This window comes from Nostoc sp. LEGE 12447, from assembly GCF_015206985.1.
In the GTDB taxonomy this organism is placed as follows: Bacteria; Cyanobacteriota; Cyanobacteriia; order Cyanobacteriales; family Nostocaceae; genus Nostoc.
The window spans coordinates 1-57,671 of sequence record NZ_JADEXT010000015.1 but is presented as its reverse complement, the minus strand read 5'-3'; the positions used below and the strand labels follow the sequence as shown (position 1 = coordinate 57,671).

Sequence of the window (57,671 nt, the reverse complement as noted above, 5' to 3'; positions counted from 1 at the left end):
ACCAAACGCATCACCTAGCTTTTCTTGTAACTGTGAAAACACGGAAGTTGCTCGATTTAGTAGTTCTCCGTCATTCACAGTGCTGCCTATTAGCTCAGTATTTAATGCTATGCTAAGACACTCATAAGCTTGTAATAAAAGTGTTTGTAGTTCAGCATCAATTACTACATTTGGGTTATATAAAGCCTTAAATACATCTTCCAAAAAATGGGCTATCATCTTAATAACTTCTAGCCCAACATTAGCAGCACCACCTTTAAGTGTATGAGTAGCCCGCATTAAATTATGGACTTTAGCAGTGCTATAACCTTCCGATAAGCTAAATAGTTCTTGTTCAATAATCTGTACTAATTCTGGAGCTTCAGCTAGAAAGTAGATGTATCCTTGTTCGCGAATTTCGTTATCTGTAATCATATTTTTGATTTTAAATTTTAGATTTGTTACGTAAAATTTTGATTGATGCAATTTGATGTCATAATTTCAGTGTTTCCTGACATCAAATTGCTCACTTTTTCTAGCGGTAATAAACCAACCTCAACAATAAGTTCCATCCAATAAAGACTTTCATCGGTTTCTTCCTCTACCAAGCTGAGTTTAGCAATGACATCCGCGGTTGACTTCCCACGACAAGCTGACCGATCGTTAGCTCCCATAGATGTTGCTGAACGGATTATCTGCTCTGCCGTTCAGCTCTTTCGAAGGGCTTCTACTAAGCGGATTACTCGCAATGCTAGCTGCTTTATTCCCCGCTTAAAATCTTCCTCATTCATAATCCAAAATCTAAAATCTAAAATCTAAAATCTATTTGACTTTAAACTTGCTAGCAGTTGTTAATAGCTCTTGCGCCATCCCTGATAAATCTTGAAACACAGTCGCAATTTCTTGAGATTCACCAAAAGTTTTATTAGCAATTTCTGCTACATCTTGCATTGATTTTGTGACTGTTACAGATTGGATCATTTGTTTTTGAGTCGCTGCGGTAATCCGCTCGATTAGCTGACTAATTTCGGCAGTTGCAGAAACGATCGCATTCAAGTTTTGGCGAGTGTCACTGACAAGATTTGTGCCTTCTACTACCTGCTGAATACCAATTTCCATTGCTACTGCAACTTCCCCGGTTTCTGCTTGAATATCCTGGACTAATTTTTCTATTTCGATGGTTGCTGCTGCTGACTGGCGAGATAAAGAACGGACTTCATCGGCTACAACTGCGAAGCCTTTGCCATATTCACCGGCACGGGTAGCTTCAATAGCCGCATTCAGAGCCAGCACGTTTGTCTGTGTGGCAAAATTGCCAATCAAATTCACCACTTTGGAGATTTTTTGCGAAGATTCACTGAGGCGTTTAATCTTTTTGCTGGTTTGAGCAACGGTTTCACGAATTCCCTGGATTGCTTTTACAGTTAAGTTCATCGCAGTATCGCCAGACTCAACAGTTTCATTGGCTTGTTGTACCGCTACTTGCACTAACTCAGCATTCGTCACTACAGCTTGAGTAGAGTCCACCATCTGTTGAATTTCGCCTAATGCTGCGGTAATTTCCTCAGATTGTTGTTGCGCCAGATTAGTCAGTCCTGCTAGGGAAGCCTCGCTATTGCTAGAAGTTTGAGCAACTTGTTGAGCAGCCCCTTGTACCTGAAGAACTATTTGCCGCAGCGCTTGCAGGGTATTATTGTAAGCATCAGCGATCGTGCCTAGTTCGTCTTCTGTAATGGGTGCGCGTACTGTTAAGTCGCCGTTAAGGGCGGGTCTAAGGGCTATTAGCAGTTGAATAGATCGTTGTTGTAGTAACTCCTTGGCTGCCTTTTCTCGTGCTGCGGCTTCTGCTAATTTGGCTGACTGCCCTTGTACTTGTTGCAAATATTCAGTCTGTTGTAATGCTAGCCCTAACTGGTTGCCAATGCGTGCTAACAAGGTGACTTCCGATTCATCCCAATCACGAGTTCCAGAATTCTGATAAGCTGCCAGCAATCCCCACAATTGTTCCCCAGCAAATACAGGAACAATTACATAAGCTTTAGCTTCAAATTGCTCTAAAACTTCAATGTGGCAAGGAGAATGACCTACCTGATAGATGTCATTAACAACAAAGTTTTCCCCTTGGGCATATCGACCCCCTTGAGTTTCTTGTAAGTGGGTATCTTCCCAGACAGTTTTGATATCGGGGCCTACTAGTTTTACCCAAGTATGAGCTACTGATTCTGCTACAAACTCACCAGTCCAATTAGGGTTGAAGCCATAGACTGCGACGCGATCGCATCGCAGTAATTGCCGTACTTCTTGAGTTGTTGTTTTGAAGATTTCTTCTACATCTGAAGATTGCCGGATGCGGTTACTGATCTTGGTGACAGCTTTCTCTTGTTCCGCTATCTGAGCTAGTTTTTCAGATTTCAACCGAACTAATTCCAAATAATCTATCTGTGATTTAGCTAGGCTAAATTGCAAGCTAGTCTGAACCAAAAAAGTCACTTCCCAAGTTTCCCATTCACGGGGGCGAGAATTTTGATAAGCTGCCAGCAAACCCCACAATTTATCTCCGAAGAATATAGGAACAATTATGTAAGCTTTGGCTTCAAACTGCTCTAAAATCTCAATATGGCAAGGAGCAAGCCCTACTTCATAGATGTCATTAACAACAAAGTTTTCGCCTCTAACATATCTACCTCCCTTAGTTTCTTGTAAGTAGGTATCGTCCAAAACGGTTTTAATATCAGGGCCTACCAGTTTTGTCCAACCAGTACCCACAGACTCAGCCACAAATTCGCCACCCCAGTCAGGGTTAAAACGATAGACTGCGACGCGATCGCATCGTAGTGATTGACGCAATTCTTGAGTGGTTGTTTTGAAGACGCTATCTACATCTAAAGATTGTCGGATGCGGCCTACTATCTTAGTAAAAGCTTTTTCTTGTTCAACTATTTGGGCTAGTTGCTCAGATTTTTTATACATCTGTTCTAGATATTCGCCTTGTGAGATAGCCACACCAAATTGCAGTCCAATTTGGGTCACAAAGCTTTCTTCCCAAGGTTGCCAATCACGAGGTCCAGAATTTTGATAAGCTGCCAGCAAGCCCCATAATTTCTCTCCAGCAAATATGGGCGCAATGATGTAAGCCTTCATTTCATACTGCTCTAAAATGTCAATGTGGCATTGAGCATGACCCATTTTATAAATGTCTTTGGCCACAAAGCTTTCACCTTTGGCATAACGTCCTCCTTGGGTGTCTTGCAAGTGGCTATCTTCCCACACCATATAAAAATCAGGGCTGACCATTTTTACCCAGCCATTACCCACTGACTCAGCGACAAACTCACCACTCCAGTCAGGTTTGAAACGATAAACGGCGACGCGATCGCATTTTAGTAATTGACGTACTTCTTGAGTGGTTGTTTGAAAAATCTTATCGACATTTGATGCCCGCAGAATTTTGTCGATGACTTTAGCTACAGATTTTTTTGCTAGTATTCGCTGTTGTTCTTCTCTTTTGAATTCAAAACTCTGTAATTTGTAGAGCAGTTCTGTTGTAACTTGAGATAGCAGACTAATTTCTATTTCTTGCCACTGCCGCGTTGAATAGCAATTATTTACTGCCAGCAATCCCCATACTTTACCTTCTACTACTATCGGTAAACTCAAACTAGCTTTGATTTGAAATTTATCTAGTAGTTGCTTTTGATAAGGGGTAAGTTGAATCTGATTGATATCATCAATAACTACAGGTTCGATATAGTCTTGGTTGGTATATAAACCAAAAATAATTCCAGGAATATTTTCGCCTAGAGTCGGTGTCCAACCTAATGTTCGAGATTCTGCTAAAACATTACCTGAATCAAGGGAAGTAAACTGATAAATTAAGGCGCGATCGCAGCCAATTTTTTCTCTAATTTGCGCTACAGTAATTTTGAGTAGTGTATCAATATCTGGAGCTTGGCGCAGATGAGTTGCGATGTCTTGCAACTGTCGCCGCCAAGTTTTAAATTCCTGAGCAATGGCATTTAACAAAGATATTTCATTACTAGCAATATTCGCTATATTAGCGTTCCCATTCAAATTTTCTACTTCAGATATTAGATGCTCATTTTCATGGCTGTTGCTATACAAAAATGTCATTTGATTAACCTCAAATTTTGTTATGGATAAATGAGTGGATAGTTGGCAAGTAAGGATGGACTATTATTTGCTTATTAAAAATTAGAAATTGTCCAAAACTGATCCCCGATCATCTATTTCAAATTTTTAATTATGAATCTTCCAGATGGGAGATTGGATGATCGCGATCGCATCCAAATTAAAAATCATATTTTCAGAATCATTAATAAAGTATCCCTGTAAAAAAGGTAATATTTTAGGATAAAATAGTTCGGGGCTTGGGGGTTTCATTTGTTGAATATCCAGCCATTCAATATCTATAAGCTGTTTCACCAATAGTCCTAAATACTTACCATTGTTTTCCAGAACAATCGCCATCATTATTGAAATTAAATTTGCTCCTTGTGAAATTGGAGGATAACCTAACATTGCCTCTAAATCTACTAACCAAAGCATCTCACCACGCCAGTTATAAATACCCAAAATGCTACTGGACATCTGTGGAACACCACATATTTCAGGTAATGATACTTGCAAAACTTCTATGATGTGTTGTAAAGAAATGACAGCTGTATCTTTCACTCCCAAATTAAAACTTAAAAACTTTTCCTTGGTTTCCAAAGTTATTTATCCTTTGTTCTTGATTGTTTATATCTAGCCACTATTTGCCTTTATTATTCGATCTTGCAGAGCTTATATATTAGAAATAGTGACTTTTAATGTTCGTTGATTTATTGTCTTTTTACTAATTAATGAATTAATCGCTTTAAAATTACCACTAGTTCTTCTCTATCAATCGGTTTTGATAGATAACCATCAGCGCCCAACATATTACCCCAAATTTTATCTACATCACTATTTTTAGTAGAGCAAAAAACCACAGGTATTTTGCTAGTATTGGGATTATTTTTCAGTTCTCGGCAAATTTCAAAGCCACTTTTTCCTGGTAAAATTACATCGAGAAATATGAGGTCTGGCTTGTCTTTATCTATTTTGTCTTGAGCTTCTTCGCTGCTGGTGGCGCTAATTACAGAATAACCTGCCTGTTGCAAGTAACGGCTGATTATTTCCATATCTGTTAAGCCATCTTCAACAACTAAAACAGTATTCATGATAATTACCCTTTAAAAAATTTTAAGAATGTAGACAAATTAGATATACAAACCCTAAGCGATTCATGAACAAAGACATGCAGGAATTACGCACAAAAAAAAGATTCCCCAATTCCCTTAAAAAAGGGAGCTAATGGGAGTGCGCCAACAAGGTTTTAGGTTTTAAATGTGTAATTCCTGACATAGAAAGGACTAGAGACTAGCCCTAACTTCTTTGTCATAATCAATATTTCACAACTCAAACAGGACTGCTATAAATACAAAAAATTGTATTTGTCTAATTTTGATTCAATCTTTATCTATTAACCTCAGAAAAAGTACGTAGCGAACAGAATTTAATATATATATGTGAATATTAAAGAATTTTATCAAGAAAGAATAAAAGCATTATTCGTCATAATTAAGGCGTAATTTTATAGGAATATAATCAAACCAATATTTAAATATTTAAAAAATAATTAAGTAGCTTTCATACTACTACCTAATTATTCCTTGTGAATTCTGGCTTATTTTTATGTTTATGGACACGAGAAAGTCTATCGGTTGTAAAAATTTGGTTCTGGCTATTACTGAGTTATAGTCTAATACTGAGAAATGAAATTTTTAAGTCAATCAGACTAACTGATAATTAATTATCAATAAAAATTATTAATTCTCCCTAATTACAAACCTATCTAGAACTTATATTCTATTTTTGAAAAACTTAGTGCAATCCAAAAAGGCTCTTTTCGCATTGATTATTGCCTATTGCCTATTACTAGTTAAAGCAAGTAACTATGGCTACGCCAGGCTGCGCGAACAGAAATCAAAGCGGATTCCTATACATTGGCTTTACTCTTCTCAATGGGAACACTCAATGTAGGTAAATATTTACGTATTATACTCATTACCTTGTCAGGCGCTACGGGTTTAGTAATAAAATCTGTAGAACCGACTACTTTGGCACGAACTCTATCTAAAAGACCATCACTGCCTGTTAATATAATCACTGGTGTATTGGCAAAGGCTGATATTCGCCGCAACTGAGTGCAGATTTCATAACCACTAGCAACTGGCATAATCAAATCCAAGAAAATTAGGTCTGGTTTATCTTGAATCAGGGTTGGAAGTGCTTGTACAGCATCTTGAATTTTAATAAACCTTAGTCCATTGGAAGTAATAATATCCTCTAGCATTTTACAGACTTGAGGGCTATCATCTACGCAGGCCACTAATGGAGCATTCGGTTTCTTTGGTTGTGTAGTGTGAGGCTTATTGTTGGTCTCAGTCACTACTAACGGCATATCAGGTACTTCTACCAATTCGATGATTCCTTTAAGGATATAAGGAAGCAACGAACGGGTGAGTGGTAGTACACTCTGCTTCATTTTCACAGCTAAATCTAAGAGAGTGAATTTGCCATTGATTAAATTCAAAAAGTTTTTGTAGACAGATAGACTTACCATCTGCTGGAGTTGTTCTGGTCGCCGCAAAACCGGTGCCAAATTAGGAGAAAAATTTGCTAAACCAGCGGCTGACCAAGTTTTCCATGAATCTTGCATGTGCTTTACAGACATTTCTGCACTCGTAAAGCTCATTGGTGTTTCGAGGATAACTTCTTGGCTGCGATTGCAAGTTATAGAAGCGAAATTTCCTTGCAATGCTAAGTCAAATAGTAATTCTGCTATGGTGCTTTCGGCAATAGACTGAATCTGTTCTCTTTGAATTTTCTGTTTTTTATAAAAGATTTCTAAAAGGCGGTAATCCCAGTAATCTATTGATACGTCTTGTGAACGCAACAGTAATTTATCAACATCAATCTGAGGACAGTTTTGAGCCATGTGCCTACGCCATCGCCGGAAGGGATGAGTGCCCCCTGTTGCCCAAACAATACGTCCCAGGCGATAATAAAAAGTCCATTGGCCACCCTTTGAACTTTTAATATTTAATTTGCCATTAAATTGCAGTTGAGTACAAGTTTTAAATTCATTAACTAAGTTATTTGAAAGAATAAGTTCCGAGTGGGTCATATTTTATTCCTTGTATTAAAAAGCCAGTTATTGAAAAACCCACATTAGTGTATAGTGGTCAGAAGACACATCAAAATGGATATATAGCAGTCAAAATCAAGTTTATTAAAATCAAGGGATGATGAGGAAATAGCAAAAATACTGTTAATATATAAATCCGATTTTATATAGTTTGTTATCGGTAGACTTTACGAACCAAGTAGCTTGCTATAGTCAACATCATTAGGATGCATTCAGTATTAACTGATTATTTTAATAATTTTCATACAGAATTATAACCGTATAAGTTCTGAATTTTTGCTTAAAATGATTAGTAATATCGAGGATTTTTTAACTTTATTAAAATTGCCTACGAATGTTAAAAATATTTATTTAATTTTACATTTGTTAATACAAGTTAATTGAAGCGAGCTTTTTTAGGGAATATTATCTTTAAAAAAGGTGTGCTGCTCACACAAGTAGCAGCCACCTATAGAGTATTTATTTAGGAAAATGTCTTTAAGATTGGTTGTGATTTTGATAGCTCATAACAGCTGCCCTAAGATTACTTTGGTGTTCTGCTAGAAGCCGATCGCCATCCTCTTTTTCCAAACCAGTCCAGTGCATTAATAATGCTAGTTTAACCCACTTGCCACTACGTTCTAATAAAAAACCAGCAGCTTCCCGACTTAAGCCTGTGAGGTCTTGCAATATTCGTAAAGCGCGATCGCGTAACTTTTGATTTGTTACTGCCACATCCACCATACGATTACCATAAACCTTACCTAGTTTAACCATTACTCCTGTGGAAAGCATATTTAAAGCTAACTTCGTGACTGTACCAGCTTTCAGGCGAGTTGAACCAGCGATGATTTCTGGCCCTGTCAATAGGCGAATGTCAATATCGGCATCAATGCTAACTTGTTCAGCCGGAACACAGGCGATAAAAATAGTACTGGCTCCCCGTTGACGAGCTGCATGAATGGCACCGTGGACATAAGGTGTTGTCCCACCAGCAGTAATACCGACGACTACATCTAACTGGGTAATGTGTCGCCCAGCGATCGCAGCCTCACCATCTTCGATGCTATCTTCTAAATCCTCCGAACTGCGTACCAGCGCACCTGCACCACCAGCAATAATCCCCTGTACCAACTCTGGGGGCGTACAAAAAGTAGGTGGACACTCAGCAGCATCTAGCACCCCTAACCTACCACTTGTGCCCGCGCCAATGTAAAATAAGCGTCCTCCGTGACGCAAACGCTCTGCGGTGCTATCAATCGCTTCAGCCAACTTAACTTTCGCCGCTGCAACCGCTGCAATTGCTTTTTGATCTTCACTATTAAACAGTTCTACCAATTCCAGAGAACTGAGCTGGTCTAAGTTAAGACTGTTAGGATTTACCAGCTCGGTTAAAAGATGCCCACGTTCTTGCAAGTTTGTCATTTATCCTTATGTCCTTTGTCCGTTGTCCGTTGTCATTAGTCAGTTAGCGACCAATGACCAGTGACCAATGACCAATGACTAATGACTAATGACTAATTAAAGCAATCCTTCCAATTTGCGACGCATCTTCTCTAGTTCAGAATCAGATAATTCTGGTTCTTCTAGTGGCTGTTGATTGAGAGGGAAGGTGTCTTCAACAGTATCCTCCTTCTGGGCGTTTGCTTGCCAGTCAGTTTGTTCTACGTTCAGTTCTGGGGGAGTGACAACTAAATTGCTGTTTTCTGGGATGATTTCCCATTCATACCCAGCACTTTCGCAAAATTCCTTGATTTCCTCAGCATCGATTGGCTCTGGTGTCGGTGCGGGGAAATCCTGAGCTTCCAGCATTAGGGCAAAGCGCGTGGCATCGTCTTCTGACTCGAACATCAGAATTTTATTGCGATCGCCCTCCCGAATCGTGTGAATCCCCTCATTCTCCGTTCGAGCATTAAAAATCAACACAAAAACACGCATTGGTGTAATCATCTGTCTTTTTTAAGGTCTATTCATATTAAAGTTCTAGGTTGTACCTCAAGGAAAGTCACAAGAACAATTTTCACTCTATTCAGATTTTCCTGAAAACGCCAAAATTATTAAGCATAAGTATTGGATCAAGCAAATACCGTAACTTAACTAATGAGGTCTTTGCTTTACTTGGCGTATCCTGGAAATGGCATACTGAATCAATGTGTCAGTTAATGCTTGTGTGTGCCAGCGATATCCGGCAATTAATACAGTGAAAGCAAATGACTAAATCTCCCCATCAAGATATTCACTCCCCCTCCCCTATCCGCAAGCGTCTGTGGTTGCTGGTGTTGAGTCGGGGTAGCATTGCCTTGAGTGGACTTTTACTGTTAGGAGTTATCATCGGTATTTGGCGGTTGTGGACTTTTGTCCAAACAGAGTTAACGCCGTTGGCACAACAAAGTCTGACTACTACACTCAACCGTCCGGTAAAACTGGGAAAAGTCACACAATTTTCGTTAACGGGAGTGCAGTTTGGCGCTTCAACTATCCCCGCCACACCCACAGATCCAGATCGGGCGACAGTCGAATTTGTAGAGGTGGGTTTTAACCCGTTACAACTAATCTTTAATCGCCACCTCAAACTTGATGTCACCTTAGTCAACCCAGATATTTACATTCAGCAGGATGAGCAAGGGCGCTGGATTTCCACTAGCATCGCGTCGTCAGGTGGAGGCGGTGCAATTAAAACTGATTTGGACTACTTGCGGTTTCGTAATGCCAAGCTGGCATTGATGCCGCAAGAGAGAGGAGGGGAGGCAGAGGGAGCAGGGGAGGTAAGGGGCGCAAGGGGAGCTGGGGAGGCAGAGGGAGCAGGGGAAGCTGGGGGAGTAGGGGAGGGAATATCTTCTGCGTCTACCACCTCTCTAGTAACATTTTCTCAACTTAACGGTTCTGCCCAACTTTTAGCAAACAACCAGTTAATCCGGTTTGAAGTGGGTGGGCAAGCAGATAGTGGTGGCAATATTTCTATTCAGGGAGAGACACGTTCTAAGGTGCTAGCGGGCAACTTTCAGTTGCACGCACAAGATTTGCTGGCTGCGGATATTACTCGGTTGATTAAGTTACCAGTGAACTTACAGGCGGGTCGAACCAATGGCGACTTGTTAATTCGGTTGACACCAGGGCAACAGACTTTATTGTATGGCAATGCGGCTGTACAAGGGGTAACACTTCAAATACCCAAAGTACCGCAGCTGTTGAGCAATAGCCAAGGAAATCTCCGTTTTCAGGGAACGGAGTTGCAGTTAAACAATGTTACTACCAACTACGGCAAAATTCCTGTAGTGGCTACGGGAATCATCGACACTCAAGCAGGCTTTAAATTGGCAGGGCGTGTAAATGCGGTGAGTTTGGCTAATGCCCAGGATACCCTGAAGGTAAAACTACCTGTGCCAATCGCTGGACAAGTACAAGCAGATTTGCAGATTACCGGATCAACTAAAGAGCCAATTATCTCAGGCACAGTTGCCACAATCCAAACTGCCCGCATTGATAAAGTTGATTTCAATAGCATCAGTAGTAAATTTGAGCTTGTTACTAGTTCTAGTTCCTCTTTAATTACCCTAAAAGATATTCAAGGTAAAGCTAAAGTTGGTGGTGATATCACAGGCGCTGGCACAATTCAACTTGGTAAAACGCCGCGACTGGATTTAAATTTCGCTGCCAAGAATGTTCCAGGGGATGCGATCGCAAAAGTTTATGAAACAACACCTGCGTTCCAAATCGGCAATGTCTCAGCTACAGCCCAATTAACTGGCGCTCCTACCAATGTCCAAACTTTGGTACAGTTTCAAGCCCCTAACGGAACTTATCCTGGAACTGGTGAAGTTGCGATCGCTCCAAATCGCAATGTCTCTTTCCGTAATGTAGCTCTTAATGTCAGTGGTGGTACAGTCCGGGCAACTGGTAGTTATATCGATCAACGTTGGCAAGCTGTGGCTGTTGCCTCTAGGGTAAAATTAGAACCCTTTGTAGACAAAAGTCAACTACAAAATATCTCTTTGGCGGACGCACAATTCAATGGTCGTCTCATCCTCTCAGGCAACACTGCACCATTTAAAATTGCCACAATTCGTACTGATGGTGCAGGAGTCCAAATTGGTGGCGGCACAGTAGCAGTTTCTAATGTCCAATTGCAAGACCAAAGCTTCTCTGCTCAACTTGTAGCTGATGGTGTGCGGTTAGGGCAAATATTGAAACAGTCTCCCCCAGCTTTAAATAATCCTTTGGCGGGTACGTTTCAAATCGCAGGTGACAGAGATAATTTCAGCCTGAAAACGCTCCGTGGCAATGGTGAGGGTAGCCTTGCTATTGGCGGTGGTAAGGTTACAGCTAAAAATATCCAAGTGGCTAATGGTGTGTATCAGGCGCAAGTTCAGGCTAAGAATGTTCCTATACAGAAGTTGGCAAAAGTACCAAAGCAGTTTCAAGGGGCGTTAACTGGTCAGTTCGATGTAGCGGGTTCTGTTGATTCTTTTAAACCACAGACTATTCAAGCCAGTGGTCAGGCGCGGGTAAATGTTGCGGGTGGAACTATTACGGCCTCTAATATCCAACTAGCTAACGGTGTCTATCAGGCGCAAGTTCAGGCAAATAATGTACCTGTGCGCCAGTTAGCAGCAGTACCACCGCAATTTAGAGGGACGTTAACTGGTCAAGTAAACGTAGCGGGTTCTGTTGAATCCTTCCAACCTAAAGCTATCCAAGCTATGGGTCAGGCGCGAGTAAATGTTGCGGGTGGGACTATTACAGCCTCTAATATCCAAGTGGCTAATGGTCTGTATCAGGCACAAGTTCAGGCAAATAATGTACCTTTGCAGCAGTTGGCAGCAGTACCACCACAGTTACGAGGGACGTTAACTGGTCAAGCAAACGTGGCGGGTTCTGTAGAGTCCTTCCAACCGCAAACTATCCAAGCTAGCGGTCAAGGACGGCTGGATGTTGCAGGTGGAACGATCGCAGCTTCTAATATCCAATTGGCTAATGGTCGCTATCAAGCTGTAGTTAATGCTGACGGCGTGGAGTTAAATCGATTCAATCAGCAATTGCGGGGCCAATTTGGCGGTCAGTTACAATTAGCTGGCGCTGTCGGATCATCGAAATTAGCGGATGTGCGTGCTGCTGGACAGGTACAATTATCGCAAGGTATCCCTGGTTTGGAGCAACCCCTGACGGCTGCGATCGCTTGGAGTGGTGAAAGGCTGACCATTGAGCGAGCAACTGCTCCCGGTTTAAGTGTGAGTGGTAACATATTAGCCAATGCTAAAAAAGCAGGTATACCGGAAATTACTGCCTTAAATCTCAACGTCCAAGCGCAGAATTATAACTTAAAACAGTTACCGATCAATTTTCCTAATCAGGTTGCTGTGGCGGGGAGTGTAGATTTTAATGGTCAAATAACTGGTAAGCTGCCTTTGCCAAATGTGGTAGGACAAATTAATTTACGAGACTTAGTTGTTCAAGATATTGCTTTTGAGCCGTTGTTAACTGGAAACATTGATTCAGTACAGGGACGCGGTTTAAATTTGAACTTGGCGGGTAATCGCGATCGCCTATCTTTTAATTTAGATGCCAATAATCGCCCGAAATCCTTCTTAGTAAAATGGCAGGAAGCATCAGCCACAGGTAATATTCAAGGGAATGACTGGGCGCTAAAAGTTGCAAATTTCCCCTTACAAATATTGAATTTGACTCCGCCACCAATTACTCGATTAGGCGCTGGTAAGATAGCTGGGTTGTTAACTGGGGATTTGCTGTTTAATCAGCAGACATTGGCAACAACGGGGAATTTAGCGATCGCTAATCCGCACATTGGCTGGCTTCGCGGCGATCGAATAGCTGCTCAATTCCGCTACAGTGATGGGAAAGGCACACTTACCAACAGCGAATTTGTCAAAGGTAAAAGTAGCTACGCGCTTGTCGGTACGTTTGCCCAAAGCTCTAAAGGGCCTCAACTACAAGGTAAACTCAACGTCAGCCAAGGAGAGATCCAAGATGTTGTAGCTTTAACACAGATATTTGATTTACAAAATTTGCCAGGTGGTTCAGCAGCAATCTACGGCACAGCAGAGGATCTAAACACTACCCCCCAAGGAGTACCAAATCAACCCTTATTAACCCAAATCCAACGGTTTTCTGAAATTGAAACTTTGGTAGCAGAACAGCAAGAACAGCGACTTAACTCCACTCCAATACCAGATTTGGCAGACTTAAAGGGGACTTTCAACGGGGAAGTTGCTTTAAATACAGCTACAGCCAATGGATTATCAGTGGATTTTAATTTGAATGGACAAAACTTTGCTTGGGGTAAAAAGGAAGAACGAAATCGTTATTATACTGCTGACAAAGTGATTGCCGAAGGCAACTTTGAAAATGGTGTTTTGAGTTTGCGACCTTTACGAATCGAATCTCAAAACAGGTTGGTTGCCTTTACGGGTAACGTTGGTGGTGATGAACAATCTGGCCAGTTACGGGTGAATAATTTTCCGGTGCAACTACTGAATAATTTTGTAAAACTGCCAGTTGGAATTACAGGTAATCTTAATGGTACAGCAGCTTTAGCAGGTAGCATTGCTAATCCCCAAGCTAGAGGGGAATTGCAAATCACAGAAGGATTATTGAATCAAAAAGCAATAGAATCAGCAAGGGCAAGTTTCAGCTATGCCAACGGACGCTTAAACTTTGGTAGTACTGTAGCAGTTGCAGGGCCAAAACCTGTTGATATTACTGGCAGTATCCCTTATAAATTGCCTTTTGCTTCGGTAGCACCAGACAGTGAGCAAATCAATTTGGATGTGAAATTAGAAAACGAGGGATTGGGACTGTTAAACGCATTGACGAATCAAGTAGTTTTTGAAAAAGGTGAAGGAGAAGTAGACCTTAAAGTACGCGGAACATTGCAAAAACCCCAAGTAGATGGAATTGCTACTGTTAATAATGCTACTTTTTCAGCCCAGGCATTGCCAGGTAAGCTGAGACGTGTCACAGGTAAAGTGCTGTTTAATTTTGACAGTATCTTAGTAGAAAATCTTCAGGGTAGATTTAGCCGTGGGAAGGTTGAGGCTGCTGGAGAAATTCCCATTTTCAACAATCAGAACGTGAGTATCACCAATCCCCTAACTGTTAATCTCGATCAGCTGGCATTGAATCTCAAGGGACTTTACCAAGGAGGCGCTAGCGGCAATTTGCAGATTACTGGTTCTGCCCTTAACCCAGCGATTGGCGGTAAAGTAAGTTTATTTGACGGTCAGGTATTGCTGGCAGAATCTACCGATGCGACTTCATCTGCAAATAGTAGTCTCGGTGTATCACCCACAAAAGATAACAAGCAGAGTAAAGCGGAAATTGGGAATGGCAAGGGAAATGCGTTGGCTCAAGGCTTGCCGTCAGGTATCGCTAGATTTAATAATCTAGATTTAGAACTCGGTAAAAATGTCCAAATTACTCGTCCCCCTATTCTCAACTTCCGCGCCACTGGTAATCTCATCGTTAACGGCTCGATCAATCAGCCCGTACCCGATGGTACTATCCAGTTAGAACAAGGAGGGGTGAATTTATTTACTACCCAATTTAATCTTGCTCGTGGCTATAAACACACCGCAACTTTTAGTCCCTCTGAACCCCGCGACCCCAACTTAGATATTCGCCTATTTGCCAAAGTTCTGGACGTAACTCAAAGTAATGACTTCGGTAAAGTGAATTCCACAGGTTTATCAGCCTTAGAGAGTGTTCGAGTCGAAGCCACTATCAACGGTCTAGCCAGCAAACTCAATGAAAATTTAGAATTAACAAGTAGTCCGTCACGTAGTCAAACCGAAATTGTTGCTCTTTTAGGAGGTGGATTTGTAGACACCCAAGGACGTGGTGACAGTACTTTGGGACTGATTAACATTGCAGGTTCGGCTGTGTTCAATAATTTTCAGTCTGCTTTTAACCAGATTGGGAGTACCTTTGGTTTAAGTGAACTGCGGATATTCCCTACCGTTATTTCTGAGAATCCCGAAGCTGGAAGAAGTAGTTCAACTTTGGAATTAGCAGCCGAGGCTGGGGTCGATATTTCTACCAAAATCTCTGTTTCCAGTATTAAGATTTTGACAACAAATGATCCCTTCCAATGGGGTGTTAATTACCGGATAAACGATGAATTTCGTGTGCGTGCTTCCACTAATTTAACTGATGATAGTCGTGCAGTAGTGGAGTATCAAACCCGGTTTTAAATTATTTTTTTTATTGTACTAACTTACTTACATTACAATTAAGCCGCATAAAAGCTTAAAATTACGCAACAAGCAATGCCCTCAAGCACTGGTAACTAAGAATGCAAATTTTTGTATCAGTTCTCAATATTTCTGAAATTAAATAAATATTCAGATTGTGATATTATCTCCACCCTCTTGATTGATAACTAATCGCAAAATTGATAACCCTAAAATTATCAAAAATAGCACTAAACCAATTGTGCAAGCGTAGCTGATTTCTAAGTTACTAAAAGCTTGCTCATATAGGTAATAAACAATCGTTTTTGAGCTACTGAGTGGGCCCCCTTGGGTCATAATGTATACTTCTTCAAAAACTTTGGTTGCAGAAATAGCTGAAATCACCGCTACTAATGCTAAATATGGCTTCATCAAAGGTATGGTAATATCCCAATGTTTGCTGATACCATCGGAACCATCGATCGCAGCAGCTTCGTATACATCAGCAGGAATTGATTGCAACCCCGCTAAGTAAATCACCATGTAGTAGCCTAGTCCCTTCCACACGGTGACAGCCATAACGCTGGCAAGAGAAATTGGTATAATACCAAAAATTTTCGCTGGGCTAGTTAGCCAAGGAATACCTTCTGGAAAAAGCCCCAAAGTTTTTAAGAACTGATTCAGTAATCCGTTTTCTGCATACAGCCATTTCCAAGCTATTCCTGCAACCACCATTGAAATTACTACTGGGGTGTAGTAGGCTGCTCTAAACCAATTCATCCCCCGCAGTTTCTGATTTACCAAAATTGCCAGCAATAAGGGAGCAATTACTAAAATTGGGACTACGCCCACAAGATATAAAAAAGTATTTTCTAAGGTTTTCCAAAAAACTGCATCCTTCCAAAGTTTAAGAAAGTTAGCTAAACCTATCCATTGTGGCGGCTGGGCGATATCTTCATAGCTAGTAAAGCTGAGGTAAAACGCTTGCAGCGCAGGCAAAAAGACTGTTAACCCCAAAAGAACCAAGGCGGGTAGTAAAAATAAATAGGGGGTAAGTCGCTGTTTGATGAATATCCAATTTTTAGGTGTCAATTGATTCATATAAGGTCTAATAGTTGTTTTCGCTTTGTCAGCAAGAATTTGGGCATGTGAGTAGATTTAAGCTTCAATATTCTAAAGGCATATATTTGCTTGCGTCGCTAATTAATAACTCAGAGATCAACTACGATGGAAACCCAGCACAACCCGCCAATTGAACATCAAAATGTCCCCATAAACCACCGTGGGCTACATGAATTTTTGTATAGTTCCGATGACGAACACACTGCCATTGAGGTGAGTATAACCCCTGAGCTGGCAAACAATGGTACTGAAATCATTGGTCTTGAGACTTGGAGTGCATCTGCTCAGAATGCTAAAATTGCAGGTGTTTACTCAGTTTTAGATGCAGAACGCCGCGTGCAGTACATTGGCTATTCTCGGAATGTGTTGCTTTCCTTAAATAGTCATGTAACCCAAAATGGTCAGGAAAAGTGTGCTTTTGTGCGCGTGCAAGCATTCAAGTTCCCCAAGCGTCAAGAAATGGAAGATTTGCGAGATGCGTGGATAGCAGAACTCGAAACCACACCACCTGGTAATGCGTCCGAAAGCGAAATGTGGGCTAGTACAGTAGGCGAAGCTGCAAAGGCGGTAATGTCAGAGGTGGAACGTCAAGCCTACGAAGAGAAAAAGCTAAAGCTGCGGAAAGCAATGGCTGACACAACCCTTTCTAAAGAGTCAGAAACAATAGATGCGAGTATAGCCGAACGTCAGCGTCAACTTGAAGCTGCTGTAACAAATGATGACTGGAGTGTAATTATCGACGCACAGACTCAAGAAACCAAATCTTAGAATGAGTGTTCAGTCCTCTCGATATTTCCCCACTTGGATAGCCTATTATTTTTTAAATAGGGTTTGAGATGCGCTTACTCTGGTGTTTTAGGAGATGGAGGTGCGATCGCAGTTTACATATCCTGCCATAGAAAGTAATTTAATTGGAGCGATCGCTTTATTATGTTTACTCCTTTGAGGTGAATGAGTATTCGTGCCAATCGCTTAGGGGGCGATACCCAATCGCTTGATAAATATGATTGGCTGTAGGATTGGCTAAATCTGCTATGAGGAAACAATGGCGGCATCCCTGGTCTAGCAGTTTTTGGCTTAACGCTGCGACACAGGCAGTAGCATATCCTTTGCGACGATACTTTGGTGGTGTATAAGCTAAATTGATCCGACCAATTGTAGGTAACACTTGTTTACTAGACGCAATTGAAACTGGAGTGCTATCAACCCAAAAATAAGTATTCTGCTGTTTCAACCGATTATCTACCTGGTGTTCGACATCTTCGCTCACTGCCTCATCTATCTCAGAGAAAAATGCAGAAAGCCACTCGAGCAAAAGAGAGCGATCGCTTTCAGTTGCCAGTCTGAGATATCCTCTGGTCGTTGAGACTCTTTGCACTGCCGTTAATTGGTAAATTTTCATTACCATCGACCGTTGATAGAATTGTCCTGTCAGCGTTTGCCAAGTTTGCGAGAATATTTCTGCTTCAGTTGCCAGTCCCATGCTTCCTGGCAGTTTTTCTTGACGCAAATCTTGAGCAATCAACCGCAGAGCATCAATATTCTGGGCTTTGGATAGGATCAATTTTCTGGGTGGGGTGCGGATGGCAACAGCCAGAATCTCGCCACTTGTTTGGACAATTGCTAAATAAGGCTTACCCAGATAATGTTCTGGGTTATGCAACAAGGTATGCAAGATATTGAGCAATACATTATTTTCTACCTGATGCTGAAGTAAGTAAGCCTGAGTGCAGTCCCAAAATTCCTGAATGTTGTCAAATTTATGTAGTTGCATGATTTGCCTGACTCACGAACCAAGTAAAGAGTTGTGCTATCTAGAACCTTCTATATTTATTATGTAGTATTTCAACATTCATTGTTACTACATAGGCTGGAATGCGATCGCTGCCTCCACACCTAAATATCTGAAGGTAGTTTTCTGTTTACCATCACTTTTTTCTATCGTTTTGAAAAATAACAATATTTGCTCCTATCGTTTAACCAGCGTAGATTAAAAGTCATCAGGATAAACACAGACAGAAATAACGCCAAGAGGTGCAACATGAATCCATTCAAAAAAGTATCGTCTAAGAATGTTGATGCCAAAGTAGTTCAAAAACCTCAAATTGTGGAGATACAACCAGCAGTCCAAAACACTTCCACTCAAGAACTGACTCGCGGACAACGCCTTGCTGATAAATTTGCAGCGCAAGTGGGTTCTTGGGGATTTCTCATTGGGCAAAGCACCGTTTTAGCCGGATGGGTTGGTATCAACTTAATGCCTGGGGTTCCCCACTGGGATGAATCACCGTTCATGATGCTTAATTTAGTGTTTTCATTTGCCTCAGCCTACACAGCACCCATCGTCTTGATGAGTCAAAATCGCCAGTCTGATACTGATCGGAAAAACTCCGAAATTGATCATCAGGTGAATTTAAGGGCTGGACAAAATATTGAACTTCTCCATGAAAAATTGGATGACTTACATACTCAGCAACTAAACGAACTAACCCAAATTGTCAAAGAACAGCAGCGAGTTCTTCATGAGCTTAAAGTAAGTCTAGTGAATGAATCTAAAGAGGTTAAAGAGATTAAAGAGTTTAAAGTGAGTGTATTGCCAGGAATATATGTCCAAAATGGCGCTCAATTACCCAAGCAAGTTATTGTTAATAAAGCTTTCAATTTTGACCAACCAATTGGTGACAATAACAAAGTTATTGATAAGTTAATCCGTCGATAAATATTTCAGATAAAGAAGGCATTTTTCAAGGGTACATTTGGCTGACTTGCATCAGAAAAGTAATTGAGTCATGACGACACAGCAGAAATTGCACAAACTTGTAAACCCACAGGTGTGTGAATAATTACAGATTCCACACCAAATACTTGAGCGATCGCACTTGGTGTCAGAACTTCTTCAGGTTTGCCAACTTCCCAAAGATGACCTTGTTTTAATAAAGCAATGCGAGAACTATATCGTGCCGCTAGATTCAGTTCGTGTAGAACGGTAACAATAGTTAATTCTTGCTGTTGATTCAGATTTTTTAGTAGTTCTAATAATTGTAATTGATAGTTGATATCTAAAAAAGTTGTAGGTTCATCTAATAGTAAAACTTTTGGTTCTTGCGCTAGTGCTAAAGCTAAAAAAGCGCGTTGCCTTTCACCACCGGAAAGTTCTTCAACTAAGCGATCGCTCAATTCTTCTAGTTGCGTCTTTTTAATTGCAGCTTCTACTTTTATCCAATCTTGGGTGTTTAACTCCCATTGCCACCAAGATTGATGTGGCGTGCGTCCTAAACTTACTAATTGTCGCACTGTTAAGCCTACGGGAACGGTTTGTTGTTGCGGTAATAATGCGAGTTTCTGGGCAACCAAATTTGGGGGTTGAGAGTGAATTGCTTTGCCATCAAGTAGAACTGTTCCTTGCTGTGGGGAAAGAATACGACTCAGCAATTTTAATAAAGTAGATTTACCTGAACCATTAGCACCAACTAAACTCAACCATTCTCCTGTTTGTAGAGTGAGGTTAATGTCTTGAACAATTGGTACTGTGGTGTAACCGCCTGTGAGGTTTTGCAGTTCGAGTGGCATTTCAGCAATTTAACAATAAGAAACTTAATTTTAGAAGGTTTCCCCGATATCTGCATGAGAATTTACAAGATTTGCGATCGCTAAACTTTCTGAATCATACCTGCTGCGATCGCTCTAAATCTTGTATTAAGTATAAGAATGTATCACTAGGAACATCTACTTCAATGCTCCTAGATTACATCTTTTTGCTGAAGTGGAATTCTACTTATTGCCGCACAATAAGCCAAATCGAATTAACCCACGCTCATAACCGCGACGCATTAATCCCAGAGATAATGCCCCTTGGATGGTAGTCCAACCAGCATTTAGTAAACCCCAAAGCGCTTGGGGAGTGAATGCAGAATCAATTACCACATTCCAAAAGGGGGCGACAGCAGTTGACCAATCAGTAGTGCGAATATTATGTAATGGTAGCTGGTGTGCGATCGCTTCATACTCTGGCAAAGAAATCACATAAGGCAAGCAATAAACTCGATAAATATCCTGCAAATGCTTTTCCTCATCAGGCGTTAGTGGGGATTCATCAGTTGGTCGATGACACCAAGTCACCATAATTAACTTACCGCCAGGCTTCAATACTCGATAGCACTCTTGGAGAAACTTGGTTTTATCTGGCATGTGTTCACCGCTTTCTAGCGACCAAACCAAGTCAAAAGAATCGTCAGCAAAGGGCATTGCTTGAGCATTTGCGACTTGGAATTGTGTTCTTAGGCTCAAATTAGCCTCCATTGCGCGTTCCGTTGCTCTCGCGGCTTGTACAGGACTCAGTGTAATCCCTGTAGCCTTAGCATTAAACTTTTGTGCGAGGTATAAAGAACTGCCGCCAATGCCACAACCCACATCTAGGATATTGTCAGCGGCTTGTACCCCTGCCCAATTCAGCAGTTCTTCGATTAAATCAATTTGAGCCTGACGACGGTCTTTTTTCTGGGTACCATCAGCACCGTAATAGCCGTGGTGCATGTGTTCGCCCCAAATCTGTTCCCACAGACCGGAGGAAGCATCGTAAAATTGCTGAATTTGCTGGTAAAGTGTTGCGCTCATGAAAAAAGCTGTGTTAAGACAAAGCCGAATTAAAAAAACATACACATTAGGCTACCATGTGTGTTTTTAATTAAAATAGGGTCTTTTGGTTTGCAGGGATCATAAACTCCGGTTTCTCTTCCCTGGAAAATTTTACTGATTTTACCTTAATAAGCTGCCTTCGCTGTCGTTTGCATACCGGATGCTTCCGGGATGCCTAGCATGATTGAGTTTTTTAATTTGAAATTTTCAATTAATTATGACTGTTGCTCGCACAATTTGTTTGGGTTTTCTAACTGTCATCACTGTAGGTACTATTCTGTTGATGATGCCTTTCTCGACTAGCAATGGTACGTGGAATGACCTGATTGTGGCATTATTCACCTCGACATCCGCAGTTTGTGTCACAGGTTTATCAGTAGTTGATCCTGGTACTTATTTTTCCTTTTGGGGCCAGTTGTTTATTACGCTATTAGTTCAGATTGGCGGTTTGGGCTACATGACAACTACCACGTTTCTGATTTTGCTCATTGGTCGTAGGTTTGATATGCGGCAAAAAATAGCGATTCAACAAGCTTTAGACCGACCGGGGATGAGTGGTAGCGCCCAAGTTATCCGTTCAATTATTGCCACCACTTTAATTTTTGAAATTACAGGTATATTTTTACTTCTACCAGCTTTTGTTCCTGAGTATGGATGGAGTAAGGGACTTTGGTTAGCAATTTTTCATAGTATTAATGCTTGGAATAATGCTGGTTTTAGTTTATTTAAAGATAACTTAATTGGTTATCAGTCATCCTTTTTAGTAGTCTTCACCATTACAATACTAATTATATTTGGGGGAATTGGGTATCAAGTAATTTTGGAAATGTACTTTTGGTTCCGCGATCACATTTTCAAAAAATCTATTAAAACCCAAAGATTTTCTCTCGACTTTAAAGTTGCAACCAGTACAACCTTGATATTATTATTACTAGGGCTAGTTGCTTTTTTCTGTATAGAGATCAGAAACCCTGAAACATTTGGCGATCTAAGTTTACGTGACCAGATATTAGTAGCTTGGTTTCAATCTGTTACTCCCAGAACTGCTGGTTTTAATACCATCGATATTGGCAAAATGACCACAGCTGGTCTATTTATTACGATTGCGCTGATGTTTATTGGTGCAAGTCCAGGTGGTACTGGAGGAGGACTGAAAACAACAACCTTGAGAGTCTTAACCAGTTGCACTAAAGCTATTCTCCAGGGGAAAGAAGAAGTTTTATTGTACGATCGCAAAATAGCAATATCTTTAATTTTGAAAGCTGTGGGTGTGTTGGTGGGTTCAATAGCAACCGTGATTTTAGCTACGATTTTAATCAGCCTCACAGATCCAAAATTAGATTTTATTCAAATTTTGTTTGAAGTGGTATCAGCCTTCGCCACTGTAGGGCTTTCTACAGGCATTACAGCAAGTATTTCTACAGCAGCAAAGCTCATCTTAATTGTGACGATGTACGTTGGACGAGTAGGTATTTTACTTTTGATGTCTGCTGTACTAGGAGATCCACGCCCTACCAGAATTCACTATCCTGAAGAAAATTTACTCGTAGGATAATACAGCAGATTGCAACAGGCATGAGGTAGAGATAATCGTAGGGGCACAACATGTTGTGCCCCTACCCATGTACTTCATTTACCTGAAATATGCTGTAAGTAGGGCAGATGAGGGAGAATAATAATTGCTAACTCCTAACTCCTAACTTATAACTACTGACCAAACTGATAAAATATACATTGAAGGCAAAAAATAAAATTTTTAATTCAAGCTGTATGAGTGTTTTTTGCCCTAAATACAGGGAGCCATAATAAGGATAACAAAGGTGAATCTGTCATCATTAAGTTTTTTTCGCAGTTTACGTAAAGATAATCAGCAATTTGCTGTAATTGGGTTAGGTCGCTTTGGTAGGTCTGTCTGTTTTACACTGCACAATTTTGGCTATCAAGTGCTAGCAACAGATATTGATGAAAAACGAGTTTCAGAAGCATTAACTGAGGGAATAGTTGATCATGCCTTGCAACTAGACTCTACAGAACCAGCCGCACTCAAAGAAGCTGGAATTTTTGAATTTGATACTGTAATTGTAGCGATTGGCAACTACGTTCAGGAAAGCATTATAACCACTCTAAATGTGAAAGAGGCTGGTGTACCCCACGTAGTTGCCAAAGCTTCTAGTGAAGTTCATAGTAAACTGTTGCGGCGAGTCGGAGCAGATCATGTTGTTTTTCCTGAATATGAAGCGGGCTGTGCCTTAGCACGTACACTTACCAAACCAGCAATCTTAGATCGGTTTGACCTAGACCCAGATAACAGTATTGTAGAGTTGATTGTGCCTGATGAATTTCACGACAAAACAATCACTGAGCTTCAACTTCGTAACCGCTACGGTTTAAATTTGCTAGCAGTGAGCCAGGATGGTAAATTTATTATTAATCCTGACCCCACTAAGCGTTTAGAGCGTGGTTCAGCAATGGTTGTTATTGGTTGCAATAAAGATATCAATCGTTTGCCGATTTAAAAAATTTATAAGTCATTCAATTTTAGATTTAAGATTTTTCCTTCAATCCAAGTTGCACTGTAAGCACACCAAAATTACTACTCAAAATCTAAAATTGGCAGAGTTAGAAGTTATTAATTTATTTCTAACTCTGATTTTTTTATTGTCCGGAACTCGTTGAAGTAGATTGTTGTTCAACTGAGACAGGGTTTTCTAGTTGATTTGACGTTTGTGGCTCAGGTGTTTGTATTACATTACTTGTGTTGTCTGAAGCCTCAGAAGGAGTAGCTGTTTGACTGGCTTGAGGCTGTTGTGGCTGAATTTTCTGGGCAATTTGTTGCATTAGTTGTTCTATTTTCTGAGCTTGCTCAATGTTCCCTCGCTCACGATACTCAGTATGGGCACGTTTCAAAACTCCATTAGCTTTCTTGATGTCGCCTTGATTATATAAAGTGACTCCCAAATTATAGTAAGCTGAGGCGTTTTTAGGATTTAGGCGAATAGCTTGCCGATAAACAGAAATAGCCTCAGAAGCTTGGCCTTGGATTGCTAGTAAATTTGCCATGTTGTTATAAGCTGTGGCATTTTGAGGATCTACTTGCAAGGCTTGACGATAAGTTGCGATCGCTTGCTCTGTTTGACCTTGTTGTTGCAAGGCGATCGCTAAGTTAAAATAAGCGTTGGCATTGCTGCTATCTAAATTAATTGCTTGTTGGTATGTTGCGATCGCTTCCGGTAGCTGTCCTTGTTCATACAGAACCAATCCCAGATTATACAGCGCTGCTACCTTTGTGGGATCTATCACCAGGCTTTGACGATAAGCCGTAATCGCAGCATCTTTTTGTCCCTGACGATGCAGCACTAACCCTAAGTTGTAATAAGCTTCACTAAAATTAGGATTAATCCTAATCGCCTCTGTATATTCTTGTAAAGCTACATCTAGGCGATTTTGCTCCATGAATATATTACCCAGATAATTTAGCGCAGCCCCAAGGCTAGGATCTCGCTGCAACGCCTGACGAAAGGCATATTCTGCACCCTGTAAGTCTTTGCGGTTATAGCGCGTGACTCCCTGTTGGAAAAAGCTAGCTGCTTCAAGATCCTGAGAAATTGCGGTTTCTGCTAGCAGCTTGCTTCCTGGAAAATTAGTAATTGTTGGTGCAGCTAAGACCAAAAACGCAGAGAAAGCAAACAGAAGTCTGAACAGGGGCTTTTTCTGAACAGAGTTTTGGTGAAATAAGAAGTGTAACCAGGGCTGAGTTTGACTTTTTCTAGACAGGAGTGACATAGATGTACTTATGCTCATATCTTTATAAGTCAGAGTACCCACCACAGCATGAAAAATTGCAAATCAAAAAATTAAGAATTTCTCACTTTGGGAGCATCCGACTTTTGTAAAAACACCCTTCTCCTTGTTCAGTTGCTCTGCATACCGTAATTAGTGCGATATTCTATAGGTTTTATAATCTGTTAATAAACAAATTTAAATCAACTGCTCTTTTACTTTCACGCCATCTCTCTTGATTATATAAGCTGGAACACCGACAACAACACAATTACTGGGAACATCTTTGACTACAACTGCATTTGCTCCTACTATCACATTATCATTTATAGTGACGTTGCCAATCACTTTTGCACCTGAACTTATGATTACATTGTTGCCAATTGTCGGAAAATTATTTTTACTGCTGTATCCTATTGTCACCTGTTGATTAATCCAGCAATTATCACCAATGCTTCTTGCATTTACTATAGTACTAAAGCCATGTTGAATAAATAGTCCAGAACCAATATTATCGCAATATAAAAATAGACTTGGACATTCTTTATAAAAGAATTTTATAATATGCATCAGTACCAATCCTAGAAAGTTACCTTTTTTAATTCTGTAATAGTAAAGACTTCTGAATTCGGGATATTTATAAAGCAAATATAGCAAGTTAACCCAGTCAGAAGTATCAACTAGCTCAACTATCTTTGACCATCGTCTTACATCCACAAGAATCACTTCTTTCTTTGTAGTGACGATAAACAATATGAGCATCGGAGCATTCATTATCTGGATGATAGTTTTGACCAATTTTATTATGAAGTCACGCATAAAATTACTCCTATAGGAATCCGGTTTGATTACTTAACGTATTTGCGTAGGTAGGTAGGGAATCTGACTTTTCACAGCATCTGGAAAACCTCTCTCTAAATCTCTCTCCTATTAGGAGAGAGACTTTGAATTTCCCCCTTCCCGCATCGGGAAGGGGGTTAGGGGGTTAGGTTTTTCGTGGACTTTTCCACATAACGTGCAAAGTCAGGTAGGGAATAGGTAACAGGGAACAGGGAACATTGCCCTCATGCTTGACTCAGAACTCTTATGGCTTCCGGCAAAATTAGCATAGCATCACCAAAGGAATAGAAACGATACTCAAAAGCGATCGCTTCGTTGTATATATTCAATAGCCGTTGTCTGCCAATTAGCGCACTTACCAACATCAGCAAACTAGAACGTGGTAGGTGAAAATTGGTAATCAAACCATCCACCACCCGCCACTGGTAGCCGGGATAAATAAACAAGTCTGTTTTACCGCAAAATGGTTGTAAATTCCCAGATTTAGCCGCCCCTTCCAAAGCCCTGACTGCCGTTGTTCCCACAGCAATAATTCGACCGCCAGCAGCTTTAGTGGCGCGAATTTGCTCTACTGTGGCGGCGGGGACTTCAATCCATTCTTCATGCATCTGGTGGGTAGTTACGTCTTCCACTTCCACAGGGCGAAAAGTGCCGACACCAACGTGTAGCGTGACAAAAGCTTGATTGATATTGCGATCGCGCAGCTTTTGTAATAATTCTGGGGTAAAGTGTAATCCTGCTGTAGGTGCTGCGATCGCTCCTGGCTGTTCGGCATAAACTGTCTGATACTGCTCATCAGCAGCTGAGGAGGTAGTAATGTAGGGTGGTAGCGGTACTTCACCAAATACCTCTAACAATTGCACCAAAGGCTTTCCTTCTGGCACATCAAATTGCAACAAACGCCCCCCAGTTGCTGCATCTGTTTCTAAAACTGTAGCCGTGAGTTTGGGACTGGGAACTGGGGACTGGGGACTAGGGACTAGGGAAGAATCTTCCCAATCCCCAATCTCTAATCCCCAACCCCCAGTCCCCGCTTGCTTTGCTTCAAAAATAATCTTCGTTCCCTGTTTGAAGCTTTTTCCTGGCTTAACTAAAGCTAACCAACAGTTATACTGCCGTTCTTCCAACAGCAACACCTGGATTTTAGCACCAGTGGTTTTATGACCATAAAGCCGAGCTGGAATAACTCTTGTATTGTTCATGACCAACAAATCACCAGAGCGTAGCAGTGCAGGCAAATCATGGAAAATATGGTGAGATGCTTCTGTTTCAGTGCCTGTAGTGGGAGAATTAACTACCAGTAACCGGGAACTATCTCTAGGAACTGCTGGGTTTTGGGCAATGAGTTCTGGAGGTAGTGTGTAGTCATAGCCTGCTACCGAGCAATCTAATTCAAAATTTTTTTCTTTGGGGCTAGATGTATCTTTCAACTTGGCTTGTACTAGTTTTTGCTTTATTTAGTATTTATACTCTCTGACAAAAAGCTGTTTTTAGCTTTCCCTTATATTGGAACTTTAAGGCATCTTTGCCCAATTTTGTCGCGAGGCTATAAGATTGTTACTATTAAGTAACACGGAAAAATTAACATAAAAACTGGGTAAACCTCCCCATCTAAAAACGGGGGCTTTTACCCTACCGGGAACAGGCACTGATTGACGAATATAGATATGTAGGATTGGCTTTGATCCCAAGCACCAACAAACATGGAATACTTGTACTATCTGGCGAATGCCAGTCTAACCCTGAGGGTCGTTCAACACCTGCACGCTAGACCCCAGACACCAGTTTCGTTCGTCACCGTAATTCATCAAATTGATGGCTGGGTGGTTAGGATCAAACTCAGAGGTCAAGTCTCGCCCCAAGAAGATGGCGACTTTCGGGCTTTTCTAAATGAATTAGGAATTAGCTATGAGCCACCAATGAGGGTGCAAATGGCACTTTGGAGTTTAGAAGCGGGACAATGCCCTGTGGACGTGATGCGTCGCTATCAGGTAGCGATCGTTTCTCATGGTAGTCCAGAGAGAGACGAAATCGAAGCTTTCCGGCAACAGTTTGTCAGGGGCTTAGGCTACTGTCCAGAAACTTTGGCGTAATACCGTTTGGTTGTAACGCCAGTACATAATTATTGGTAATTAAGATATTTTATCCATTACCAATTAACCATTATCAATTGAAGAGTCGAAAGCTGCCAGAATGTATTCTTGCAGCTTAAACTTATATTCGGCTGTTGATGAAGTAGCAAGAGCTTCCTGAGTTGCGATAACCGCAGTCTGATTTTTTGATATCCTTTGACAGTAGACAATAGCAACATCAAATCGGCAAGAATAATCCGCCTTTTCAGGGTACTGGGCTAAGAATATTCCAGCTGTCCGTGAGATTTTTGCTTGCTTTTGTGGGGTGATGGCGCTTCTTCCCCCTGCATCCCAATTCCCTGAACTGCGGGTTTTGACTTCAACAAATGCCAATAATGAGTGCTGAGTGCTGTTAGCGGTAGCGGGGTGTTTAGCCCGTAAGGAGTGTTGAGTATGGAGTTTTTCCCCAGTTTGTCCATGATGTTGAGCAATAATATCGATTTCTCCATAACGGCTAGAAAAGCGACGATGCAGAATTATCCAACCTGTAGATTGCAACCATTGGGCAACTAGGTCTTCTCCTAAATGACCAATATCTGGATAATGAGATGGAGGAAGTTTAGCCATTGACGAAAAATATCATAAATTCTATGAATTCTAGATTAAGCGATGCCTGCGGCGGGCTATGCCTACGCACAGCAGGTTCTAAACTCGACTCATCCCGAACACAATTCGGGTTGAAGCGTCAGACAGACTATCACTTTTGGACAAATATACTCAGCTTATTCTTGTGGGGAATAATTGGCATCACCGCAACGCTCGGTTTTGCTCCAACAGCTTTGGCACTCGAATATAATAAAGAGATTTTGGTCGAGGCTGATTTTTCAGGACGTGATTTAACAGATTCCAGCTTTACCAAAGCTAATCTTCGCCAGAGCAACTTCAGCCATGCTAATTTGAACGGTGTCAGTTTCTTTGCAGCAAATTTGGAGTCTGCAAATTTAGAGGCAGCTGACTTGAGAAATTCCACTTTAGACTCGGCTCGTTTAGTTAGGGCAAATTTGACAAATGCACTGTTAGAGGGTGCTTTTGCTGCTAACGCCAGATTTGATGGCGCAATCATTGACGGGGCAGATTTTACCGATACGCTGCTGCGTTCGGATGAGCAAAAAAAATTGTGCAAACTTGCCAAAGGGACTAATCCAACCACAGGACGAGATACGCGTGACACGTTGTTTTGTCCTTAGTATTTTCTACTGGAATTGGGAATGGAGAATGGGGCATTGGGCATGGGGCATTCCCTACTAACCTACCAACCAAGGGCCCCAATCTTTTGACAAACAATTTTCATTCCTTTGCCTGGTGAAGAATTGGCGACAAAAGGTATTTCTCCTTTCTCCTTATCCTCTTGAAGTAGCTGTCCCTCTGAACTGTAAATGGCAATGTGATTCCGAAAAAGCCGCGATTCGGAACATGATGCATCAAATGTAGTCTCGAAGATGCCATCTCCGTACATACCGTAAAGTTTGTACGTTGTACCCTTAATAGTTTTTGTATCTAAAGCTACGCTGTTCCCTAATTTATCATGCCCCACAGTAATATATCTTTGTGCATCTTGGGCGATCGCTGAGTCAACGCCTTCAGCGATCGCTGCGCCAACACCTCCGGCGATCGCACTACCATTGCTCAATAAGATAGCGATCGCTCCTACCATACCGCCGATTTTAAAATACATACGGTTTCAAAATATAAGATTTGATATATTTTTACCCGCAATCAAAGTTGTTCTGGCATGGTAGAAGCACTGAAAAGTTAAATCGCTGACAACTTTCACGAAGTTGGCGATCTGAATACGGCGAATTTTCACAAATCTAGGACTTATGCAAATAATAGCCAAAACTTTGTAGGGGCAATTCATGAATTGCCTCTACAATCTTTCGTTTGGCATAAGAAATAAAATTGCTATAGCTCGTAAGTTTAACTCCCGATCTATCGAACACTCCGAAACCACTCAGTAATCCCCTGAGCGATCGCATCAGCCATTTTCTTCTGTTCTTTTGGGTTCACTACCTGCTCAAATTCATCGGGATTGCTCATAAAACCCAATTCCAGTAACACCGATGGCGCAGCTGCTGGGCGTGTCAGCGCTAGGTTGTCCCAAAACACACCATAAGAAGGTTTGCCGAGTTTTTTAACAACATAGGTCTGTAAAAATATTGCCAGGCTGTGGGCTTGGGGTTGATACCAAAAAGCGGCGAATCCCTTGGTTTTTTCAGCATCACCGTCATCGGGTAAGGAGTTATGATGTATGGAAATAGCGATCTCAGGTTCTTCTTTACTAATAATTGCCTGACGTTCTGCTAGAGAAACTTCCTTATCGTCCTCCCGCGTCATCACTACCGTTGCTCCTCGCTTCACCAAATCGTCCCGCAGCAACTTAGATACCACCAAATTCACATCTTTTTCTAAATATCCAGTTGGGCCACTGGCACCAGATTCTTTACCGCCATGCCCTGGATCGAGTACAATCTTGAGATTAGCTAAAGGCTTGCGTCTTGTGTTCCCAATATTAGGCGGATGACGCAAAGCTAAAACCAGGGTTGTACCGTCGTATCTCAGCTTATATCCCCACTGTTGAGCTTTTTTGAGGTTAAAGGTGTATTTTACTTGTTCTGGAGCCTCCTGTTGCCAATCTAGCCGAGAAATTAGAGGGTCATCATCCAGGCGAATAATGTCCGTTTGGGCAGTAGTATTGTAGAGAGTGAGAGCGAGAGCTTTCTCACTTTGTTGTACGCTCACAGGTACGGGAACTTGTAAGGGGAAAAATATCTCTGTCGCACCAGGGAGTTGACGGTATCCGACACTGCGAATTATTGTTTGTGGCGGAATTGCACCAGGTAGAATGCGAGTTTCCTGACTATTAATCCAAGCGCCATAGTCTAGGCGCAACCATTCACCTTCCTTACCTGTTACTGTTGCGCGTGTGCCTTTAGGCAGTGGTGTGAGTCGAGAATAATCGGTGCTTGGGCCAGTGCGAGCAACGCCTGACTCTACTGTAACCTCAGAAACCGGCAACTCTGCTCTTGAGAGGATTTGAATTTTACCAGTCCCTGGTTGAGTTATCGTCTTGCCATTGAGTGTTAGTTGAAACTGAGGTTTTCCCAGATCGGCGGCTGTTGCCACTGTGGTGCAACCTTTATAATTGCCTACGCTAGACTGGGCATAAGGCTGATTTTGCCCTGTCAGAGCTGCCAAATTACTTGGTAGTTGTGCCTGTTGAGGTTGAGGTAAAAGGGTAATCGTTTGATTAGCCAGGGTTACAGAGACATTGGCGTTAGGGGGTGCGACCCCTTCGGGAAGGTTCGCTAACGCGCTAAAACAAATTAGTTCTCCTGGTAGTCTGGCAATATCAGCGGCGGGAGTCAAGGAATCTTTAGCAAAGGCTACCCCCTGTGGTAGTTCAGGGCTAGTGTTAACCCTTATCACCTTAATCTTAAGTTCTTGATTCTGGCGACGCACAGTAAAAAGATTCTCTCCCAACTGCAAGGGAAAACTAGGGGAAAAATGACCAGCTTTGCTGCGGTTAATTGGCTTACTATTGATCAAAACCTCACCATCCGGTGGTGCAGTCCCCAGAAAAAAGATTTTTTGGGAACTCGTCTGGTAGTTTGTCTTGGGAAAAACGACTATAAGAGATGGCTCTGCCAATGCTACGGAGGATGTGAGAATACAGCCTAATATTACTAATCCTAAAAGGTTTTTCACAGCAAATCATAGAAGATTACACCACAATAACTGTGGCACAATGACGGGATGTATTTTTAGAAGTTGTTAGAAATTCAAACTACTATGACTAAGTTTATCTTCGTAACTGGAGGCGTAGTTTCCAGTATTGGTAAGGGCATTGTAGCAGCAAGTCTAGGGCGTTTGCTCAAGTCGCGCGGATATTCGGTGTCGATTCTCAAACTCGACCCTTATATCAATATCGATCCTGGCACAATGAGCCCTTTTCAGCATGGGGAAGTATTCGTTACCCAGGATGGTGCGGAGACAGATTTAGACTTGGGGCATTACGAACGCTTCACCGATACCTCAATGTCGCGCTTGAACTGTGTGACTACTGGCTCGATTTACCAGGCAGTCATTAATAAAGAGCGACGCGGAGACTACAATGGCGGTACTGTACAGGTTATTCCTCATATTACTAATGAAATAAAAGAGCGGATTCTGCGAGTTGCTAAAAGTACAAATCCGTCCGTAGTAATTACAGAAATTGGCGGGACGGTGGGAGATATTGAATCACTGCCGTTTTTGGAAGCGATTCGCCAGTTCCGCAAAGAGGTGGGGCGGCAACATGTACTGTATATGCACGTAACGTTGGTACCGTGGATTGCTTCTGCGGGTGAGATGAAAACTAAGCCAACACAGCATTCAGTTAAAGAACTCAGATCCATTGGTATTCAACCAGATATTTTAGTTTGTCGGAGCGATCGCCCCTTACCAAAGGGATTAAAGCAAAAATTGTCGGGATTTTGCGATGTGCCCGAAGAATGCGTCATTACTTCTCAAGATGCCAAAAGTATTTATGAAGTACCGCTAAATCTGGAACGGGAAGGAATGGCAGAACAAGTGCTGAACTTGTTGCAAATGGAGCAACGCCAACCAGATTTGACGCAGTGGCAAACCTTGGTACAACGCTTACATACTCCCAAGCATGAGCTAGAAATTGCCATTGTCGGTAAATATGTGCAGTTAAGTGATGCCTATTTATCTGTCGTGGAAGCATTAAACCATGCAGCAATTTCCACTTATGGCAAACTACGCTTGCGTTGGGTGAACTCAGAAGATTTGGAAAATGAATCAGCCGAAACTCATCTTGGGGGTGTCGATGGGGTAGTTGTGCCAGGAGGTTTTGGGGTTCGGGGAGTGGATGGCAAAATTGCCGCTATTAAATACGCACGCGATCGCCAAATTCCCTTTTTGGGTTTATGCCTGGGAATGCAATGCTCTGTAATTGAATGGGCTAGGAACATAGGGGGATTAACAGATGCTAATAGTGCTGAATTTGACCCTCATACAACGAATCCGGTAATTAATTTATTGCCAGGACAGCAGGAAGTTGTGGATTTAGGGGGTACAATGCGCTTGGGGCTATATCCTTGTCGTGTTCTTCCTGATACATTGGCTTTCAAGCTTTATCAAGAAGATGTAATTTATGAACGACATAGACATCGCTATGAGTTCAATAATGCTTACCGCGATCTCTTATTAAAGTCCGGCTATGTGATCAGTGGGACTTCTCCTGATGGACAGTTAGTTGAAATTGTGGAATTACCCAAGCACCCATTCTTTCTGGCTTGCCAATTTCATCCAGAATTTCAATCGCGTCCTAGTAGCCCTCATCCTTTATTTAAAGGGTTTATTCAAGCAGCGATCGCTCTTTCTTTGTCAACTTCAGGTACACCAACACCATTGGAGGTTTCTTAACAATTCATAATTCAAACAAATTAATTTGATTTTGAATTGGTACACAGCAACAAAAACTTAAGGCTTCAGTAGACTTGGACATACAGGGTGCATCATTCGTAAATTTCGGACTTGAGGAGATGTTGTGGCGTACTGGGTGAAAATCCTTTACGAGAGGAGAGAATATGTAGTGAATTTTGAACGTGTCCATGCTTTTTGTTATGAAGTGAATGGCAGGGTTACTTTTTGGCTACCCGATAGTGCCATTCCAATAGTCATTAATCCACAAAGTAACCTAGAAGATTATCAAAAGATTCTCGATTATTTAGAATGTGTGACAAGTTTAGAATTAGATCATGCCCACTGGGTGAAAATCCTTTACGAAAAAAATGAATATGTAATTAATCTCAACTGCATCAGTTCCTTTTGTCATGAACCTAATGGCAGGATAACTTTCTGGTTGCCAGATGGCACTATCCCCATCATCATTAATCCTGTGAGTAATCCCGAATCATATCAAAAAGTTGTGCAATACGTTCACAAAGCAACGGGCTATTCTTTATCTTAAAATTTTTAGATAGTAGAGCAAGGTTATTCAAAAAATTTTAGATTGACTCCAGCAATCAAGTCAGGGGCTTATTATTTAATTTTAAGTTTTCGACTTTCCTGGGGAATGCTACGCGAAAAGTGTGAAGATAGCTCGACTGAGCAATCGCAGAACGTCTCAGTCGAACGATTTTAGTAACTCAATAATTACGAATTCTGTTTGGACAAATCCATCAAATTTGCCAGCTTGTAAACTACCCGCGCTCCAACATTACCATCCCACTCGGCATCACCGACTTCGCAAATATCAAAGCCAATAATTTTTCTACCACTTTTGACTAATTCCCGGAACAGAAAAAATGTTTGCTCTAATTCCAATCCACCTGGAACAGGAGTACCTGTACTTGGGCAAAGTTTTGGATCTAGACCATCGACATCAAAGCTAATGTAAACATACTCAGGTAAATGACTGATAATTTCTTGGCATAAATCAAGCCAAGTTGTTCCAGAGTAAAGCTTTTGTTTAATGGCTGGGTCGTAATAGGCAATAATGCGACGATCAGATTCGTCAATCATTTGCACTTCATCATGACTAATATCACGCAAACCCACTTGCACTAGCTTGGAAATTTGCGGTATTTTCATCGCATTAAACATAATCGACGCATGGGAAAACTCAAATCCCTCATAAGCATCGCGTAAATCTGCGTGGGCATCAATGTGCAAAATGCCATAGTTGGCGTAGTTAGCTGCTAATGCTTGGAAATAACCTAACGGCGAACTGTGATCTCCACCAATAACTGCGACTCCCTTACCCTTGTTAATTGCTTCTTGGCAATTTTCAAATAGCCATTGATTTACCTGTTCCCCAGCCTGATTAATTTCTCTGAGGACAGATGTTAAATCTGGTGTATCCGAGAGTTCTTTACCTTGGGCTAATCGCTCAATAATTTTTGCTGCCAAGGCGCGGTAGTATGTATTCTTCTCTAAAATATCTTGGGGAATTTCCACCATGAAAATTCCCTGCTTCCAACCATTAGGGTTATCAAAATCGAATAAATCTAGTTGAGTTGAAGCATCAAGAATTCGCTGGGGGCCATTAGCTGTGCCTGCACCATAAGAAACAGTAACTTCCCACGGCACACCAAAGACAATCAGGTTTGCAGACTCATAATCGCAGGGCAAACCTAAGAGGTTGCCATTTATTTCACCTACGCCGCTAGGATTGTAGTCTTGTAGTTGATTACTCATCGAGTATCTTCTGGATTTACGTGGATATACAGTATGTCGCCTAGTGCAATACTGCGTAAATTAAGGTGCATACTCATTGGAGATCCCCCTTAATCCCCCTTAAAAAGGGGGAAAATAAGACATTCTTAGTCCCCTGCCTTAAGAAGGGGAAAATAAGACATTCTTAGCCCCCCTTTTTAAGGGGGGTTGGGGGGATCGACTCAAAACCTACGCAGTATTGCCGCCTAGTGGACATCTGCATTCTAATCAAAATTTTTCACAGGCGGTAAACTACAACGCCTCTATTACTTGGTCGAAATTGCGGCGATATATCTGTTGGCTGTAGTCTTCCCACTCTTTATCTGACGAGTGGGGCGATCGCTTTAATGTTGCTTCTTGGACGTATGCTATCAATGGGCGACGAAGACACTCATATTTCTCGAAGGCTTTGGCTATAGCTTGCAGATCGTTCCAGTTATTCTCTTCAGCAATTTTAGCGATGAGTGTTGTAACTATTAGCGCATCTTCCAATCCTTGATTAGCTCCTTGAGCCATGAAGGGAGGCATTCCATGTGCGGCATCGCCAACTAAGACGATTCGCCCTACACTCCAGGCTGGTGGAATTTTGGCAGGATTAGCTTCTATATTGAGGTCAGTTGGGTTAGAAACTTGTAGAGAATCCAAAATGCTAGCGGGATGAATGTAGTATGGACGTTGCTGCATTTTGGCAGGAGGAGACAGACGCACTAATTGCTTGAGCGCATCAGGAAAACCTGCTTTTTCCAATTCCTGCAAAGCTAAGTCAATTAAAGAACTTTCTGACTTTTCTTGCAACGAGTCTAAAGGCAAAGCAAGATGTATTATGTACCCAAGTTCACCAGTTGGTCTGCGAAATAATATTATCCTGATGTTATTTATACAAACATTATTTCCAGTTATTTCATCATTAGTGATTGTTACAAGTGGTGAGTCTTGAAAAAAATCTTCTTCTAGTTTTGTCAATAATTCCTTTGGTACTTCAGCTATTTCCATACAAAATATAGCTGCAAACCCAGAGTATTCAGGTCGGGCAAAATCATGATATTGAGTATCTGTGTAAAGCAGCCTACGAACTGTAGAATTAATCCCATCTGCTGCGACAATTAGTTTAGCTCTAATGGATTTTATTGCTAATTCTTGGGAGAGAATATCTGAGTTTTGAGGCTGCGGATCGTTATCTTTCTGCCCATCTATCCAATAGGCATAAGGGTTGGTTTCTATTGCTGTATCACCTATACAATCTATGCGGACAAAACCTTTTTCCGGCTCATTCACAACATTAATACAACGGTGATTAGCTTTAACTAGGTCTGGTGGAAGTAGCTGTCTGAGGGTTGTCTGTAAGTTGTACCAAGAAATTGATACTCGACCCTCGCCATAATCTTGAAACCAGTCATCAAAGCTAAGTGAATTTGACCGAATTATCTCGCCCTTTAAATTTTTGTAAACCCATTGGGGTGAAACTTTTGGAGGTTGTTGCTTTTGAGTAGGTTCGACAGTTACTTGATCATTAGACTGTTTGGGATTCAATAAACCCAGTCCAGTATTTTTGACTTCTTCGTAAGCGTTAGGATCTAAATATTTGAGAGCTTTTAATCCATTGGGGAGAAGATCCAATGTTTGTCCAATTTGACGAAAGGCGCGAGTTTGATCGATGACAAGGACATTTTCAATACCACGTTTACGTAAGCCAATGGCAGTTGCTAACCCAATAGGCCCAGCGCCAACTACTACAACATCGTAGATTTCTTGAGAGGTAGAAGAGGAAATAACAGATGTAGGTAAGGTATCAGCTTTGATTGATGTGTTTGTATGTGAATGAGGACTTGATTGAGTTTCTAGCATATTTATATATTGGATGGAACCTGGGTAATGTGGAAAGCTATAGCCATCAAGTTACATAGAATGACATAACAATATTAAAATCAAATACAAAAAGTGAGATATTTTGCGGCGAGCAGACCTTGACAGTTCGTGTTCAGAGGTGAAGCGATGTCTACGACGGGCTACGCCAATGCCCTTTTTGCTCGACAGTTCGTGTTCAAAGGTGGAATGGTGAGGTTTTGAGGTCGAGCGTAGAGGTGTAGGAGACTGTAATCGCACTTTTTCTCAATGCAATCCTTGATACAGGCTACATTATTAATTACGCTCAATTTTTCTGCTGCGCGTCCAAGCAGCAACTCGTCGTCAGGCATCGCCTCTGTAAAACCCGAAATGACTAACGAAGAACTGCTGCAAATTATTGAACAAGCTGTCAGAAACAAGGTGACAAAATTAGACCTTTCAGGCAAAGGCTTAATAACCCTGCCATCGGAAATTGGACAACTCACTAACCTGCAAACCCTCTACCTCAACAACAATCAACTGAGCAGTCTGCCATCGGAAATTGGACAACTCACTAACCTGCAAACCCTCTACCTCAACAACAATCAACTGAGCAGTCTGCCATCGGAAATTGGACAACTCACTAACCTGCAATCTCTCGACCTCAGCACTAATCCTTTAGAATCACCTCCACCAGAAATTATCGAGAAAGGGTTTAAAGCAATTCTTGACTTTTGCAGACAGCAGCTAGAACAAAAAACTGATCTTTTATATGAAGCCAAGTTACTCATTCTGGGAGAAGGTGGTGCAGGTAAAACTACGTTAGCCAAAAAAATTAAAGACCAAAAATATCAGTTACAGCAGGATGCAATATCTACTGAAAGCATTAATGTTATTCAATGGAAGTTCCCGTTCAAGGATAAAGAATTTCAGGTCAATATTTGGGACTTTGGTAGCCAAGAGATTTTTCATACTACCCACCAACTTTTTCTCACTAAATGCTCTCTTTATGCCCTAGTTGCGGATACTCGCAAACAAGACACAGATTTTTACTACTGGTTAAATGTGGTTAAATTGTTGAGTGATGATAGTCCTTTACTCATTATCAAAAATGAAATACAGGATTGTATATGGGAAATAAATGAGCCGGATTTACGGAGGGAATTCACTAATTTCAAAGATACACTTGCTACAAATCTTGCCACTAATCGCGGCCTGCAAAAAATATTGAATAAAGTTCAGCACCTTATTAGTAACTTACCCCATGTAGGAACAAAACTCCCCAAAACCTGGGTTAAAGTGCGAGAAGCTTTAGAAAATGACTCCCACGAGTATATTACCTTGGAAAAATATTTGAGTATCTGTGAAGAACATGGTTTTACTAAACAGGAGGACAAACTTCAACTCAGTGGCTATCTGCATAATTTAGGCGTATGCTTACACTTTCAAGACGATGACTTGTTAAGAAAAACCGTAATTCTCAATCCAACTTGGGGTACAGATGCTGTTTACAAAGTGTTAGATAATCCACAAGTCATTGAAAAACAAGGTCAATTTGATCGCAATGATTTAGCAAATATTTGGCATGAAGAAAAATATGCCAATATGTGGGCAGAACTGTTGCAGCTAATGATGAACTTTAAACTGTGCTACAAAATACCTAGTTGTTCCAACACTTATATTGCACCTCAATTACTTTCTCCCAACCAACCTGATTATACCTGGGACGATCGCAATAACCTAATCCTGCGCTACACTTATACATTCATGCCCAAAGGCATCCTCACCCGCTTTATTGTCGAGATGCACCCTTGGATTGAACAGCAAAAACTCGTTTGGAAAAGCGGTGTTGTTCTCAGCAAAGACCAAACTCGTGCTGAAATCATTGAAAACTACAATCAACGGGAAATTAAAATCCGTATAACCGGAAACCGTACAAAAGAATTGATGGCAGTTCTCACCCATGAACTCGAAAAAATCCACAACTCTTATGAAAATTTGCAATATCAAACCCTAGTTCCTTGTAACTGCAAAGAATGTGAAAAAAGCCGGACTCCTCATGCTTATTCTATTGACGTGCTGTATAGATTTCGATACGCTCGTCAGTACGAGATCCAATGCCAGAAAAGCTTTCAAATGGTTGATGTCCGCGGTTTAATTGATGATGTCATATTCCAAACCGATACACCAGATAAGGAACTTAACCCCCAAGTTGCACAGTTGCAAAACGAACTGGAGCAAGAGAGAAATGAATTGTTGACGCATCTATTACGAGATAGCAATCAAGAAGAAAAACCTATCATAAATAGTCAGTCTGCAATGGAATTCAATAAGGAAATTTTCATCTCTTATGCCTGGGGTGGAGAAAGTGAGCAATTTGTCAATCAACTGGATGAGACTTTTCAGGCAAAAGGAGTCAAAATCATCCGCGATAAACGCGATTTGGGCTACAAAGGACTGATTAAAGCCTTTATGGAACGGATTGGACGGGGTAAATGTGCGATCGCAGTTATTAGTGACAAGTATTTAAAGTCTCCCAATTGTATGTTTGAGCTAGTGCAAATTGCTAAAAATAGTGAATTTTATAATCGAATTTTTCCTGTTGTGTTGGCAGATGCCCAAATTTATAGACCTGTTGCAAGACTTCAATATATTAAGCATTGGGAAGACGAAATTAAAGAATTAGACGAAGGGATGAGAGAAGTTGGTGCAGCTAATTTGCAGGGATTTCGTGAAGAAATTGATCAATACACCGAGATTCGCAACACGATCGCAGAACTGACTAACCTGCTAAGAGATATGAACACGCTCACCCCTGATATTCACAGCGAATCAGACTTTGAGGAATTGTTAAAGGCGATCGCAGTTCGTCTAGATGAGTAAATCTAGATTATGGGTGAGGTTGATAGGTGGAGCGATGTCTCCGATGGGCTACGCACGCCTACGCCCTTTTGACTCAACAATTGGTGTTAAGAGGTGGAATAGTGAGGATTGTAGGTGGAGCGTTGACGTACAGCAGCTTATCACCCCGATGCAAGTCTTGATACACGCTAAATTAGTAATTAATTAGCTCAATCTCTCTGCTGCCAAAATGCACAATGGCAACTTAAGAGACATAGATAGCCTTGGTGAAAACTCTACCTATGACTAACGAAGAACTTCTGCAATTCATTGAAAAAGCTGCCAGAGACAAGGAAACAATATTAGACCTTTCTGACAAAGGTTTAATGAAGCTGCCAGTAGAAATTGGTCAACTCTCTAACCTTAATCAGCTTTACCTTCAGTCGAATCAACTGACAAGTCTGCCAGTAGAAATTGGTCAACTTTCCAACCTCACTGTGCTTGATCTCAGTTCCAATCAACTGAATACTCTACCACAAGAGATAGGTCAACTCTCAAATCTTAGAGAGCTTTACCTCAGTTCTAATCAGCTGAAGATTCTACCACAACAGATAGGTCAACTCTCAAACCTTAAGGAGCTTTACCTCAACTCCAATCAACTGAAGATTCTACCACAACAGATAGGTCAACTCTCAAACCTTAAGGAGCTTTACCTCAACTCCAATCAACTGAAGATTCTACCACAACAGATAGGTCAACTCTCAAACCTCAATGTGCTTAACCTCGGATTCAATCGACCACTGAAGACTCTACCAGCAGAAATTGGTCAACTCTCCAACCTTAGGGAGCTTGACCTCAATTCCAATCCACAAATAATGCTGCCAACAGAGATTAGTCAATTTTGCAATCTTAGGAAGCTTGATCTCAATTCAAATCAACTGACAGTACTACCAGCAGAAATTGGTCAACTCTCCAACCTTAGAGAGCTTCACCTAAACTCCAATCAACTGACAACGTTGCCAGCAGAAATTGGTCAACTCTCTCACCTTAGAGAGCTTTACCTCCAATTCAATCAACTGATAACGCTACCGACGGAGATAGGTCAACTCTCTAACCTCAGCCAGCTTAACCTTCAGTTCAATAAACTGATAACGTTGCCAGCAGAAATTGGTCAACTCTCTAACCTCAGCCAACTTTACCTCAATTCCAATCAACTGACCATGCTGCCAGCAGGGATTGGTCAACTCTCTAACCTCAGCCAGCTTGACCTCAATTCCAATCAACTGACCATGCTGCCAGCAGGGATTGGTCAACTCTCTAATCTCTATCAGCTTGACCTCAATTCCAATCAACTAACAACGTTGCCAGCAGAGATTGGTCAACTCACCAATCTCTATCAGCTTGACCTCAATTCCAATCAACTGACAACGTTGCCAGCAGGGATTGGTCAACTCACCAATCTTTGCAAACTTAACCTCAGTAATAATCAACTGACAATGTTGCCAGCAGAAATTGGTCAACTCACCAATCTCTATCAGCTTTACCTAAATTCTAATCAACTGACAACGTTGCCAGCAGAAATTGGTCTACTCATCAATCTCTGCAAACTTAACCTTAGTAATAATCAACTGACCATGCTGCCAGCAGAAATTGGTCTACTCACTAACCTCAGCGTCTTTGAATTATCCAGCAATACCTTAGAAACACTTCCACCAGAAATCCGAACGAAAAGGGTCGGAGAAATTCTGAACTTCTACAGGCAACAGCTAGAACAAGAAACTGATCGCCTTTACGAAGCCAAATTACTCATTGTGGGAGAAGGTGGTGCAGGCAAAACTACACTAGCCAAAAAAATTCAAGACCAGAAATATACTTTACAGCACGATGAAATTTCCACCCAAGGCATTGACGTTATTCAATGGAAGTTCTTGCTTGACAATCACAAAGAATTTCAGGTCAACATTTGGGACTTTGGTGGTCAAGAGATTTACCATTCTACCCACCAATTTTTTCTCACAAAACGTTCTCTTTATGCCCTAGTTGCTGATACTCGCAGAGAAGATACAGATTTTTACTACTGGTTAAATGTGGTTGAATTGCTAAGTGATAATAGTCCATTATTAATTGTAAAAAATGAAAAGCAGGAGCGCAAACGAGAAATAAATGAGCGAGGTTTACGGTACAAATTTATTAATTTTCAGGAAACACTTACTACTAATCTTGCCACTGATCGCGGTCTGCCAGAAATACTAAATAAAATTAAGCATTATATTAGCAATCTACCTCATGTAGGAATAGAACTTCCCAAAACCTGGGTTAAAGTGCGAGAAGCTTTAGAACGTGACTCCAATGAATATATTAGCTTGGAAGAATATCTGAGCATCTGTAAAGAACATGGTTTTACTAAACAGGAGGACAAACTTCAACTCAGTGGCTATCTGCATGATTTAGGTGTTTGCCTTCACTTTAAAGACGATGACTTGCTAAGAAAAACCGTAATTCTCAAGCCAACTTGGGGTACAGATGCCGTTTATAAAGTGTTAGATAATCCACAAGTAATTCAAAATATGGGTAAATTTAATCGCAATGATTTAGCAAAAATATGGCACGAAAACAAATATGCCAATATGCAGGCAGAACTGTTGCAGCTAATGATAAAATTTAAACTGTGTTACGAAATTCCTAGTCATCTGGGTACTTATATTGCACCTCAATTACTCTCTACCAATCAGCCTGATTTCAAGTGGAATGAATCCAATAACCTGATTCTGCGCTACACATACGAATTCATGCCGAAAGGTATTATTACTCGCTTTATTGTCGAAATGCATTCTTTAATTGAACAACAAACTCTCGTTTGGAAAACAGGCGTTGTTCTCAGCGAAGGACAAACCCACGCAGAAGTGATTGAAAACTACGATCAGCGAGAAATTAAAGTCCGCGTATCAGGAAACCGCAAGAAAGACCTGCTAATACGTATCACTCATGAACTGGACAAAATCCATAAGTCTTACGAACGCCTAAAATATCAAACACTTGTTCCTTGTAATTGTGAAAAGTGTAAAAATAGTCAAAGTCCTCATTTTTACGATAGAGACATATTGTATAACTCCCTGGATGCGCGTAATTACCAAATCCAGTGCCAGAAAACTTTTTTTATGGTAGATGTCCGAGGATTGATTGACGATGTTTTACCGACTCCACCAAATTTAGAAATACCCATGTTTGAACCCGTAACCAGGAATCAAGTTTTTATTAGCTATAGTCATCAAGATCAAGAGTGGCTTACTAAACTCCAGAAACACCTCAAACCAATAATTCGTAACCAAAATATGCTGGTGTGGGACGATACTAAGATTCAACCTGGTGCTAAGTGGCGCAAAGAAATTGAAAATGCTTTAGCAGCAGCAAAAGTGGCAGTATTGTTGGTTAGCCCAGATTTTTTAGCATCAGACTTTATTGCTGATAATGAGTTACCCCCATTGTTGGATGCGGCGGAAGCTAAAGGACTCACAATTATTTGGATACCGTTGAGTTCTAGCGGCTATGACGAAACAGAAATTGAAAAGTATCAGTCAGCCCACCCTCCAAATCAACCTTTAGACAGCTTGAACTCAGCGCAAGAGAATAAAGCTTGGGTGGATATCTGTAAAAAGATTAAAGCAGCAGTTCTTGGGTAGAAGATAAACCTAGATTTTCTTCTTGTGGTAGTGCAATACCTTTGGGTTAAGGCTTAATAAATTTATATTACTAGCTCTGGCGACTAGAAGTCGCGGCTATACAAACAAAACCCATCAACCTGGGTTAAGAGTATTTTTTTAATTGGAAGTCCCTAAAGTTTTGTTCTTTTGCCAAAAGTGGTATATTGGCACTTGATCCGACCGAGTACAAACTATGTATAAGCCCGCAGACCAAAGAAGTCGAGGTGTTGTACTCACTACTATAGGACAGGAAGGGAGAGTGGGCTTATGAACAAAAATATTGGTCAAAATGGTGTTTTTCCCCTATTTAAAGGTGTACCTCTACGTCGCATCCTTGTAGCGTTGTTTGTGCTGCAAATCTTGCTAGCTGTGGGATTGACTGCATATTTATCAATCCGCAATGGGCAAAAGGCAGTCAATGAGGTAGCTAGCGAATTGCGTTATGAAGTCGCTAATCGAGTAGAGCAAAATTTACAGGCTTATCTCTCAACTCCGCGTCAAGTATTGCGCGGTAATCAAAATATCATTGATATTGGGTTGCTGAAGATGGAAAATCTGGCAACTTGGGAGTCATACTTAATCAAGCAGTTAGAGATTTTTCCTGATGCTGTTGCTTTAACGGCAAGCAATGAACAGCAAGAACACTTAGCGGTGGAAAAGCTCAACGATCGCCAATATTTACTCAGAAAAGCTGATAAGTCAACTGGTTACGACCTCTACACCTACAAAATTGAGTCTTTTGGTCAACGTACTCAGCTACCAGAGGTAATCAAAAACTATGATGCGCGATCGCGTCCTAACTATCAAGCAGCAGTTACCGCTAAAAAATTCAGCTTTAGTCAAATTTTTACACCCATCACTGAACCAACGCTGTTGATTAGTGCTTCTCAACCTATATATAACTCCCAAGGTGAGTTACTCGGTGTCAACAGCACTCTAACTCATATATCACAAATTGGGAATTTGCTGCAAAATATTAAAGTTGGCAAGTCTGGGCAAGTTTTTATTATCGAGCGATCGGGGCTATTAGTCGCAAGTTCCACAACGGAAGAACCATTCCGCCTACAAAATGGTAAACCAATTAGGTTGGCAGCTTCCCAAAGCGGGAATGCTTTTACTCAAGCAAGTGTTAAATATTTAGAAACTAAATTTACTAACTTTGACGAAATTAAGAGTTTACAGCAACTAGATTTTTCTTTGAATGGCAAACGACAATTTTTAGAAATTAGACCATTGCAAGGCGAACCAAATGTCAACTGGTTAATTGTAGTAGCTGTCCCTGAAGCAGATTTTATGGGGCAAATCGATCGCAACACTCAAACTACAATTTTTCTCTGTCTGGGAGCGTTGGGATTAGCTATTTTACTAGGAATTGTTACCGCCCGTTGGATAACTCAACCAATTTTGTACTTCAGCACGGCGACAAAAGATTTAGCCGATTTCACCAAGGTTGAAGACTCGGTGGTGATTGTACCAGGCATTAAAGAAGTAGAAATGCTGGGTGAATCTTTCAATGAGATGATGCAGCATTTACGTAAAATCTTTACTGCACAGATTACAAAAAATGAAGAGTTAGAATTGCAAGTTCAACAGCGAACTCAAGATTTACAGCAAGAGATTCAAAAAAATATTAATAGTGAGCAAAAGCTAGAAAAGCATAATCGGGCGTTGGCAGAACTGGCAAATCACAGGGCAATTTCAGAAGGAAATCTGGAAACAGCATTCAAAGTTATTACAGAGAAAGCCGCGAATGCTTTAGAAGTAGAACGAGTAAGTGTGTGGTTATTCAATAGCGATGACGACGGCAGGCTGCGTCAACGCACTAAACTACAATGTATAAGTCTCTACGAACGTAGCAATCAAAAACATTCAGCAGGTTTAGAACGCGATCGCGCAGATTATCCCATCTACTTTAAATCCCTGACATCTGCCCGCATCATCGCTGTCACCGATACTCGTACTGATCTACGGATACAAGAATTATATGATGAATTTCTAGAAACAAAGAATATTGTATCCCTAATTAATACCTCCATTTGGGTTGGGGGCGAAGTCGTGGGAACAGTATTGTATGAACAGATTGATATTCCTCGGATATGGGAAGTGAGTGAGCAAAACTTCGTTAGCTCAATAGCTGAATTTGTTGCTCTAAGTTTAGAAGTCTGCGATCGTAAAAATGCAGAATCCGCTCTACGTGAGGCTAAAGAAGCTGCTGAAGTTGCAAATCGTGCCAAAAAAACCTTTTTGGTAAATATGAGCCACGAATTGAGGACTCCCTTAAGCTCCATTCTTGAAATTGCAGAAGCACTCCAAAATGAAGTCTACGGTACTGTAACTGAAGAACAGCGCCAGTTTCTAAATACCCTCGAATCGAGCGGTAAGAACTTACTAGAATTGATTAACCAAATCCTTGAGCTTACAGATATTGAATCCAGCAAGATAGAACTGCAACTAGCGGCTACTTCAATTCCAGAATTATGTGACTCTAGTCTCAGTTTCGTCAAAAATTTAGCGTTACAAAAAAATATCCAACTGAGTGTACAAATCCCTGAAGAACTCGAACCCATCCAAGTTGATGAGCGCCGCATCCGCCAGGTATTTATCAACCTGTTGAGCAACGCTATCAAGTTTACTCACGACGGAGGCAAAGTTTGGATTGAAGTTCAGCCAAATTCCACAAATAAATATATCTTTTTTAGCGTGGTAGATACGGGTATTGGTATGCTTTCCGATGACCTTTTCCGATTATTTCAACCTTTCATACAAGTTGAAAATGCCTCTACCCGTCGTTCCGCAGGTACGGGTTTAGGATTGGTGATGGTACAAAAAATCGTCGAGTTGCATGGTGGTACTGTCCACGCCGAAAGTCAGTTAGGCAAAGGTAGTCGATTTACAATTAAACTACCGTGGAAAAAGGTTGGAGAGTAGGGGGTGGAGAGTTAAAACTAACCATTTACTCGTTTCCATACTTTGTACGAGAATGGATTTATTCTGCGATCGCTCTATCTAGTCCATTAAGATATGGAGTTTTAGCATTTTCACTGGCTAATTCTTTTGGAGTCGCCCTTAAGCGTGTTGCTCTGCTTTTACGGATGCGATCGCTTTTACGAACAGCACCCGCCATTTCATATTCACGGCTATCTTTGCCGTATTTAAAAGCAACTCCAATCAGCATTTTTTCAGTTATGTCACTTAAAGCTTTGTCCAATTCTTCCATCTCAGTTCTAGAAGAGTTAATCACGGCTAGAGCAGTATTATAAGCATCTATTTTGCTACGGTACTGCTCAATTAGTTGTGTCATGTTTTGCAAGTTGCGAGCATCCCCAAAATCCATGCTGGGATCAATTGCTTTAAGTCCAGCCACTCTTAATTCAGCTTTTTCTAAAACGCGGTATGTACGTTTTTGAGCAGGCATAAATGTATCCTTTTTATTGCTTTAGAGCTAGTTTGCCTTACTAAAGCGGTGTTTTAGTTCAGTAAAATCCTCACAGCTTGGTGTCTAATATAATATAAATATCAGTGTTTCTCACAAAAATTATGGTTTTGTTGATGAAACGCATGAGTTTGTTGATGAACAGAACGATTTTGTTGATGAAACGCATGGGTTTGTTGATGAACAGAACGATTTTGTTGATGAAACGCATGGGTTTGTTGATGAACAGAACGATTTTGTTGATGAAACGCATGGGTTTGTTGATGAAACGCATAATTTTATATTTAAAGCTGTATAGCTGTTATCGACCCAGTGAAGTAAGATTTTGACCTCTCTCCTAAAAGGCTACTGTGTACACACAAGTTAAATTACCCCCCTTAATCCCCCCTTAGAAAGGCTACGGTGTACACACAAGTCTTATAAAGATTGTCTAACAGTGTTTCGATCCCCCCTAACCCCCCTTAAAAAGGGGGGAAATTTCTTCAAGTCCCCCTTTTTAAGGGGGATTTAGGGGGATCAAGATATATGCAACTTCACATTAAATTGGTATTATCCCAATAACAATTATTTACGCCAACTTACTTAACTTAAGATGTATTACTATCAACATAGAGCAGAAATAATTGACGAGCCAACTATATACGCAATACAATTATTGTAGTAGAACCTAACGATAGAGTTAATTAAAATAATTTGCCCAGAGAATAAAGACAAGCAATATTAAAGATAATTTGGACAAAAAAATGAACGCCAAAATTATTGCTTTGTTGGGAATTACCACAGCTTTTGCAAGCTTAGGAAGCCAGGTGTACGCCCAGTCACCAGCATCAAGCTTAAATTCAGGACAATACAGATTAACTGGTGATTCTCTAGTCGGAATTGATAATAGAACAGCCCAAGATGACTTTGGAAAGTTTTTTGAGCAAACTAATCCATCAACAATCTCTAACAATAATAGAAGAGACAAAACTCCAGTCCAAATCCAATTTAACGAGACATTATCACAGCCAGACACTTCTGTTTTCTTAACACCCGCTCAGTCTGGCAATGACAACGATGGATTGCAAGTACAGTTAGATTTAGGGAGAGAATAATCAAGTATAAAGTTGATGCTTTCATGTAGGGTGTGTTGTTGCATAGCGCAACGCACCATCAGCAATCCACGGTGCGTTAGCCTTGCCACGCCAGTAGTCTGTCTCATTAATTTTTCTGGGTTGCGAGATCCCCGACTTCTTTAAAAAGTCGGGGATCTGAACACCTTAATGACATGAACCACTAGCTTGATTTAAGGAAATAATTGAGGGTTTAAAACGCACGGAGGTGGGTTTTGCCTGTATAGTTGCGATTCCTAACTACCCTTTTAACTAAATCCCCTTTCCTGAGTCGGTAATTCTGCAATCATTTTGCAGTAAAATTAATCGTCTAGATACAGGAGGGCTTTGAGATGACTCGTGTCATCATTGTGCGCCACGGTCAAAGCGGTTATAACACCGAGCGGCGTATTCAGGGACGCACTGATGCGTCAACATTAACCGAGAAAGGTCGTAACGATGCCAGTAAAGCTGGCAAAGCCCTCAGCAATATTTCATTTAATGCTATTTACAGCAGTCCTCTGCAACGAGCAAAACACACAGCAGATATTATTCATAGTGAGTTAGCTACTCATTCTGAACAATCTGCTGTAATTCAAGTTTCTGATTTGCTACTAGAAATCGACCTTCCTTTATGGGAAGCACTGCTAACTGCTGAAGTTAAGCAAAAATTTGCCGAAGACTACCGCACTTGGCATCAACGCCCAGACGAACTGCGGATGCTGCTTAATGATGCAGAAGGAACAAGAGAACATTTTCCTGTTCTTGCTTTATACGAACAAGCGCGGCAATTTTGGCAAGAAACTTTGTCTCAGCATCAAGGCGAAACTATTCTGATAGTGGGACATAACGGCATTAATCGCGCCCTAATTAGCACAGCTTTGGGAATCCCTGCAAGTCGCTACCATTCTATACAGCAATCTAACTGTGGCATCAGTGTACTTAATTTTGCTGGGGGATTGGGCGAACCAGTCCAGCTAGAATCTCTAAATCAGACGCAACATACTGGAGAAACTTTACCCTCATTGCGACCAGATCATAAAGGAGTCAGGTTGTTGCTAGTGCGTCACGGCGAAACCGACTGGAATCGCCAAACCCGGTTTCAAGGACAAATTGATGTCCCCCTCAACGACAACGGTAGACAACAGTCGCAAAAAGCAGGCGAATTTCTCCAAGAGGTAGCAATTGATTTTGCAGTAAGTAGCACAATGCTGCGCCCGAAAGAAACAGCAGAAATTATCTTAAAACAGCATCCTAATGTAAAGTTAGACTTGCAAGATGGTTTAAGAGAAATCAGCCACGGACTCTGGGAAGGAAAATTAGAAACAGAAATAGAACAAGAGTTTCCCGGAGAGTTGCAGCGCTGGCGCTTAGTACCCGCCCAAGTGCAAATGCCTGAAGGGGAAAATTTACAAGAGGTTTGGGAACGCAGCGTTGCAGCTTGGCAATCAATTGTAGAAGCAGCATTAACCAATCAATTCAAAACTGTATTAGTAGTAGCTCATGATGCTACAAATAAAACTCTACTTTGTCACATTCTGGGTTTATCGCTAGAAAATTTCTGGAATTTCCGCCAGGGTAATGGCGCAGTCAGCGTTATCGACTACCCTTCTGGAATTGATGGTTTACCAGTATTGCAAGCGATGAACATCACCACTCACTTTGGTGGAGGCGTACTAGATAAAACAGCAGCAGGAGCATTATAAAGAAGTTAAGAGTTAGGAGCGAGGAATTAGAAATAAAGTTAGGAGTTAAAAATTATGAGTGATGAATAAAGTTAAAAATGATGAGCAAGGAACAAATAACTGATAACTCCTAACTCATAACTTATAGCTTCTAATTCCTAACTTTATTCTTAACTCCTAACTAAAAAGTTTTATGACTGAACTGCTGCAAAAAGTACGGGTAATTGACCCAGTTTCTGAAATCGACGAAATCTTTGATGTGCTGATTGCTGATGGTTATATCAAAGAAGTGGCTTCGCACATTGCTGATATTCATCCCAATACTCAAATTAGAGATTGTCAGGGATTAGTTCTCGGGCCTGGGTTAGTGGATTTGTACAGCCACTCCGGTGAACCAGGGTTTGAAGAACGGGAAACCCTGTTGTCTTTTTTACAAGCTGCTACTGCTGGCGGCTTTACCAGAGTTAGCATCTTACCCGATACATCCCCAGCTATTGATAACCCTGCACTTGTGGCCCAGTTGCAGCAGAAGAGGGCAGAGGGGCAGAGGAGCAGAGGGGTAGAGGAGAATTTGTCTCCCTTGCTCCCCTGCTCCCCTGCTCCCCTGCTTCATATCTGGGGTGCTATCACCCTAGATGTTGCTGGAAACCAAATGACAGAATTAGCAGATTTAGCGTCTGCTGGAGTTGTTGGTTTTAGCGATGGTAAGCCCTTTGAAAATTTGGCGCTGGTGCGGCGAGTGTTAGAGTATCTCCAGCCTTTGGGCAAACCAGTCGCATTTTGGCCGAGCGATCGCCAGTTAACTGCAAATGGTGTAATGAGGGAAGGGCCAGATGCACTCCGTTTCGGTTTACCTCCAATACCCGCCAGCGCAGAAACTACTGCGATCGCAGCAATGCTTGAATTGGTTGCAGCCATCGGTACACCAGTCCACATCATGCGCGTCTCCACATCTCGCAGCGTGGAATTAATCGCCTCAGCCAAGGCTGCTGGTTTACCCATCACCGCCAGTACTACCTGGATGCACCTTTTACTTGATACAAAAGCAGTTAAGAGTTATCACACTAGCTTGCATTTAGACCCGCCTTTAGGAAATCCGCGTGATGTTGCGGCGTTGCGTGCAGGGGTACGTGCAGGTGTGATCGATGCGATCGCTATCGATCACACACCCTACAGCTACGAAGAAAAAGTCCAAGCCTTTGCTGAAGCCCCTCCAGGAGCAATTGGTTTAGAGTTAGCATTACCCTTGCTGTGGCAATATCTCGTTGAAACTGAGGAATTTACAGCTTTAGAATTATGGCGGGCATTAAGTACCAGTCCAGCAAAATGTTTGGGGCAAGAAGTCAGTGCAATTTTACCTCATCAACCAGCAGAACTTACTTTATTTGACCCCCAGCAAATCTGGAAAGTTGAACGAAAAAGTCTTTATACACTTTCACAAAATACACCTTGGTTAGGACAACAGTTGAAGGGTCATGTTGTGCAAACCTGGTGTTAATACAGCAGTTTTCTTTTGCATGAGTTACAAAGTCACTGGTTTTGAGGCAGGAGGCAGGAGGCAGGAGGCAGGAGGCAGGAGGGAGAAGAATAATTTGATTTGTGAATCCTTGGTTCTGTACCTCATTTAGCTACAAACTACTGTAAATACAAAACAATTTGTATTTGTAATCTATCAAAAAGTAGTTCGGCACGACCGGATTTTAGTGATTCTAAACAGAGTCAGTGAGAGTATATTTTTATCTTGTGAGTTAACCCAGAACTAACAAGCTAAATTATCATTTTTTTAAACTTAAGATAGATTGGCATTACTGCCTGAATTGCTAAATTAAGAATTGATGTAAAGTAGAAGAGGTTGATCGAAAATTGAAGTCTGTAGCTGTAAAGAAAAAAATTAGTCTAGCTGCGATCGCTATGTTAGCAGCAGGAGTGGTAATCGGATGTTCTAAAGCGGAACAACCACAAGCGGCAGAACCAAATCTAGCCCCCGCTCCAACTACACCTCTACAAACAAATCAGCAAAATTCAGAGAGTGTTCCAACCCCTCCTACCCTTGTAACTGCGACAAGCGATCTAGTTCAACAGCTTTTATCCACCAGAAAATGTCAAGGCTGTAACCTCCGAGGCGCGAACCTAGATAAAGCCGACCTCAACGGAGTCGATCTAAGTAATGCCATCCTAATTGACGCTGACTTAGATGAAACTAATCTGAGTAATGCTAACCTGAGTGGCGCTGATTTAACTGATGCAGACTTAGGAAAAGCAAATTTGACGGGAGCGAACCTCAGCAAAGCTAATTTTACGAAAGCTGATCTAGAAGATGCAAATTTGACCAATGCTAATGTTACCGATGCAATTTTTACAGGAGCAGACTTAGAGCGGGTAATTGGGTTGCGTCGCTAAGATAGTGCGTTGGCGCACGCCGTAGTAGGCATCGCTACTAATTACGCACTACACCCAATTGTGACGGCTAAGACCTTTCTCTTGAATTGTTAAACTTCTCTACCGCCTGTATGTGAAGAAGTCACCGTCAATAAATAGCCATCTGGCCCAGTTAAGGTAAATGAACTGTGGATTCTGCCTGTTTCGATCTCAGAAACAGTCAGTCCCCACTTCTTAAAAGTATCTCTGGTGGCGAGAACATCATCTACCATCAGATCAAAAGGTGCATTGATTCCAGGTGCGATCGCCTCTGAACTTGTTCTCAAAACTAAGTGCGTTCCTCCCCGTAATTCCAAAACAGCTAATTGTTCTGATTGGGTAATCAACCGCAGTCCTATCTTGACGAAAAAATCGCTAGCCTTCGGTACATTACTCACATATAATCTTACATGACCAATCGCCACAGGTGGGCGGGCATCCGTTTGTTTTGCAATAGTTTCTGGTAGTGACATAGCTTTTATTCAAAAATATTTACTTACGTTCAACTCTGTTGACTTCAACAGGTTTGTTATCTCCCAAATCAGCTTGCACAAATTCAGCACTCTTGGGCAAATTTATCTCAACGTTTGATAGAGGATCAATTTCTATTTTAGCATTTTGGAATTGTCCATCTAAGATATGCCCTCCAGTTGTCCGATTTGCAGTGATGAAATGAAAGTGATAGCCATTAACATTTACTCCTTGCATATATTCGGGTGTCCGAAAACCGACTAAAGTGCCATTAATATTTCTTAATTCAAAAATTAATTGTTCTTTTAATGCTTCAGCTAAAGAACGATAAGGCGGAGTTTGTTTAGGAGGAATTCTAAATTTTAGGTAAGGAAAATTACCTTGGATACGAATTGCATAAGGATAATTTTTAGTTGGTAAGCGCTGATCTAAAGATTGCTGCAATTGTTTATAATTCATCCGCCCTTCTAGATTAATTAATGTTTCTGGTTGAAAAAAGGTGACTGTAGCAAAAGGGCTTGTCATTGAATCAGGAATAACAGAAGCAACTCCATCAGCTTTTATCTGGTAGAATTTGCCATCTAATCCAACCATTTCTCCATCCAGAGCATTTACTGTCCCCAAACCAAAATTACCGTGTTTCCTCAATTGTTAAAAATTAGTATTGCCGTCAAAAATTCCCACTGCAAGAGCGCTAATTGTCGATGCCTGAAACAGGGTATTTGATGGTGTATGTTGCTGAGTCCTAGCGGGTAAAATAGCAACTAATAATGCAGTAATGGTTAAAATAGTTATCCAGAAATAACGCTTGAGTTTCATTAGGTCAAAGATATAAAAGTTTTGAATTTTGAATTTACCTATACTACTTAGCAAAATCTAGAGACAGTTGGAGAGGCAGCTAGTCATACAGCCAGGTAAGAGGTGGAGGTTGACAGGGACTAGCTTACAACACAGCAATAGATGTAAGCATTGATGCAACAAATCTTTTTGCCAGGTGCTTGATTATTCTGGCTGTCTGTGATAATTTTCTTCTTACGTTCCAAAAATACTGTAAATCTATTGTGTTACCGTAGTTAATAAAATTTCGTTAATCTAGTTACAGGGATTTGGAATTAAGAATAAATAACTAATCTATCGAGTTTATCTATTGCAGACAGTACATTGCAAACCAACGAACTAGAAATTAATCTCTAAGCCAGGGCAACCTTATGAGCAAAATACGTGCTGTGATTGTTGACCCCAATGTGCCGGGGCGTTTGGCACTGAGTGAAGTGAATGCACCAAAGCCTGCCCCAGATGAAGCTCTAGTCAGGGTAGCGGCGATTTCTCTGAATCGCGGAGAAATAAAACGTTCAACCACTGCTGAGGTTGGTTGGCAGCCTGGTTGGGACTTGGCAGGTGTAGTAGAAATCCCTGCGGTTGATGGGTCTGGGCCTCCCCAAGGAGCGCGTGTAGTTGGCTTACGTCGCGCCGGTGCTTGGGCGGAACTTGTATCTGTTCCTACTAACGCCTTAGCAGAACTGCCGCCATCGGTATCTTTTGCTCAAGCTGCCACCCTACCTGTAGCAGGTTTAACCGCGTATCATGCAGTGCTAAAAGGTGGTTCACTGTTAAGTCGTCCAGTTCTGGTTACAGGTGCATCAGGAGGCGTTGGTTACTTTGCTATCCAATTGGCGCAACTGTCAGGGGCGCAAGTAACAGCACATATTCGTCAACCTGGTTATGAAACTTTGGTTAGAGAAGCAGGGGCACAATCGGTAGTGATTGGCGAAGACCTTTCACCTGCTAGTGAGTATGGCCCCTATCATCTAATTATAGAGTCAGTGGGTGGTAAGACTTTGGGGGTAGCCCTTGGCTTACTAGCGCAAGATGGAAAAACTGTGCTGTATGGAGTATCTGGGGGAGCAGAAGTGACATTCAACGCTGCCCAATTTTTCGGGACTGGTAGCGTGAGCCTGTATGGTTTACGTCTGTTCGATGAATTGAGATTTGAATCAGCCGCAGTCGGTCTAAAACGGCTTTTGAGTCTAGTAGAAGTCGGTCAGTTGCATCCTCACATTGATTTAGAAGCTCCTTGGACACAAATAGCTGATGTAGCCCAACAACTACTCGACAGGCGTTTTCCTGGTAAGGCTGTGTTGCACATTTCAAAATAATTCGTAATTTGTAATTCGTAATTCGTAATGATGCTCTCTACGAGACGCTAAAAGCGAACGCGGACTCGCTACCGCTACGCTAACGTAATTAATTTTTTTCATGCACTGATTTATTGAGAAAGACTAACATTTGTGAGGGTAAATTTGTATGAGTTTAGAACTAAAACTATCAGGAAAAACTGCGATTGTTACCGGAGGAAGTGCAGGAATTGGGTTAGCTACTGCCAAAGCCCTTTATAGTGAAGGTGTAAATGTTGCGATCGCAGCCCGCAATCAAGAAAGACTAGAAAATGCAGTAGCTGACATCCAGTCCTTACCCACCCCAGGCGCTAAAGTTATTGCCATCAGCGCTGATTTAACGAAAGCAGAAGATGTTGAGAAAGTTGTCTCCACAACATTAGCCCAGTTTAATCAGATTGATATCTTGATTAATAACGCTGGTTCAGCCCGTGCTGGATCTTTCCTTGAATCCACCGATGATTTATTCTTGGATGCTTGGAACTTAAAATTATTGGGCTACATCCGCTTAGTTAGAGCCGTCGTCCCCCATCAAAAAAGTCGCGGTGATGGACGCATTGTCAATATAGTTGGTGGTGCAGGACGTACACCTCGCCCTAACTTCCTAGCTGGTGGTACAAGCAATGCGGCTCTACTCAACTTTACAAAGGGCATTTCTAAAGAGTTAGCCGAGTACAAAATTCGCATTAATGCCATATCGCCCGGTGCTACAGCTACTGAGCGTGCCGAGACTTTAGCTCGACAAAACGCCCAAGCGCAAGGCATCACCGTCGAGCAAGTGAAGGCACAAAACATCCAAAGTATTCCTTTAAAAAGAATCGCCCAACCAGAAGAAATTGCCGCGTTAGCGTTATTTTTGGTGTCGGATCTAGCTGCATCGATTACAGGAACAGAGATTATCGTTGATGGCGGCTCTACTCCTGGTGTTTAGCAGATGAAAGGAATCAGAAATCAGCAGATTTTTCCTTCAATCCAAAATTGAATGACTGCTGACGACCTAAGAGGATGTTTGAAAAGTCCTCTTGTCGGTATCAAAAATTTTAGATCCCCCTAAATCCCCTGATCAATTGGGGGACTTTGATTCCGGTTCCCCCTTTTTTAAGGGGGGTTAGGGGGGATCTAAAGTGCCTAAAGTCACAGCGAAACACTTTTCAAACAACCTCTGAGTAAAAACATTAGCCCTTTCAAGGTGACTTCTAAAATCTCTTTTTTCTCTCTGCGCCCTTTGCGTCTCTGCGGTTAAAAAATCTTTTCTTTAACCACAGAGGCACAGAGAACACAGAGTTAAGAGGTTAAAGAGGAGTTTCTTGTAGGCAAATTTTCACCCAACTTGAAAAGGCTAGTCCCAAACATAAATTTATTGGAGATAAAAACATGGGTTCTCAATACTTTGATATCAAACCAGTTGCAGGACGTATTGGTGCTGAAATTATTGGTGTTAATCTGAGTTCTAACCTCAGCGATGACATCATCAGCGATATTCGCAAGACTCTAGTCAAACACAAAGTGATCTTTTTCCGGGATCAGCAACAACTGGATGCTGATGGACAGGTAGCCTTCGCTCGTCGTTTCGGTGAAGTTACTACAGCCCACCCCACTGTACCATCGCTGCCAGAAAACCCAGAAGTCTTAGACTTGAACTATGGCCGCACTACTTCCCGCGCCAATAACTGGCATACCGATGTGACATTTGTAGACCGTCCTCCTCTCGGCTCTATCTTACGAGCGCTTGATATTCCGCCGACTGGTGGCGATACAATCTGGGCAAACTCCGTGACTGCTTACCAAGATTTACCTATCCATCTGCGTAATCTTGCAGACCAACTTTGGGCAGTACATAGCAACGCCTACGATTATGCAACTGGATTCGACCTACCTGAAGATGTCAAAGCTCATCGGGCTGTCTTTACCTCGACTGTATACGAGACTCTGCACCCAGTTGTACGCATCCATCCCGAATCTGGAGAGCGTGGGCTATTCATCGGCGGATTTGTGCGCCAGTTCCGTGGCTTATCAACAACTGAATCAGATGACATTCTACGGCTGTTGCAAGCATACATCACACGTCCTGAAAACACAGTCCGGTGGCGTTGGCAAGTTGGTGACGTAGCCTTTTGGGACAACCGGGCTACTCAACATTATGCGATCGCAGATTATGGCGATCAGCCCCGCCACGTTCAACGCGTGACAATTGTCGGCGACCTCCCCGTTGGTATCGATGGGAAACAAAGTGAGGCCATCAAAGGAGACGCTTCTGAGTACAACCGACGTGAGGCGGTGACTGCGTAATACTTGGGCATTGGGCATGGGGCATTGGGCATGGGATGTTGCCCAATGCCCTCGGTTTTTCAGCAGCCGAATTGCTTGCTGTCCCAGGAGTGTTTAAGTCTAATAACTAAGATTTTCTTGTTCCAAACAAGAGAACGAAAAAAGCATGAGTACGCCGTCGCAAATAGAAACATGAGTACGAAAAAACAACTTAAACTTGGAGCATTTTTACCCGGTAGTGGTCATCACGTTGCAGCATGGCGACATCCCAACACCCCAGCTGATGGAGGTCTAAACTTCCAACATTACAAGCAGCTGGCACAAACGGCTGAACGGGGTAAATTTGATATGCTTTTCCTCGCAGATGGTTTAGCCGTTTGGGATCGAGGGCAAGGGACTGAGGCTTTTAGCCGTTCGGGACAATTCAGCGTCCACTTTGAACCTTTAACCTTATTGTCGGCTCTGTCTGCGGTGACAGAAAATATCGGATTGGTGGCGACATCATCAACGACCTGACTTTTACCGTTAAGTCTCTTTTGCAAGCTGCCAACCTTCACAGAGGTCGTGTAATTTTAACCAACCTCGCCATAGTACCTGGATACCAATAGGGGTTTTATGTCGATGTTCAAGATAACCTCC

At 41.5% G+C, this 57,671-nt stretch carries 44 protein-coding genes and 1 pseudogene (1 of these 45 running past the window's edge); 21 read left to right on the top strand and 24 right to left on the bottom strand.

Annotation, left to right across the window (positions count from 1 at the left end; genetic code table 11):
* From IQ274_RS16960 to IQ274_RS16925, 8 genes are all read right to left on the bottom strand, one after another.
* Positions 1–414: the 5' portion of a hybrid sensor histidine kinase/response regulator gene (locus IQ274_RS16960; protein WP_194142932.1), read on the bottom strand. It extends 3,195 nt beyond the left edge of the window; only the first 414 of its 3,609 coding nucleotides appear in the window; its start codon is at positions 412–414; its stop codon lies off the left edge, out of view.
* Between the two features lie 26 nt (positions 415–440).
* Positions 441–653 carry a four helix bundle protein gene (locus tag IQ274_RS36570; RefSeq protein WP_228058229.1) on the bottom strand — a complete coding sequence of 71 codons (213 nt, stop codon included), beginning with the start codon at positions 651–653 and terminating at the stop codon, positions 441–443.
* A gap of 148 nt (positions 654–801) precedes the next feature.
* Positions 802–4,110: a GAF domain-containing protein gene (locus tag IQ274_RS16950; protein WP_194142931.1), complete on the bottom strand. Its 3,309-nt coding sequence runs from the start codon at positions 4,108–4,110 to the stop codon at positions 802–804.
* A 126-nt stretch (positions 4,111–4,236) separates the two neighbouring features.
* A complete protein-coding gene (locus IQ274_RS16945) occupies positions 4,237–4,710 on the bottom strand; it encodes a chemotaxis protein CheW (RefSeq protein ID WP_194142930.1) in 474 nt (157 codons plus the stop codon).
* A gap of 128 nt (positions 4,711–4,838) precedes the next feature.
* Positions 4,839–5,201: a response regulator transcription factor gene (locus tag IQ274_RS16940; protein WP_194142929.1), complete on the bottom strand. Its 363-nt coding sequence runs from the start codon at positions 5,199–5,201 to the stop codon at positions 4,839–4,841.
* Between the two features lie 818 nt (positions 5,202–6,019).
* Positions 6,020–7,210 (bottom strand): response regulator, encoded by a 1,191-nt coding sequence (locus IQ274_RS16935; RefSeq protein ID WP_163934960.1) that lies wholly within the window; start codon positions 7,208–7,210, stop codon positions 6,020–6,022.
* A gap of 498 nt (positions 7,211–7,708) precedes the next feature.
* A complete protein-coding gene (gene murQ / locus IQ274_RS16930; protein ID WP_194142928.1) occupies positions 7,709–8,635 on the bottom strand; it encodes an N-acetylmuramic acid 6-phosphate etherase in 927 nt (308 codons plus the stop codon).
* A 96-nt stretch (positions 8,636–8,731) separates the two neighbouring features.
* On the bottom strand, positions 8,732–9,160 hold the full coding sequence (locus IQ274_RS16925; RefSeq protein ID WP_012412248.1) for a DUF3110 domain-containing protein: 429 nt from the start codon (positions 9,158–9,160) through the stop codon (positions 8,732–8,734).
* 260 nt (positions 9,161–9,420) lie between these two features.
* On the opposite strand from IQ274_RS16925, the gene IQ274_RS16920 reads away from it, so the two are divergent.
* Entirely contained in the window at positions 9,421–15,417 is a 5,997-nt protein-coding gene (locus IQ274_RS16920; RefSeq protein ID WP_194142927.1) for a translocation/assembly module TamB domain-containing protein, read from the top strand.
* 150 nt (positions 15,418–15,567) lie between these two features.
* Here the strand turns inward: IQ274_RS16920 and IQ274_RS16915 are convergent, their stop codons facing one another.
* Positions 15,568–16,497 carry a carbohydrate ABC transporter permease gene (locus tag IQ274_RS16915; protein ID WP_163931438.1) on the bottom strand — a complete coding sequence of 310 codons (930 nt, stop codon included), beginning with the start codon at positions 16,495–16,497 and terminating at the stop codon, positions 15,568–15,570.
* Positions 16,498–16,623: 126 nt separating this feature from the next.
* Here IQ274_RS16915 and IQ274_RS16910 point away from each other — a divergent pair, with 126 nt between their 5' ends.
* On the top strand, positions 16,624–17,286 hold the full coding sequence (locus tag IQ274_RS16910) for a GIY-YIG nuclease family protein (protein ID WP_194142926.1): 663 nt from the start codon (positions 16,624–16,626) through the stop codon (positions 17,284–17,286).
* A 166-nt stretch (positions 17,287–17,452) separates the two neighbouring features.
* Here the strand turns inward: IQ274_RS16910 and IQ274_RS16905 are convergent, their stop codons facing one another.
* Positions 17,453–18,292, bottom strand: coding sequence for a GNAT family N-acetyltransferase (locus tag IQ274_RS16905; RefSeq protein ID WP_163931444.1), 840 nt, complete (start codon positions 18,290–18,292; stop codon positions 17,453–17,455).
* Between the two features lie 267 nt (positions 18,293–18,559).
* Here IQ274_RS16905 and IQ274_RS16900 point away from each other — a divergent pair, with 267 nt between their 5' ends.
* Positions 18,560–19,237, top strand: a complete 678-nt coding sequence (locus tag IQ274_RS16900; RefSeq protein ID WP_163931447.1) for a DUF1003 domain-containing protein — start codon at positions 18,560–18,562, stop codon at positions 19,235–19,237.
* 68 nt (positions 19,238–19,305) lie between these two features.
* On the opposite strand, the gene IQ274_RS16895 is transcribed toward IQ274_RS16900, so the two are convergent.
* Positions 19,306–20,088: an ABC transporter ATP-binding protein gene (locus IQ274_RS16895; protein WP_194142925.1), complete on the bottom strand. Its 783-nt coding sequence runs from the start codon at positions 20,086–20,088 to the stop codon at positions 19,306–19,308.
* A gap of 201 nt (positions 20,089–20,289) precedes the next feature.
* Positions 20,290–21,132 (bottom strand): methyltransferase domain-containing protein, encoded by an 843-nt coding sequence (locus tag IQ274_RS16890; protein ID WP_163931454.1) that lies wholly within the window; start codon positions 21,130–21,132, stop codon positions 20,290–20,292.
* Between the two features lie 238 nt (positions 21,133–21,370).
* On the opposite strand from IQ274_RS16890, the gene IQ274_RS16885 reads away from it, so the two are divergent.
* Positions 21,371–22,708, top strand: coding sequence for a TrkH family potassium uptake protein (locus tag IQ274_RS16885; protein ID WP_163931457.1), 1,338 nt, complete (start codon positions 21,371–21,373; stop codon positions 22,706–22,708).
* A 265-nt stretch (positions 22,709–22,973) separates the two neighbouring features.
* Entirely contained in the window at positions 22,974–23,669 is a 696-nt protein-coding gene (locus IQ274_RS16880; RefSeq protein ID WP_163931462.1) for an NAD-binding protein, read from the top strand.
* 139 nt (positions 23,670–23,808) lie between these two features.
* Here IQ274_RS16880 and IQ274_RS16875 read toward each other — a convergent pair whose 3' ends face one another.
* The 3 genes from IQ274_RS16875 to queA all read right to left on the bottom strand — a co-directional run bounded on the left by IQ274_RS16875 (position 23,809) and on the right by queA (position 27,203).
* Positions 23,809–24,936: a tetratricopeptide repeat protein gene (locus tag IQ274_RS16875; protein ID WP_228058228.1), complete on the bottom strand. Its 1,128-nt coding sequence runs from the start codon at positions 24,934–24,936 to the stop codon at positions 23,809–23,811.
* Positions 24,937–25,131: 195 nt separating this feature from the next.
* A complete protein-coding gene (locus IQ274_RS16870; protein WP_114084080.1) occupies positions 25,132–25,752 on the bottom strand; it encodes a serine O-acetyltransferase in 621 nt (206 codons plus the stop codon).
* A gap of 245 nt (positions 25,753–25,997) precedes the next feature.
* Entirely contained in the window at positions 25,998–27,203 is a 1,206-nt protein-coding gene (gene queA, locus IQ274_RS16865) for a tRNA preQ1(34) S-adenosylmethionine ribosyltransferase-isomerase QueA (RefSeq protein ID WP_175586791.1), read from the bottom strand.
* A gap of 273 nt (positions 27,204–27,476) precedes the next feature.
* On the opposite strand from queA, the gene IQ274_RS16860 reads away from it, so the two are divergent.
* Positions 27,477–27,866, top strand: coding sequence for a hypothetical protein (locus tag IQ274_RS16860; RefSeq protein WP_069068139.1), 390 nt, complete (start codon positions 27,477–27,479; stop codon positions 27,864–27,866).
* 63 nt (positions 27,867–27,929) lie between these two features.
* Here IQ274_RS16860 and IQ274_RS16855 read toward each other — a convergent pair whose 3' ends face one another.
* A complete protein-coding gene (locus IQ274_RS16855; protein WP_163931472.1) occupies positions 27,930–28,472 on the bottom strand; it encodes a YraN family protein in 543 nt (180 codons plus the stop codon).
* Between the two features lie 23 nt (positions 28,473–28,495).
* On the opposite strand from IQ274_RS16855, the gene IQ274_RS16850 reads away from it, so the two are divergent.
* Positions 28,496–29,092, top strand: coding sequence for a pentapeptide repeat-containing protein (locus tag IQ274_RS16850; protein ID WP_228058227.1), 597 nt, complete (start codon positions 28,496–28,498; stop codon positions 29,090–29,092).
* Positions 29,093–29,154: 62 nt separating this feature from the next.
* Here IQ274_RS16850 and IQ274_RS16845 read toward each other — a convergent pair whose 3' ends face one another.
* Positions 29,155–29,580: a hypothetical protein gene (locus IQ274_RS16845; protein WP_163931476.1), complete on the bottom strand. Its 426-nt coding sequence runs from the start codon at positions 29,578–29,580 to the stop codon at positions 29,155–29,157.
* 254 nt (positions 29,581–29,834) lie between these two features.
* Entirely contained in the window at positions 29,835–31,610 is a 1,776-nt protein-coding gene (locus IQ274_RS16840) for an N-acetylmuramoyl-L-alanine amidase (protein WP_194142924.1), read from the bottom strand.
* Positions 31,611–31,694: 84 nt separating this feature from the next.
* Between IQ274_RS16840 and IQ274_RS16835 the strand changes: the two genes are divergently transcribed.
* Both IQ274_RS16835 and IQ274_RS16830 read left to right on the top strand, forming a co-directional pair.
* Positions 31,695–33,332 carry a CTP synthase gene (locus IQ274_RS16835; RefSeq protein WP_194142923.1) on the top strand — a complete coding sequence of 546 codons (1,638 nt, stop codon included), beginning with the start codon at positions 31,695–31,697 and terminating at the stop codon, positions 33,330–33,332.
* A gap of 124 nt (positions 33,333–33,456) precedes the next feature.
* Complete coding sequence (locus IQ274_RS16830; protein ID WP_114084087.1) at positions 33,457–33,879, top strand: hypothetical protein; 423 nt, start codon at positions 33,457–33,459, stop codon at positions 33,877–33,879.
* 185 nt (positions 33,880–34,064) lie between these two features.
* On the opposite strand, the gene speB is transcribed toward IQ274_RS16830, so the two are convergent.
* Together speB and IQ274_RS16820 are read right to left on the bottom strand one after the other, a co-directional pair.
* Positions 34,065–35,108: an agmatinase SpeB gene (gene speB, locus IQ274_RS16825; protein WP_194142922.1), complete on the bottom strand. Its 1,044-nt coding sequence runs from the start codon at positions 35,106–35,108 to the stop codon at positions 34,065–34,067.
* Between the two features lie 270 nt (positions 35,109–35,378).
* A complete protein-coding gene (locus IQ274_RS16820) occupies positions 35,379–36,971 on the bottom strand; it encodes an FAD-dependent oxidoreductase (RefSeq protein ID WP_194142921.1) in 1,593 nt (530 codons plus the stop codon).
* A 267-nt stretch (positions 36,972–37,238) separates the two neighbouring features.
* On the opposite strand from IQ274_RS16820, the gene IQ274_RS16815 reads away from it, so the two are divergent.
* The 3 genes from IQ274_RS16815 to IQ274_RS16805 all read left to right on the top strand — a co-directional run bounded on the left by IQ274_RS16815 (position 37,239) and on the right by IQ274_RS16805 (position 46,420).
* Positions 37,239–39,833 carry a COR domain-containing protein gene (locus IQ274_RS16815; RefSeq protein ID WP_228058226.1) on the top strand — a complete coding sequence of 865 codons (2,595 nt, stop codon included), beginning with the start codon at positions 37,239–37,241 and terminating at the stop codon, positions 39,831–39,833.
* 260 nt (positions 39,834–40,093) lie between these two features.
* Entirely contained in the window at positions 40,094–43,471 is a 3,378-nt protein-coding gene (locus tag IQ274_RS16810; protein WP_194142920.1) for a COR domain-containing protein, read from the top strand.
* Positions 43,472–43,759: 288 nt separating this feature from the next.
* Positions 43,760–46,420: an ATP-binding protein gene (locus IQ274_RS16805; RefSeq protein WP_194142919.1), complete on the top strand. Its 2,661-nt coding sequence runs from the start codon at positions 43,760–43,762 to the stop codon at positions 46,418–46,420.
* Positions 46,421–46,478: 58 nt separating this feature from the next.
* On the opposite strand, the gene IQ274_RS16800 is transcribed toward IQ274_RS16805, so the two are convergent.
* A complete protein-coding gene (locus IQ274_RS16800) occupies positions 46,479–46,907 on the bottom strand; it encodes a methyl-accepting chemotaxis protein (protein WP_163938994.1) in 429 nt (142 codons plus the stop codon).
* A gap of 155 nt (positions 46,908–47,062) precedes the next feature.
* On the opposite strand from IQ274_RS16800, the gene IQ274_RS16795 reads away from it, so the two are divergent.
* The 5 genes from IQ274_RS16795 to IQ274_RS16775 all read left to right on the top strand — a co-directional run bounded on the left by IQ274_RS16795 (position 47,063) and on the right by IQ274_RS16775 (position 52,101).
* The gene (locus IQ274_RS16795; RefSeq protein WP_194142918.1) at positions 47,063–47,254 is read left to right on the top strand and encodes a hypothetical protein; all 192 of its coding nucleotides are present in this window, start codon (positions 47,063–47,065) and stop codon (positions 47,252–47,254) included.
* A gap of 414 nt (positions 47,255–47,668) precedes the next feature.
* Positions 47,669–48,019, top strand: a complete 351-nt coding sequence (locus IQ274_RS16790; RefSeq protein ID WP_163930510.1) for a hypothetical protein — start codon at positions 47,669–47,671, stop codon at positions 48,017–48,019.
* A 350-nt stretch (positions 48,020–48,369) separates the two neighbouring features.
* Complete coding sequence (locus tag IQ274_RS16785; RefSeq protein ID WP_194142917.1) at positions 48,370–49,722, top strand: histidine phosphatase family protein; 1,353 nt, start codon at positions 48,370–48,372, stop codon at positions 49,720–49,722.
* Between the two features lie 172 nt (positions 49,723–49,894).
* A complete protein-coding gene (locus IQ274_RS16780; protein ID WP_194142916.1) occupies positions 49,895–51,199 on the top strand; it encodes a dihydroorotase in 1,305 nt (434 codons plus the stop codon).
* A 365-nt stretch (positions 51,200–51,564) separates the two neighbouring features.
* Positions 51,565–52,101, top strand: coding sequence for a pentapeptide repeat-containing protein (locus IQ274_RS16775; protein WP_228058225.1), 537 nt, complete (start codon positions 51,565–51,567; stop codon positions 52,099–52,101).
* An 89-nt stretch (positions 52,102–52,190) separates the two neighbouring features.
* On the opposite strand, the gene IQ274_RS16770 is transcribed toward IQ274_RS16775, so the two are convergent.
* The 3 genes from IQ274_RS16770 to IQ274_RS36565 are packed head-to-tail and all read right to left on the bottom strand — an operon-like array spanning position 52,191 to position 53,409.
* On the bottom strand, positions 52,191–52,592 hold the full coding sequence (locus tag IQ274_RS16770; RefSeq protein WP_194142915.1) for a VOC family protein: 402 nt from the start codon (positions 52,590–52,592) through the stop codon (positions 52,191–52,193).
* A 19-nt stretch (positions 52,593–52,611) separates the two neighbouring features.
* On the bottom strand, positions 52,612–53,238 hold the full coding sequence (budA, locus tag IQ274_RS16765; RefSeq protein WP_228058224.1) for an acetolactate decarboxylase: 627 nt from the start codon (positions 53,236–53,238) through the stop codon (positions 52,612–52,614).
* Positions 53,239–53,241: 3 nt separating this feature from the next.
* Positions 53,242–53,409 carry a hypothetical protein gene (locus tag IQ274_RS36565; RefSeq protein ID WP_228058223.1) on the bottom strand — a complete coding sequence of 56 codons (168 nt, stop codon included), beginning with the start codon at positions 53,407–53,409 and terminating at the stop codon, positions 53,242–53,244.
* 389 nt (positions 53,410–53,798) lie between these two features.
* On the opposite strand from IQ274_RS36565, the gene IQ274_RS16760 reads away from it, so the two are divergent.
* The 4 genes and pseudogenes from IQ274_RS16760 to IQ274_RS16745 all read left to right on the top strand — a co-directional run.
* The gene (locus IQ274_RS16760) at positions 53,799–54,746 is read left to right on the top strand and encodes a zinc-binding dehydrogenase (protein WP_194142914.1); all 948 of its coding nucleotides are present in this window, start codon (positions 53,799–53,801) and stop codon (positions 54,744–54,746) included.
* Between the two features lie 148 nt (positions 54,747–54,894).
* Positions 54,895–55,695, top strand: a complete 801-nt coding sequence (locus tag IQ274_RS16755; protein WP_194142913.1) for an SDR family oxidoreductase — start codon at positions 54,895–54,897, stop codon at positions 55,693–55,695.
* Positions 55,696–56,138: 443 nt separating this feature from the next.
* The gene (locus IQ274_RS16750) at positions 56,139–57,053 is read left to right on the top strand and encodes a TauD/TfdA dioxygenase family protein (protein ID WP_194142912.1); all 915 of its coding nucleotides are present in this window, start codon (positions 56,139–56,141) and stop codon (positions 57,051–57,053) included.
* A 171-nt stretch (positions 57,054–57,224) separates the two neighbouring features.
* Positions 57,225–57,545, top strand: a pseudogene (locus tag IQ274_RS16745) (LLM class flavin-dependent oxidoreductase); the annotation flags it as partial.
* Positions 57,546–57,671: the final 126 nt, after the last annotated feature.

Bases quoted from the DNA above. Each gene is read 5' to 3' on its own strand.
- IQ274_RS36570 (WP_228058229.1), bottom strand. From the start codon at position 653: ATGGGAGCTAACGATCGGTCAGCTTGTCGTGGGAAGTCAACCGCGGAT.
- IQ274_RS16950 (WP_194142931.1), bottom strand. From the start codon at position 4,110: ATGACATTTTTGTATAGCAACAGCCATGAAAATGAGCATCTAATATCT.
- IQ274_RS16940 (WP_194142929.1), bottom strand. From the start codon at position 5,201: ATGAATACTGTTTTAGTTGTTGAAGATGGCTTAACAGATATGGAAATA.
- IQ274_RS16935 (WP_163934960.1), bottom strand. From the start codon at position 7,210: ATGACCCACTCGGAACTTATTCTTTCAAATAACTTAGTTAATGAATTT.
- murQ (WP_194142928.1), bottom strand. From the start codon at position 8,635: ATGACAAACTTGCAAGAACGTGGGCATCTTTTAACCGAGCTGGTAAAT.
- IQ274_RS16925 (WP_012412248.1), bottom strand. From the start codon at position 9,160: ATGATTACACCAATGCGTGTTTTTGTGTTGATTTTTAATGCTCGAACG.
- IQ274_RS16920 (WP_194142927.1), top strand. From the start codon at position 9,421: ATGACTAAATCTCCCCATCAAGATATTCACTCCCCCTCCCCTATCCGC.
- IQ274_RS16915 (WP_163931438.1), bottom strand. From the start codon at position 16,497: ATGAATCAATTGACACCTAAAAATTGGATATTCATCAAACAGCGACTT.
- IQ274_RS16910 (WP_194142926.1), top strand. From the start codon at position 16,624: ATGGAAACCCAGCACAACCCGCCAATTGAACATCAAAATGTCCCCATA.
- IQ274_RS16905 (WP_163931444.1), bottom strand. From the start codon at position 18,292: ATGCAACTACATAAATTTGACAACATTCAGGAATTTTGGGACTGCACT.
- IQ274_RS16900 (WP_163931447.1), top strand. From the start codon at position 18,560: ATGAATCCATTCAAAAAAGTATCGTCTAAGAATGTTGATGCCAAAGTA.
- IQ274_RS16895 (WP_194142925.1), bottom strand. From the start codon at position 20,088: ATGCCACTCGAACTGCAAAACCTCACAGGCGGTTACACCACAGTACCA.
- IQ274_RS16890 (WP_163931454.1), bottom strand. From the start codon at position 21,132: ATGAGCGCAACACTTTACCAGCAAATTCAGCAATTTTACGATGCTTCC.
- IQ274_RS16885 (WP_163931457.1), top strand. From the start codon at position 21,371: ATGACTGTTGCTCGCACAATTTGTTTGGGTTTTCTAACTGTCATCACT.
- IQ274_RS16875 (WP_228058228.1), bottom strand. From the start codon at position 24,936: ATGTCACTCCTGTCTAGAAAAAGTCAAACTCAGCCCTGGTTACACTTC.
- IQ274_RS16870 (WP_114084080.1), bottom strand. From the start codon at position 25,752: ATGCGTGACTTCATAATAAAATTGGTCAAAACTATCATCCAGATAATG.
- IQ274_RS16860 (WP_069068139.1), top strand. From the start codon at position 27,477: ATGGAATACTTGTACTATCTGGCGAATGCCAGTCTAACCCTGAGGGTC.
- IQ274_RS16855 (WP_163931472.1), bottom strand. From the start codon at position 28,472: ATGGCTAAACTTCCTCCATCTCATTATCCAGATATTGGTCATTTAGGA.
- IQ274_RS16850 (WP_228058227.1), top strand. From the start codon at position 28,496: ATGAATTCTAGATTAAGCGATGCCTGCGGCGGGCTATGCCTACGCACA.
- IQ274_RS16845 (WP_163931476.1), bottom strand. From the start codon at position 29,580: ATGTATTTTAAAATCGGCGGTATGGTAGGAGCGATCGCTATCTTATTG.
- IQ274_RS16835 (WP_194142923.1), top strand. From the start codon at position 31,695: ATGACTAAGTTTATCTTCGTAACTGGAGGCGTAGTTTCCAGTATTGGT.
- speB (WP_194142922.1), bottom strand. From the start codon at position 35,108: ATGAGTAATCAACTACAAGACTACAATCCTAGCGGCGTAGGTGAAATA.
- IQ274_RS16820 (WP_194142921.1), bottom strand. From the start codon at position 36,971: ATGCTAGAAACTCAATCAAGTCCTCATTCACATACAAACACATCAATC.
- IQ274_RS16815 (WP_228058226.1), top strand. From the start codon at position 37,239: ATGCAATCCTTGATACAGGCTACATTATTAATTACGCTCAATTTTTCT.
- IQ274_RS16810 (WP_194142920.1), top strand. From the start codon at position 40,094: ATGACTAACGAAGAACTTCTGCAATTCATTGAAAAAGCTGCCAGAGAC.
- IQ274_RS16805 (WP_194142919.1), top strand. From the start codon at position 43,760: ATGAACAAAAATATTGGTCAAAATGGTGTTTTTCCCCTATTTAAAGGT.
- IQ274_RS16800 (WP_163938994.1), bottom strand. From the start codon at position 46,907: ATGCCTGCTCAAAAACGTACATACCGCGTTTTAGAAAAAGCTGAATTA.
- IQ274_RS16795 (WP_194142918.1), top strand. From the start codon at position 47,063: ATGAACAGAACGATTTTGTTGATGAAACGCATGGGTTTGTTGATGAAC.
- IQ274_RS16790 (WP_163930510.1), top strand. From the start codon at position 47,669: ATGAACGCCAAAATTATTGCTTTGTTGGGAATTACCACAGCTTTTGCA.
- IQ274_RS16785 (WP_194142917.1), top strand. From the start codon at position 48,370: ATGACTCGTGTCATCATTGTGCGCCACGGTCAAAGCGGTTATAACACC.
- IQ274_RS16780 (WP_194142916.1), top strand. From the start codon at position 49,895: ATGACTGAACTGCTGCAAAAAGTACGGGTAATTGACCCAGTTTCTGAA.
- IQ274_RS16770 (WP_194142915.1), bottom strand. From the start codon at position 52,592: ATGTCACTACCAGAAACTATTGCAAAACAAACGGATGCCCGCCCACCT.
- IQ274_RS36565 (WP_228058223.1), bottom strand. From the start codon at position 53,409: ATGAAACTCAAGCGTTATTTCTGGATAACTATTTTAACCATTACTGCA.
- IQ274_RS16760 (WP_194142914.1), top strand. From the start codon at position 53,799: ATGAGCAAAATACGTGCTGTGATTGTTGACCCCAATGTGCCGGGGCGT.
- IQ274_RS16755 (WP_194142913.1), top strand. From the start codon at position 54,895: ATGAGTTTAGAACTAAAACTATCAGGAAAAACTGCGATTGTTACCGGA.
- IQ274_RS16750 (WP_194142912.1), top strand. From the start codon at position 56,139: ATGGGTTCTCAATACTTTGATATCAAACCAGTTGCAGGACGTATTGGT.